The sequence below is a fragment of the Mycetocola sp. CAN_C7 genome, from assembly GCF_015752285.1.
Classification (GTDB): Bacteria; Actinomycetota; Actinomycetes; order Actinomycetales; family Microbacteriaceae; genus Mycetocola_A.
Genome location: NZ_JADOUY010000005.1, coordinates 1 through 55,385, shown reverse-complemented (window position 1 = coordinate 55,385; position 55,385 = coordinate 1). Strand labels below are relative to the sequence as shown.

59 protein-coding genes and 2 tRNA genes (1 of these 61 running past the window's edge) are annotated in these 55,385 nt (G+C 67.0%); 24 read left to right on the top strand and 37 right to left on the bottom strand.

Annotated features, from left to right (window positions below; genetic code table 11):
• Positions 1-74: the 5' portion of a phosphoenolpyruvate carboxykinase (GTP) gene (locus IWX78_RS12150; RefSeq protein WP_196833805.1), read on the bottom strand. It extends 1,783 nt beyond the left edge of the window; 74 of the gene's 1,857 nt are visible here — the first part of the coding sequence; it begins with the start codon at positions 72-74; the stop codon falls past the left edge of the window.
• Between the two features lie 115 nt (positions 75-189).
• Between IWX78_RS12150 and IWX78_RS12145 the strand changes: the two genes are divergently transcribed.
• Positions 190-1,632: a helix-turn-helix domain-containing protein gene (locus tag IWX78_RS12145; protein ID WP_196833804.1), complete on the top strand. Its 1,443-nt coding sequence runs from the start codon at positions 190-192 to the stop codon at positions 1,630-1,632.
• Positions 1,633-1,670: 38 nt separating this feature from the next.
• The gene (locus tag IWX78_RS12140; RefSeq protein ID WP_196833803.1) at positions 1,671-1,865 is read left to right on the top strand and encodes a hypothetical protein; all 195 of its coding nucleotides are present in this window, start codon (positions 1,671-1,673) and stop codon (positions 1,863-1,865) included.
• Positions 1,866-1,876: 11 nt separating this feature from the next.
• On the opposite strand, the gene IWX78_RS12135 is transcribed toward IWX78_RS12140, so the two are convergent.
• Positions 1,877-2,683: a TrmH family RNA methyltransferase gene (locus tag IWX78_RS12135; RefSeq protein WP_196833802.1), complete on the bottom strand. Its 807-nt coding sequence runs from the start codon at positions 2,681-2,683 to the stop codon at positions 1,877-1,879.
• Positions 2,684-2,702: 19 nt separating this feature from the next.
• Positions 2,703-3,167: an Lrp/AsnC family transcriptional regulator gene (locus tag IWX78_RS12130; RefSeq protein ID WP_196833801.1), complete on the bottom strand. Its 465-nt coding sequence runs from the start codon at positions 3,165-3,167 to the stop codon at positions 2,703-2,705.
• Between the two features lie 170 nt (positions 3,168-3,337).
• Here IWX78_RS12130 and IWX78_RS12125 point away from each other — a divergent pair, with 170 nt between their 5' ends.
• The 4 genes from IWX78_RS12125 to IWX78_RS12110 are packed head-to-tail and all read left to right on the top strand — an operon-like array spanning position 3,338 to position 6,476.
• Positions 3,338-4,363 (top strand): thiamine pyrophosphate-dependent enzyme, encoded by a 1,026-nt coding sequence (locus IWX78_RS12125; RefSeq protein WP_196833800.1) that lies wholly within the window; start codon positions 3,338-3,340, stop codon positions 4,361-4,363.
• The gene (locus IWX78_RS12120) at positions 4,356-5,375 is read left to right on the top strand and encodes an alpha-ketoacid dehydrogenase subunit beta (protein ID WP_442929250.1); all 1,020 of its coding nucleotides are present in this window, start codon (positions 4,356-4,358) and stop codon (positions 5,373-5,375) included. Before IWX78_RS12125 ends, IWX78_RS12120 begins: the two co-directional genes overlap by 8 nt.
• Positions 5,368-5,697, top strand: a complete 330-nt coding sequence (locus IWX78_RS12115) for a biotin/lipoyl-containing protein (RefSeq protein ID WP_196833799.1) — start codon at positions 5,368-5,370, stop codon at positions 5,695-5,697. The genes IWX78_RS12120 and IWX78_RS12115 overlap by 8 nt, the downstream gene beginning before the upstream one ends.
• Positions 5,694-6,476, top strand: coding sequence for an alpha/beta fold hydrolase (locus IWX78_RS12110; protein ID WP_196833798.1), 783 nt, complete (start codon positions 5,694-5,696; stop codon positions 6,474-6,476). The genes IWX78_RS12115 and IWX78_RS12110 overlap by 4 nt, the downstream gene beginning before the upstream one ends.
• Before the next feature lie 47 nt (positions 6,477-6,523).
• Here the strand turns inward: IWX78_RS12110 and IWX78_RS12105 are convergent, their stop codons facing one another.
• The 9 genes from IWX78_RS12105 to topA form a co-directional block, all read right to left on the bottom strand.
• Entirely contained in the window at positions 6,524-7,138 is a 615-nt protein-coding gene (locus IWX78_RS12105) for an isochorismatase family protein (protein WP_196833797.1), read from the bottom strand.
• A 164-nt stretch (positions 7,139-7,302) separates the two neighbouring features.
• Positions 7,303-8,826, bottom strand: a complete 1,524-nt coding sequence (gene dacB / locus IWX78_RS12100; protein ID WP_334684714.1) for a D-alanyl-D-alanine carboxypeptidase/D-alanyl-D-alanine endopeptidase — start codon at positions 8,824-8,826, stop codon at positions 7,303-7,305.
• A 34-nt stretch (positions 8,827-8,860) separates the two neighbouring features.
• Positions 8,861-9,847: a Gfo/Idh/MocA family protein gene (locus IWX78_RS12095; RefSeq protein ID WP_196833796.1), complete on the bottom strand. Its 987-nt coding sequence runs from the start codon at positions 9,845-9,847 to the stop codon at positions 8,861-8,863.
• A gap of 103 nt (positions 9,848-9,950) precedes the next feature.
• A complete protein-coding gene (locus IWX78_RS12090) occupies positions 9,951-10,268 on the bottom strand; it encodes a hypothetical protein (protein WP_196833795.1) in 318 nt (105 codons plus the stop codon).
• Between the two features lie 77 nt (positions 10,269-10,345).
• A tRNA-Thr gene (locus IWX78_RS12085) sits at positions 10,346-10,421 on the bottom strand.
• 67 nt (positions 10,422-10,488) lie between these two features.
• The gene (locus IWX78_RS12080) at positions 10,489-12,054 is read right to left on the bottom strand and encodes an alpha/beta hydrolase (protein ID WP_334684713.1); all 1,566 of its coding nucleotides are present in this window, start codon (positions 12,052-12,054) and stop codon (positions 10,489-10,491) included.
• Between the two features lie 46 nt (positions 12,055-12,100).
• A complete protein-coding gene (locus IWX78_RS12075; protein WP_196833793.1) occupies positions 12,101-13,243 on the bottom strand; it encodes a DNA polymerase III subunit delta' in 1,143 nt (380 codons plus the stop codon).
• 244 nt (positions 13,244-13,487) lie between these two features.
• Positions 13,488-14,117 (bottom strand): dTMP kinase, encoded by a 630-nt coding sequence (gene tmk, locus IWX78_RS12070; RefSeq protein WP_196833792.1) that lies wholly within the window; start codon positions 14,115-14,117, stop codon positions 13,488-13,490.
• Entirely contained in the window at positions 14,117-16,999 is a 2,883-nt protein-coding gene (gene topA / locus IWX78_RS12065) for a type I DNA topoisomerase (RefSeq protein WP_196833791.1), read from the bottom strand. Before topA ends, tmk begins: the two co-directional genes overlap by 1 nt.
• 120 nt (positions 17,000-17,119) lie before the next feature.
• Here topA and IWX78_RS12060 point away from each other — a divergent pair, with 120 nt between their 5' ends.
• Entirely contained in the window at positions 17,120-17,362 is a 243-nt protein-coding gene (locus IWX78_RS12060) for a hypothetical protein (RefSeq protein WP_196833790.1), read from the top strand.
• On the opposite strand, the gene IWX78_RS12055 is transcribed toward IWX78_RS12060, so the two are convergent.
• The 5 genes from IWX78_RS12055 to IWX78_RS12035 all read right to left on the bottom strand — a co-directional run bounded on the left by IWX78_RS12055 (position 17,359) and on the right by IWX78_RS12035 (position 20,638).
• Entirely contained in the window at positions 17,359-17,727 is a 369-nt protein-coding gene (locus tag IWX78_RS12055) for an Rv3654c family TadE-like protein (RefSeq protein WP_196833789.1), read from the bottom strand. The genes IWX78_RS12060 and IWX78_RS12055 overlap by 4 nt on opposite strands.
• A 47-nt stretch (positions 17,728-17,774) precedes the next feature.
• Entirely contained in the window at positions 17,775-18,269 is a 495-nt protein-coding gene (locus tag IWX78_RS12050; RefSeq protein ID WP_196833788.1) for a TadE family type IV pilus minor pilin, read from the bottom strand.
• Between the two features lie 2 nt (positions 18,270-18,271).
• Positions 18,272-18,469: a DUF4244 domain-containing protein gene (locus IWX78_RS12045; protein ID WP_196833787.1), complete on the bottom strand. Its 198-nt coding sequence runs from the start codon at positions 18,467-18,469 to the stop codon at positions 18,272-18,274.
• Positions 18,470-18,578: 109 nt separating this feature from the next.
• Positions 18,579-19,565, bottom strand: a complete 987-nt coding sequence (locus IWX78_RS12040; protein WP_196833786.1) for a type II secretion system F family protein — start codon at positions 19,563-19,565, stop codon at positions 18,579-18,581.
• Positions 19,562-20,638 carry a TadA family conjugal transfer-associated ATPase gene (locus IWX78_RS12035; protein ID WP_196833785.1) on the bottom strand — a complete coding sequence of 359 codons (1,077 nt, stop codon included), beginning with the start codon at positions 20,636-20,638 and terminating at the stop codon, positions 19,562-19,564. Before IWX78_RS12035 ends, IWX78_RS12040 begins: the two co-directional genes overlap by 4 nt.
• 428 nt (positions 20,639-21,066) lie before the next feature.
• On the opposite strand from IWX78_RS12035, the gene acs reads away from it, so the two are divergent.
• A complete protein-coding gene (gene acs / locus IWX78_RS12030) occupies positions 21,067-23,037 on the top strand; it encodes an acetate--CoA ligase (protein WP_196833784.1) in 1,971 nt (656 codons plus the stop codon).
• Positions 23,038-23,161: 124 nt separating this feature from the next.
• Here the strand turns inward: acs and IWX78_RS12025 are convergent, their stop codons facing one another.
• The 3 genes from IWX78_RS12025 to IWX78_RS12015 all read right to left on the bottom strand — a co-directional run bounded on the left by IWX78_RS12025 (position 23,162) and on the right by IWX78_RS12015 (position 24,849).
• Positions 23,162-23,995 carry an endonuclease domain-containing protein gene (locus IWX78_RS12025; RefSeq protein ID WP_196833783.1) on the bottom strand — a complete coding sequence of 278 codons (834 nt, stop codon included), beginning with the start codon at positions 23,993-23,995 and terminating at the stop codon, positions 23,162-23,164.
• A 234-nt stretch (positions 23,996-24,229) separates the two neighbouring features.
• Positions 24,230-24,691, bottom strand: a complete 462-nt coding sequence (locus IWX78_RS12020) for a RidA family protein (protein WP_196833782.1) — start codon at positions 24,689-24,691, stop codon at positions 24,230-24,232.
• Complete coding sequence (locus IWX78_RS12015) at positions 24,691-24,849, bottom strand: hypothetical protein (RefSeq protein WP_177216662.1); 159 nt, start codon at positions 24,847-24,849, stop codon at positions 24,691-24,693. The genes IWX78_RS12020 and IWX78_RS12015 overlap by 1 nt, the downstream gene beginning before the upstream one ends.
• Before the next feature lie 62 nt (positions 24,850-24,911).
• Here IWX78_RS12015 and IWX78_RS12010 point away from each other — a divergent pair, with 62 nt between their 5' ends.
• Together IWX78_RS12010 and IWX78_RS12005 are read left to right on the top strand one after the other, a co-directional pair.
• Positions 24,912-27,479 carry a transglycosylase domain-containing protein gene (locus tag IWX78_RS12010; protein ID WP_196833781.1) on the top strand — a complete coding sequence of 856 codons (2,568 nt, stop codon included), beginning with the start codon at positions 24,912-24,914 and terminating at the stop codon, positions 27,477-27,479.
• Entirely contained in the window at positions 27,476-28,453 is a 978-nt protein-coding gene (locus IWX78_RS12005; protein WP_334684712.1) for a metallophosphoesterase, read from the top strand. Before IWX78_RS12010 ends, IWX78_RS12005 begins: the two co-directional genes overlap by 4 nt.
• A 248-nt stretch (positions 28,454-28,701) precedes the next feature.
• Here IWX78_RS12005 and IWX78_RS12000 read toward each other — a convergent pair.
• The 3 genes from IWX78_RS12000 to IWX78_RS11990 all read right to left on the bottom strand — a co-directional run bounded on the left by IWX78_RS12000 (position 28,702) and on the right by IWX78_RS11990 (position 31,213).
• A tRNA-Pro gene (locus IWX78_RS12000) sits at positions 28,702-28,775 on the bottom strand.
• Between the two features lie 90 nt (positions 28,776-28,865).
• The gene (locus tag IWX78_RS11995) at positions 28,866-30,446 is read right to left on the bottom strand and encodes a glycosyltransferase family 39 protein (protein ID WP_196833780.1); all 1,581 of its coding nucleotides are present in this window, start codon (positions 30,444-30,446) and stop codon (positions 28,866-28,868) included.
• Positions 30,443-31,213 (bottom strand): glycosyltransferase family 2 protein, encoded by a 771-nt coding sequence (locus tag IWX78_RS11990; protein WP_196833779.1) that lies wholly within the window; start codon positions 31,211-31,213, stop codon positions 30,443-30,445. Before IWX78_RS11990 ends, IWX78_RS11995 begins: the two co-directional genes overlap by 4 nt.
• Positions 31,214-31,333: 120 nt before the next feature.
• Here IWX78_RS11990 and IWX78_RS11985 point away from each other — a divergent pair, with 120 nt between their 5' ends.
• Entirely contained in the window at positions 31,334-31,795 is a 462-nt protein-coding gene (locus IWX78_RS11985) for a GtrA family protein (protein WP_196833778.1), read from the top strand.
• A 54-nt stretch (positions 31,796-31,849) separates the two neighbouring features.
• On the opposite strand, the gene IWX78_RS11980 is transcribed toward IWX78_RS11985, so the two are convergent.
• Both IWX78_RS11980 and IWX78_RS11975 read right to left on the bottom strand, forming a co-directional pair.
• Positions 31,850-32,362: an LPXTG cell wall anchor domain-containing protein gene (locus IWX78_RS11980; RefSeq protein WP_196833777.1), complete on the bottom strand. Its 513-nt coding sequence runs from the start codon at positions 32,360-32,362 to the stop codon at positions 31,850-31,852.
• A gap of 75 nt (positions 32,363-32,437) precedes the next feature.
• Positions 32,438-34,174: a DUF4012 domain-containing protein gene (locus tag IWX78_RS11975; RefSeq protein WP_196833776.1), complete on the bottom strand. Its 1,737-nt coding sequence runs from the start codon at positions 34,172-34,174 to the stop codon at positions 32,438-32,440.
• A gap of 220 nt (positions 34,175-34,394) precedes the next feature.
• Between IWX78_RS11975 and IWX78_RS11970 the strand changes: the two genes are divergently transcribed.
• A complete protein-coding gene (locus IWX78_RS11970) occupies positions 34,395-34,670 on the top strand; it encodes a hypothetical protein (protein ID WP_334684711.1) in 276 nt (91 codons plus the stop codon).
• A 10-nt stretch (positions 34,671-34,680) separates the two neighbouring features.
• On the opposite strand, the gene IWX78_RS11965 is transcribed toward IWX78_RS11970, so the two are convergent.
• Positions 34,681-35,436, bottom strand: a complete 756-nt coding sequence (locus IWX78_RS11965; protein WP_196833775.1) for a putative bifunctional diguanylate cyclase/phosphodiesterase — start codon at positions 35,434-35,436, stop codon at positions 34,681-34,683.
• 282 nt (positions 35,437-35,718) lie between these two features.
• On the opposite strand from IWX78_RS11965, the gene IWX78_RS11960 reads away from it, so the two are divergent.
• The 3 genes from IWX78_RS11960 to IWX78_RS11950 are packed head-to-tail and all read left to right on the top strand — an operon-like array spanning position 35,719 to position 38,389.
• Entirely contained in the window at positions 35,719-36,531 is an 813-nt protein-coding gene (locus IWX78_RS11960) for an alpha/beta fold hydrolase (RefSeq protein ID WP_196833774.1), read from the top strand.
• Positions 36,528-38,009 (top strand): sensor domain-containing protein, encoded by a 1,482-nt coding sequence (locus IWX78_RS11955; RefSeq protein ID WP_196833773.1) that lies wholly within the window; start codon positions 36,528-36,530, stop codon positions 38,007-38,009. Before IWX78_RS11960 ends, IWX78_RS11955 begins: the two co-directional genes overlap by 4 nt.
• A 50-nt stretch (positions 38,010-38,059) precedes the next feature.
• Positions 38,060-38,389: a DUF7882 family protein gene (locus IWX78_RS11950; RefSeq protein ID WP_196833772.1), complete on the top strand. Its 330-nt coding sequence runs from the start codon at positions 38,060-38,062 to the stop codon at positions 38,387-38,389.
• A 27-nt stretch (positions 38,390-38,416) separates the two neighbouring features.
• On the opposite strand, the gene IWX78_RS11945 is transcribed toward IWX78_RS11950, so the two are convergent.
• A complete protein-coding gene (locus IWX78_RS11945) occupies positions 38,417-39,397 on the bottom strand; it encodes a cation transporter (protein WP_196833771.1) in 981 nt (326 codons plus the stop codon).
• Entirely contained in the window at positions 39,394-39,885 is a 492-nt protein-coding gene (locus IWX78_RS11940; protein WP_196833770.1) for a transporter substrate-binding domain-containing protein, read from the bottom strand. Before IWX78_RS11940 ends, IWX78_RS11945 begins: the two co-directional genes overlap by 4 nt.
• Positions 39,886-39,993: 108 nt before the next feature.
• Between IWX78_RS11940 and IWX78_RS11935 the strand changes: the two genes are divergently transcribed.
• The 3 genes from IWX78_RS11935 (at position 39,994) to IWX78_RS11925 (ending at position 42,256) form a co-directional block, all read left to right on the top strand.
• Positions 39,994-41,058, top strand: coding sequence for an iron-containing redox enzyme family protein (locus IWX78_RS11935; RefSeq protein WP_196833769.1), 1,065 nt, complete (start codon positions 39,994-39,996; stop codon positions 41,056-41,058).
• A 14-nt stretch (positions 41,059-41,072) separates the two neighbouring features.
• A complete protein-coding gene (locus tag IWX78_RS11930) occupies positions 41,073-41,282 on the top strand; it encodes a CDGSH iron-sulfur domain-containing protein (RefSeq protein ID WP_196833768.1) in 210 nt (69 codons plus the stop codon).
• 77 nt (positions 41,283-41,359) lie between these two features.
• Positions 41,360-42,256: an EamA family transporter gene (locus IWX78_RS11925; protein ID WP_334684710.1), complete on the top strand. Its 897-nt coding sequence runs from the start codon at positions 41,360-41,362 to the stop codon at positions 42,254-42,256.
• A gap of 77 nt (positions 42,257-42,333) precedes the next feature.
• On the opposite strand, the gene IWX78_RS11920 is transcribed toward IWX78_RS11925, so the two are convergent.
• Positions 42,334-44,463, bottom strand: coding sequence for a heavy metal translocating P-type ATPase (locus IWX78_RS11920; protein ID WP_196833767.1), 2,130 nt, complete (start codon positions 44,461-44,463; stop codon positions 42,334-42,336).
• Between the two features lie 88 nt (positions 44,464-44,551).
• Here IWX78_RS11920 and IWX78_RS11915 point away from each other — a divergent pair, with 88 nt between their 5' ends.
• Together IWX78_RS11915 and IWX78_RS11910 are read left to right on the top strand one after the other, a co-directional pair.
• Complete coding sequence (locus tag IWX78_RS11915; protein WP_196833766.1) at positions 44,552-44,836, top strand: metal-sensitive transcriptional regulator; 285 nt, start codon at positions 44,552-44,554, stop codon at positions 44,834-44,836.
• A 25-nt stretch (positions 44,837-44,861) separates the two neighbouring features.
• Entirely contained in the window at positions 44,862-45,257 is a 396-nt protein-coding gene (locus IWX78_RS11910) for a heavy-metal-associated domain-containing protein (protein WP_196833765.1), read from the top strand.
• Between the two features lie 97 nt (positions 45,258-45,354).
• Here the strand turns inward: IWX78_RS11910 and IWX78_RS11905 are convergent, their stop codons facing one another.
• From IWX78_RS11905 to IWX78_RS11895, 3 genes are all read right to left on the bottom strand, one after another.
• Complete coding sequence (locus IWX78_RS11905) at positions 45,355-45,921, bottom strand: DUF305 domain-containing protein (RefSeq protein ID WP_334684709.1); 567 nt, start codon at positions 45,919-45,921, stop codon at positions 45,355-45,357.
• A gap of 286 nt (positions 45,922-46,207) precedes the next feature.
• A complete protein-coding gene (locus IWX78_RS11900) occupies positions 46,208-46,420 on the bottom strand; it encodes a YozE family protein (protein ID WP_196833764.1) in 213 nt (70 codons plus the stop codon).
• Positions 46,421-46,423: 3 nt separating this feature from the next.
• A complete protein-coding gene (locus IWX78_RS11895; protein ID WP_196833763.1) occupies positions 46,424-46,597 on the bottom strand; it encodes a hypothetical protein in 174 nt (57 codons plus the stop codon).
• 256 nt (positions 46,598-46,853) lie between these two features.
• Between IWX78_RS11895 and IWX78_RS11890 the strand changes: the two genes are divergently transcribed.
• Positions 46,854-47,171 carry a putative quinol monooxygenase gene (locus IWX78_RS11890; protein WP_196833762.1) on the top strand — a complete coding sequence of 106 codons (318 nt, stop codon included), beginning with the start codon at positions 46,854-46,856 and terminating at the stop codon, positions 47,169-47,171.
• A 6-nt stretch (positions 47,172-47,177) separates the two neighbouring features.
• On the opposite strand, the gene IWX78_RS11885 is transcribed toward IWX78_RS11890, so the two are convergent.
• Both IWX78_RS11885 and IWX78_RS11880 read right to left on the bottom strand, forming a co-directional pair.
• Positions 47,178-48,692: a leucyl aminopeptidase gene (locus IWX78_RS11885; protein ID WP_196833761.1), complete on the bottom strand. Its 1,515-nt coding sequence runs from the start codon at positions 48,690-48,692 to the stop codon at positions 47,178-47,180.
• A gap of 34 nt (positions 48,693-48,726) precedes the next feature.
• Complete coding sequence (locus IWX78_RS11880; protein ID WP_196833760.1) at positions 48,727-49,023, bottom strand: hypothetical protein; 297 nt, start codon at positions 49,021-49,023, stop codon at positions 48,727-48,729.
• A 93-nt stretch (positions 49,024-49,116) separates the two neighbouring features.
• Between IWX78_RS11880 and IWX78_RS11875 the strand changes: the two genes are divergently transcribed.
• Positions 49,117-50,061, top strand: coding sequence for a helix-turn-helix domain-containing protein (locus IWX78_RS11875; RefSeq protein ID WP_196833759.1), 945 nt, complete (start codon positions 49,117-49,119; stop codon positions 50,059-50,061).
• A gap of 116 nt (positions 50,062-50,177) precedes the next feature.
• Here IWX78_RS11875 and phoA read toward each other — a convergent pair whose 3' ends face one another.
• The 3 genes from phoA to IWX78_RS11860 form a co-directional block, all read right to left on the bottom strand.
• Positions 50,178-52,058: an alkaline phosphatase gene (gene phoA, locus IWX78_RS11870; protein WP_334684708.1), complete on the bottom strand. Its 1,881-nt coding sequence runs from the start codon at positions 52,056-52,058 to the stop codon at positions 50,178-50,180.
• Positions 52,059-52,317: 259 nt separating this feature from the next.
• On the bottom strand, positions 52,318-53,334 hold the full coding sequence (locus IWX78_RS11865; RefSeq protein ID WP_196833758.1) for an NAD-dependent epimerase/dehydratase family protein: 1,017 nt from the start codon (positions 53,332-53,334) through the stop codon (positions 52,318-52,320).
• Between the two features lie 17 nt (positions 53,335-53,351).
• Positions 53,352-53,546: a hypothetical protein gene (locus IWX78_RS11860; RefSeq protein WP_196833757.1), complete on the bottom strand. Its 195-nt coding sequence runs from the start codon at positions 53,544-53,546 to the stop codon at positions 53,352-53,354.
• A 274-nt stretch (positions 53,547-53,820) separates the two neighbouring features.
• Between IWX78_RS11860 and IWX78_RS11855 the strand changes: the two genes are divergently transcribed.
• Positions 53,821-54,534 carry a GAF and ANTAR domain-containing protein gene (locus tag IWX78_RS11855; RefSeq protein ID WP_196833756.1) on the top strand — a complete coding sequence of 238 codons (714 nt, stop codon included), beginning with the start codon at positions 53,821-53,823 and terminating at the stop codon, positions 54,532-54,534.
• On the top strand, positions 54,527-55,240 hold the full coding sequence (locus IWX78_RS11850; RefSeq protein ID WP_196833755.1) for a GAF domain-containing protein: 714 nt from the start codon (positions 54,527-54,529) through the stop codon (positions 55,238-55,240). The genes IWX78_RS11855 and IWX78_RS11850 overlap by 8 nt, the downstream gene beginning before the upstream one ends.
• Positions 55,241-55,385: the final 145 nt, after the last annotated feature.

Here is a 55,385-nt window from a genome sequence, read left to right as displayed (position 1 = left end):
GCAGCTCCCGTCGATGCGGGCTCGGTATGCCCGGCTGTAGTGTGCGTGTCCTGGCTGATCTCGGCAATACTCATGAACCCTGGTCCTCTGGTGTCGGATGCGGCGATAGATCCACGATGACGCAGATTTAGCGAGAGATACCAGGATGCTTGGGGTTAAGAATCACCCTTCTTGCGATATCGTTCAGGAATGAGCCGAACGACCGCCGACCTGTCGACCCTCGGGTATCGCATCCGCCATTTCCGCACCCAGAGCGGACTGACGCTCGATGACCTCGGCGCGCTCTCCGGCCTCGCGGGCAGCCAGCTCTCCCTCATCGAGAACGGCAAGCGGGAACCCAAGCTCTCGGTCCTGCAGTCGATCGCAGCGGCTCTCGACGTCGACCTCACCGATCTTCTCGTTTCCGAACCACCGAACGCGCGTGCCGCGCTCGAGATCGAACTGCGCACGGCCCAGCACAGCCCGCTGTACACCGAGCTCGGTCTCCCGTCCGTTCGACCGAACAAGGGGATGACGAACGACGCACTGACCGCCCTGGTCGGACTGCACCGGGAGCTGCAACGCAAAGCGACCGAGGCGATCGCCACCCCGGAAGAGGCTCGGAGAGCCAACACCGAACTCCGCGAGTGGATGCGCGAACGCGACAATTATCTCCCCGAGATCGAAGAGCTCGCCGAGGAGAAGATCAGGGCGGCCGGGCACGTCCGCGGCGCCGTCACCCACCGCACGGTGAGCATCATGGCCGAGCAACTCGGCCTCGACCTGATCTACGTCAACGACCTGCCGCACTCGGCCCGCAGCGTCACCGACCTCGCCAACGGGCGGATCTACCTGCCGCCGGCATCGATTCCCGGCGGGCACGGGCTCCGGTCGATGGCGTTGCAGGCCATGGCGCACCGACTGCTCGAGCACACCCGACCGACGAGCTACGCCGCCTTCCTTCGGCAGCGACTCGAGATCAACTACTTCGCTGCCTGCTGCCTCATGCCGCAGCAGGCAGCAGTCGCGTTTCTCGGTCAGGCCAAACGGGAACGCAACCTCGCCGTCGAGGACTTCCGCGATGCTTTCGGGGTCACCCATGAAGCCGCAGCGCTGCGGTTCACCAACCTGGCCACCCACCACCTCGACATGCCGCTGCATTTCCTCCGCGTCTCGGAAGACGGCTCACTGGCGAAAGGCTACGAGAACGACGGCATCCCGTTGCCGATGGATGTCACCGGTGCAATCGAGGGCCAGCTGGTCTGTCGCAAGTGGAGCGCGAGAAGCGCGTTCGAGCGCACCAACCGCACGACCGAGTTGTACCAGTACACCGACACACCCGCAGGCACCTACTGGTGCGCCACACAGACCGGTGCGACGAGCGCCGGCGAGTTCTCGATCTCGGTCGGTGTTCCGTTCAACCAGGCGAAGTGGTTTCGAGGCCGCGAAACGACGACGCGCGCTGTCTCGACCTGCCCCGATCCGTCGTGCTGCCGCCGCCCGTCGACCACGCTGGCCGAGCGCTGGCGCGATCAGGCCTGGCCGAGCGCGCGCTTGCACGCACACATTCTCTCTCCGCTGCCCAGCGGAACCTTTCCCGGCGTCGATGACTCCGAGGTCTACACGTTCCTCGAACGGCACAGCGGCGGCTGAGCTGCTGTACTGCTGACCCGCGGTGGTACTGTCACGTCATGGCTGAATCGCAGGGCACCGCCCAGGAACCCACTCACGAAGAGAAACGACACGACCAGTTGACGACGGCTCCTGAGGCGACCGAGGAGGACGCGGCGCCGCGCATCGAGGTCAGCGAGGGTGAGAACGGTGCAACGCGTATCGACATCGCCGACGATGCCGCCGTTCGACCGAGCGATCCGACCACGGACTGACGCGCTGAGCCCTACCCGCCGAGCGCCCACATCGCGACGGCACTGGCGGCCGCAACGTTGAGAGAGTCGATCCCGTGCTTCATCGGGATCGTCACGACGCTGTCGGATGCCGCGAGCGCGGCATCCGTGAGCCCGTCGCCCTCGGCACCCAGAACGAGGGCGAGCCGATCGTGATCGCCGCTGACCACGTCGCGCAGGCTGACGGCATCCGGCGTGAGAGCGAGGGCGGCCACGTGGAAACCGTGCCGGGTGAGGAGCTCCCGCGTGCTGTCCCATTCGCCCACCCGGGTCCACGGCACCTGCAGAACGGTGCCCATCGATACTCGGATCGCCCGGCGGTAGAACGGGTCGGAGCATCGCGGGGTGACGAGGATGGCATCGGCGCCGATCGCCCCGGCTGACCGGAAGATCGCGCCGACGTTCGTCGGGTCGGCGACGTTCTCGAGAATCACGATCCGGCGCGCGCCCGCGAGGAGTTCGTCCGGGTCAGGAAGCGCCGGGCGGTGCATCGACGCGATGAGCCCGCGGTGGAGCACGTATCCGGTGAGGTCGGCGAGCAGCTCCCCCGGACCGACGAAGATCGGAACGTCGGCGTCGTTGTCCGCGAGCAGGGCGACGGTGTCGTCGACGGTCCCGCCGAGGGCGAGCACCGACCTGGGGCGATGGCCGGCCCGAAGCGCGCGCTCGAAGACGAGGAGTGACTCGGCGAGGTACAGGCCATGCTCGGTGCCGCGGGCCTTCCTGAGCGCGACATCGGTGAGATGCGCGTAGTCGGTCAGCCGCGGATCGCTGAGGTCGGATATCTCGAGAACGGGCACCCCGCGAGTTTAGCGAGCGCTACCGGGCGGCCTCAGCGAACGCGGGAAGGGTGCGGTGATCGAGAAAGGTGGTCAGGGCGATCGACGACGATGCCCGCACGACGGATTCGACACCGAGCACGGTGTCGAGCACGCGCTGCAGGTCGTCGTTCGATCGCGCGACCACCCGGAGCAGCAGATCGGCGGCACCGGACACGCTGTGGATCTCGAGAACCTCCGGGATGCTCTCGAGCTCACGGGCGGCAGGGCCGCCAAGGCTCTGGGTGAGTTCGAGCGACACGAATGCGGTGACGGGAAATCCGAACCGTGTCGGATCGAGCTGAGGTCCGAGAGATGACACCGCCCCTGAGGCGACCAGTTTGTCGAGCCGAGCCTGGACCGTCGCGCGGGCGACACCGAGCCGACGGCTCGCTTCGAGCACCCCGATTCTCGGCTCGTCGGTCAGCAGGGTGACGAGTCGTACGTCGAGTGCGTCCGGCGTCATTCTTCGTCCTTTCGGTCGTGAGCCAGTGTACGTGGTCGATTCCTCGTACTGATTCCACTACTGCACAATCTGACGAGCGGCGGCCGCTTCACGTCGCACAAACCGTACAGGATGACTGCGCAGATCCGACTGGATTGCCTCGCGAGCGCCACTGGGTCTACGGTCGGCCCATGACCACTCCGATGCCGGATCCTTCCGGTGCGCCCGTCGATGACGACCTGTTGCGCCGCGCCTATGCCCTGATGGTTGTGACCAGAGCGCTCGATACCTCAGCGGTGACCTGGCAGCGGCAGGGCCTGCTGCCCGCGTACCCTCCCCTGCGTGGCCAGGAGGCCGCTCAGGTCGGTAGCGTGCTCGGTGCCGACCTCACCTCCGATCTCCTTTTTCCGACCTACCGGGAGCTCGGGGTGGCCGTTGCGGCAGACGTCGACCTGGTCGGCTACTTCGGAAACCACCTCGGGCACTGGAATGGTGGCCTGTATGACCCGGTCGCGTCGCGCCTCGCCCCGATCCAGGCCGTGGTCGGCGGGAGCGTTCTGCACGCCGTCGGGTGGGCGCTGGGGCGGGCCCTCGACGGCGAGAACGGCGTCGCCGTTGCCTACCTCGGTGACGGCGCGAGTTCGCAGGGCGACGTGCATGAGGCGATGAACTTCGCCGCTGTGCTCGAGGCCCCCGTCGTCTTCTTCGTACAGAACAACCGCTGGGCATTGTCTGTGCCCCTGCACCGCCAGGTCGCTGGCGAATCGGTGGCCGCCCGCGCAGGCGGGTACGGCATCCCGGGTCTCGTCGTCGACGGTGATGACGTTGCCGCCGTGTACCGCGCCATGCGGACCGCGGTCGAACACGCGAGGGCGACGCGTCAGCCGGTGGTACTCGAAGCGATGACCTATCGTCGTGGCCCGCACGCAACGAGCGATGACCCCGGACGCTACCGAAGCCTCGCCGACGAAGCGACGGCGGGCGCCGATCCGATCGACCGGCTCCGTGACCGGCTGACGGCATCCGGTGCAGCGGACGAATCCTGGTTCGCCGACGTCGACACCGACGCGACCGGCCGGATCGACGCGCTCCACGCGGTGCTCGTGGCCTCCTCCCCGCGCCCGGGTGCCGACCTGTTCGAGCACGTCTTCGTGCATCCCACCCCGCAACTCACCGCGCAGCACGCCCGGTGGCGAGAGGAGAGCGACCGTGTCTGACACCATCCTGGAGGCACAGAGGGCGCCGACCGGCATCCGTTCGTTGTCGATGCAGCAGGCACTCAACGCTGCCCTCAGCGACGCGATGGCACTCGATCCTCGCGTGCTGGTCTTCGGCGAAGACGTCGGCGCGCTCGGAGGAGTCTTCCGGGTGACGGATGCCCTGCAGTCCCGGTTCGGGGAATCTCGCGTGTTCGACACCCCGCTGGCCGAGTCGGGGATCATCGGCACGGCCGTCGGGCTGGCGATGGCGGGCTGGCGACCGGTGCCAGAGATCCAGTTCGACGGGTTCGCGTTTCCGGCGTTCGACCAGATCGTCTGCCAGCTGGCGCGGATGAACTACCGCAGCCGCGGTGCCCTGCCGATGCCGGTCACCGTGCGGGTGCCGAGTTTCGGAGGCATCCGTGCCCCCGAACACCATGGGGAGAGCCTCGAGGCGTATTTCGCCCATGTTCCCGGCCTCAAGGTCGTGTCGCCGTCGAACCCGCACCAGGCGTACCACCTGCTGCGGTACGCCATCGCGGAGCCGGATCCGGTGATCTTCCTCGAGCCGAAAGCCCGGTACTGGAACCCGGGCGAGGTCACGCAGGAGCCCGGGGCTCTCGAGGGAGCTGTCATCGCCCGGCCCGGTCGGCACGCCACGCTCGTCGCCTGGGGGGCGATGGTCGCCCGCTGTTGCCAGGTCGCCGAGCTGGCCGCCGAGGACGGCGTCGAACTCGAGGTGCTCGACCTGCGCTGGCTCAAACCCATCGACGAGCCTGCCCTGGCCGAGAGCATCGGACGCACCGGACGTGCCGTGATCGTGCACGAGGCTCCGCTGTCTGGCGGACTCGGCGGCGAACTGGCGGCCCTGATCTCGCAGCTCTGCTTCGGACGGCTGAAAGCCCCCGTCGAGCGGGTGACCGGTTTCGACGTGCCGTATCCGGCCGGCGACCTCGAGGACGAGCACATCCCCGACGTCGACCGCATCCTGTTCGGAGTGCGGAGAGTGCTGGAGTACGGCCGTGGCTGAGCGATCCTTCCCCCTCCCCGACCTCGGTGAAGGGCTGATCGACGCCACCGTTCTCGAGTGGCTGGTCGCCGAGGGCGACTTCGTCGAGCGCAATGCGCCGCTCGTCGAGGTGGAGACGACGAAGTCCGCCGTCGAACTGCCGTCGCCGCTGAGCGGGACGGTACTGCGGTTGCACGCCACAGACGGCGACGTGGTCGGAGTCGGGCAGCCGCTCATCACCTTCACCGTGCCGGACGCCGAGGCGGGCATCATCGGCACCGTTCCCGCTGAGAAGCCCGCCACCCGGCGGGTGCGGCTCGCGCCGCCCGAGGAACCGCGATGAGCGACGACGCAGAGGGGCCGGTGGTGGCCGGCCACACGACGGGCACTGACGGCGTCGAAATCGGCTGGCGCCGATACGGATCATCGGACGACCCGATGGTGTTCGCGGTGCACGGATTCGCGTCGACAGCCGCCCTCACCTGGGAGTCGTCTGGCTGGCTGCGGGCGCTCACAGCTGCCGGACGGCAGGTGGTCACCACCGACCTCCGCGGGCACGGCTCGAGTGATGCCCCGACGGATGCCGCGGCCTACGGCATCGACACGATGGTTGACGATCTCGTTGCGGTGCTCGACGCGGTCGCCCCCGGGCCTGTGGACTACCTCGGCTACTCGCTCGGTGCGCGGCTGGGCTGGGAGCTGGCGGTGCGGCATCCGTCTCGCATTCGCTCGCTCAGCCTCGGCGGGCTGCCAGCGTCCGAGCCGCTGGTCGGGTTCGACCTGGCCGCGGCATCCGCCTCGCGAAGCTCGGGTTCGATCGTGGCTGACCCGGCCACCCGTGCGTTCGTGTCGATGATCGACGCCGTGCCTGCGAACGACCCGTCAGCGCTTTTCGCCCTCGCCGTCGGGGTCAGGACCAGCCCGCGGTCCGGGGCTGCGCCGACCGTGCCAATGCTGCTGGTCACCGGCGAAAACGACGAGGTGGCCCGTGACGGCATCCGCCTCGTCGACCGGGTGCCAGGCGCCCGTTTCGTCGGCATCCCGGGGCGGACCCACGCGAACACGCTATCGGCGCGTGCGTTCAAGATCGCTGTGATCGACTTCCTGGACGCGCTCGGCTGATCGTCGTGGCATCGACCGGGGTTCGAGAACCCCCGCGGTTGCGAATGTCAGTCGGCGTCGACTCCAGTGTCTGAGGCGACGAGAACCGCCCCGGCGTGCCCCATCTCGGCGAGCGCCGTGTCGCTGGTCTCCCGCGCGACCCCGGCGATGAGGTCGGTGAAGACCCGAACGTGCCTGCCGTGTTCGACGGCATCGAGAACGGATGCCCGCACGCAGTAGTCGGTCGCGATGCCGGCGACGTCGACCTCGGTGACACCGTGCGCGTCGAGCACCTCACCGACGGTGGCCCCGTCTGAGGCGCCGCCGTCGACGTGGCCGTCGAAGATCGAGTAGGCGGGTTCGCCCTGCCCCTTCTTCACGTGCAGCGTGATCGCCGACCGGTCGAGCGCGGGGTGGTAGTCGGCACCCGGGGTTCCTGCGACGCAGTGGACGGGCCAGGTGTCGAGAAAGTCGGGCTCATCGCCGACCGGGGCGAAATGCCCACCGTTGTCTCCGTCGGCATTGTGCCAGTCACGAGAGGCGATGACGAGGGAGTAGTCGCTGGCGGCGCGCTCGAGGTACGACGTGAGGTGGGCGGCAACGGCCGCCCCGCCGTCGACGCCGAGTGCACCGCCCTCGGTGAAGTCGTTTTGCACGTCGATGATGAACAGTGCCCTGGTCATGGTGCCCCTCCCCGCTACGGTTGTCTCTTTTCAGCGTACAGGCGAGGCTTCCCGTCTCGCTCGACAGCTGGGAGCGCAGCAACGCGCGCGCAGCAGCTGGGGTGCCCCGGGGACTATTCGTGAGGTTTCAGCACCGACCCCTGCTGACCGTGCGCGCCACTCATCTAGGTGTTCGAGAGGTTGCCGCCGCAGCGGTAGAACGCCGTCGTCAGCGTGTCTATGGCCGTTCGGGCGTTCCCGCCGACGCGTCCGGTGGCATAGATCGCGAAGATCAGCGTCGACCCGTCTGCGGCATCGATGATCCCCGTGAGCGTGTACGCCGACGAGATCGACCCGGATTTCGCCCTCACGTGCCCGCGTGCGACGGCGTTGTCGCCGAAGAACCGGTTGGAGTAGTTGAGAGTGCCGGACTGCCCGGCCACCGGGAGGCCGTCACGAATGATGCCGAGGGCTCCCTCACGTGCGTTGATCTGGAGGAACAGTGAAGTGAAGTACGACGGCGGCACAGCGTTGTTGCGGCTCATCCCCGAGCCGTCAGCGATCCGAAGACCGCTCGTGCTGACCCCGTACACCTGCAGCGCCTGCGGGATCGCCGTCGCCAGGGCATCGATCGTGTTGCCGACGCCGAGCTCGATGGCGACGTGGCGCGCGATCATCTCCGCCAGGGAGTTGTCCGACGGGATGAGGAACTGCGGGATCAGCGTCGACAGCGGCTGCGAGAAAACGGATGCCAGTTCGGCGGCACCGGCCGGCGCCGTTCCCTGTTCGACGGACACGCCGCCGAAGTACTCGGCGAACGCCGACCCTGCGCGACCGACGGGGTCGTCGCCACGCGGGGAGAGGAAGACGCGGGGATCGGCCCGGTCGGCGTCGACCTGGAGCGCCGTGATGTGGGACAGCCAGCCGGTCCCGCGTTCGGTGGGTGGCCAGGTGTCACCCCAGGTCGTGCCGCCGAAGTAGCTCGAGTCGAGGACGATGCGGCTCACCGGCGTGCCCGGGAACCGGGCGTCCCACGCCGTCCTCGCTTTCGCGGCGAGGTCGTCGAGGTGGGCAGCACCGGTGTAGACCGGTTCCTGCCCAGACGGCAGGCGGGTGAGAGTGAGGTCTCCCCCGCCGACGAGCACCATTGTTCCGGCTTCTGCACCGGCGACGACACGGGTCGCGGCCCGGAAGTCCGGGCCGAGAACCTGAAGCGCAGCCGCCGCCGTCAGTACCTTCATCGAGCTCGCGGTCTGCGATGCGGTGGCGGAGTCCCTGTCGAACATCAGCTGCCCGTCGGCCGCGTTGAGCACCCGCGCCTGCAGCGTGCCGAACCGGGGATCCGAGAGCAGCCCGGCGACCGAGCAGGTGCGGAGCGGAGACGCCGCCTGTTCGATGGTCGACACCGGTCGCGGCGGAGGAGTCGGGGTCGGGGAGGGTGTCGCCGTCGTCGGCGCCGGTGAGGCTGCCACACTGGCTGGCACGGCGGTCGCCGCTCCGAGCGCGACGGCTCCTCCCCCGAGCGTGGCGAACGCGGCGACCGTTGCCACGGCCAGCCAGGCCGTGCGGTGACGGCCGAAAACCGCACCGATACCGCCGCGGCGGTGGGCGGCGGCTCGCGTTCGCGGCTCGCCCGACGTCACATCCGTCTCGATCGACAGCCCGGTCGGGTCGTCGTCGGCGGGGTCGCCGGGCATCGCGTCTCGCACCCGTCGATTTTAGCTCCCGGGCCTGCGACCGGGGTTATTCGCCCGGGTACACGAGCCCGATCTGCCGGCGGATGTCGTCGAGAGTTCCGAGGATCGACACCGTCTCGGCGTGAGGGAGAAGGTCGGACTCGAGTTCTCCGACGGCGACGAGACGCTCGAGTTCGAGTGCCTGATACTGCATCCCGCGGCCGACGACCGTGGACGTGTAGGTCTCGAGAACCTCGTCGGAGTTGTTGTAGACGGTGAACGACGTCGGTGTGTACCAGACGGCGTCGATGTCGATCCGCCCCTCGGTGCCGAGAATGCTGGCGACGTTCGGCCCGTGCGCGTCTGCCGCCGAGAACGTGGTGGCGATGCGGCCGTCCCCGTAGGTGAAGATCGAGGCCACGCTCGCGTCTGCCCCGGTCTCGCGGAAGGTCGCGGATGCCGTGATCTGGGCCGGAGTGCCGAAGATCGCACTGGCGAAGGAGATCGGGTAGATGCCGAGGTCGAGAAGTGCGCCGCCGCCGAGTTCGAGCGAGTTGAGTCGGTGCGTCGGGTCGGAGGGGAGGTGCTGGGTGTGGTCGGCCACCACGGACCGGAGCTCACCGATCGTGCCTTCGGCGATGATTTCGCGGATGCGTGCCATGTGGGGCAGGAATCGGGTCCACATCGCTTCGAGAACGACGAGTCCGAGTTCGCGGGCACGAGCGGTGACCGCTTCGGCCTCCGGCTTGTTGAGGGTGAACGGTTTCTCGACCAGCACGTGCTTGCCGGCCTCGAGCGCGAGCAAAGCCTGGGCAGCATGGAACGGGTGAGGGGTGGCGATGTAGATCGCGTCGACCTCCGGGTCGGCGACGAGATCCTCATAGCTCGAGTGCACATTCGGCGCGCCGAACTTTTCCGCGAATGCGGACGCGGTCTCGATCCGACGGGATCCGACCGCCTGCAGGGTGAGTCCGTTGAGGACGAGGTCGTTGGCGAATGCCTGGGCGATGCCGCCCGGCCCGAGAATGCCCCAGCGGAGCCCAGTTGTAGTCACCGGTTCAGACTACTGGCGTCACCGACCGGGAGGCCACACCTGGCAGCACGTTCGCAACCGGGCTCGAACCGATCTACGTGCTGACGGTCGGCTGAGCCTCGCGTTACCCGCTGTGGCCGGGTGGAGCCTTCGGCCGGGTGAGCGGCGGCGGTTGCCGCGCGGTGCCGCCACCTGTCATGAGGAACTGCGGCGGCAGCGACCGCTCGTACAGCCCGTAGACGTTCTGCACCGCCTCCTCGGCGCTGCCCCAGTAACCGACGAGATCGCGCTGCGCCGGGTCGGAATGCCACGTCACGGCACGAAAATACAGCTCGCGCGATGCTCCGAGCCTGAGCCGCCTGACGACCGCGATCGGCTCCTTCGACGCCGAATGTGTGACGACCCATTCAACGGGGGTGGTGACGTTGGAGAGGTCGGGCATGACCCCGAGAGTAGATCCAGCGGCTGACATCGGCTGCCCGGAAACCACACGACCCCCTCCGTGGGGAGGGGGTCAGATGGAGCCGCCTGTGGGAATCGAACCCACGACCTTTTCATTACGAGTGAAACGCTCTGCCGACTGAGCTAAGGCGGCGTGTTTCGCGTCAGCCCGAGAGCTTCTGCGACGCACAGCTTACGATCTTACCCGGTGTTTCGAACTCTCACGAACACTCGGGGTCGGCGTCAGGTACGGTTCCATTGATGAGGTAGTCGTCGACGACGTCGTTCACACAACTGCTGCCCTTGTTGTACGCGGTGTGTCCTTCGCCCTCGTAGGTGACGAGCACTCCGCTCTCGAGTTGCTCGGCCAGGGCCTCGGCCCAGATGTACGGGGTGGCGGGATCGTTGGTCGCGCCGATCACCAGGATGGGAGACGCGCCCTCGGCGTGGATCTCGTCGCGGGGTGCGCCGTCCGCGTATGGCCAGTTGGCGCAGCCGATGTCTCCGAAGCTGAAGTACGGGCCGATCACCGGTGCGGCCTCGGCCAGTTGAGCGGCCTCGGCCTCCATCCGTGCCGGATCGGCGTCGTAAGTGTAGTCACGGCAGTTGTAGGCGTTGAACGCCTCCGTCGAGTTGTCGGCGTAACCGCCGTCGGGGTTACGGCCGTTGTAAGCGTCTGCGAACGAGAACGCGTAGTCGGCGTTGCCGTTCATCACGTCTGCGAGCATCTCGCTGAGCAGCGGCCAGCCCTGTTCAGGCGAGTACAGCGGGTAGATGATCGCCGTCAGGAGCGAGTTCGATCCGAGCTTGCGACCGTCTTCGGCAGTGATCGGCGTTTCACCGACGGATGCCAGCAGGGCGCCGATTGTCGTCAGCGCCTCGCTCGTGCTCCCGCTGAACGGGCACTCGCTCGTTCCGATGCACGCGTCGAGGTACGCAGAGAGTGCGCTCTCGAATCCCTTCGCCTGCGTCTCGTTCACCTCGTAGATGCTCGACGACGGGTCGATGGCCCCGTCGAGGACGAGCCGGCCGACCTTGTCTGGGTACAACTCGGCGTAGGTTGCCCCGAGGAAGGTGCCGTAGGAGTAGCCCAGGTAGTTGAGCTTCGGGTCGCCGAGGAGGGCGCGCAGCAGGTCGAGGTCGCGGGCTGCACTCACCGTGGTCACGAATTCGAGCGCGTCGCCCGTGTTCTCGGCGCAGGCATCCGCGAATTCCTGCGAACTGGCGGTGACCTCATCGATCCATGCCGCGCTGCCGCGTTCGCCATCGGCGATGCCGTAGAGATAGTCGTCCATCTGGTCGGCGTCGAGGCACGACACCGGAGTCGACCTGCTGACGCCTCGCGGGTCGAACCCGACGATGTCGAAGTTGTCCTGCAGCCGTTCATCCGTGGCGAAGTCGATCGTCTGTGCGACGAGGTCGAAACCGGATGCCCCAGGGCCGCCCGGGTTGAGGAGCAGCGATCCGATCGCGTCTCCGCCACTCGCCCGCTGACGAACCAGCTCAAGTTCGATGTCTCCGTCTTCGGGGTTCTCCCAGTCCATCGGAGCCGTCGCCGTGGCGCACTGGAACCCGTCGCTGCCGCAGCCCGACCAGCTGAGCTGCTGCTCGTAGAACGGGCGCAGGTTCTCGGCGACGTCTTCCTGGGTCGGTGTCGACGTGGCGACCGGCTGATCGCTGGGGAAGAAGGCGGTCACACAGCCGCTGAGCGTGAGGGCCAGTCCGGCGGACAACGCCAGAAGCGCCATCCGCGGACGTCGGCGGATGGTCCTTGGGGTGCTTGTCACGGAAGAGTCTCCACTGCGTCGGGATGGTCGGCGTACCGCCATGAGTTCATCGTATGGCTGTGACGAGCATGGACTCGAGGGCGAGCGCGGGGGCGACGTTGCCCTCGATGCGCTCACGGGCCTCCTGGATGGCATCCATGGTGGTCATCGTCTCTGCCGGGGTGCTGGCGTCGCCCGCCGCGGTGAGTTCAGCGATCAGCTCGCGGTTGATGAGTGTTTCGGACCGGCCGAGCTGCAGCATGATGATGTCGCGGTAGAGCGAGAGCAGGTCGACGAGAATGCGGTCGATACCGTCGCGCAGGCTGCGGGTGGCCCGCCGTTTCTGGTCGTCTTCGAGCGCGCGGATCTGAGAGCGGAGGGCTGGAGGCAGGGTCTGCCCTGGTTCGACACCGAGCGATCGCAGTGCATGCTCGCGTTCCTCGGCGTCACGCTGTTCGGTGTACGCCTTGGCGTCGTCTCCGGCGACGGCGAGCATACGGGCGGCCGCGAGCACCGCATCGGAGACGGTGCGGATGCCGAGGGCTGCGTGGAGCGTTTCGTCTCGCCTGGCGCGCGCGCCTGCGTCGGTGGCGAGGCGGTGCGCCATGCCAACGTGGGACTGGGCCTGGCGGGCGGCCCGCTCCGCGAGCTCGGCGTCGACGCCGTCACGACGCACGATGAGGTCGGCGACCTCGGCGATGTCGGGGACTCGCAGGCGGATCGCGCGGACCCGGGACCTGATGGTGGGGATCAGGTCGGCCTCGCTCGGCGCGCAGAGCACCCAGACGGTGCGCTCCGGGGGTTCTTCGAGAGCCTTGAGCAGCACGTTCGAGGTGCGCTCCGCCATGCGGTCGGCATCTTCGATGACCATCACCCGGTAGCGGCCGACCGCTGGGGAGAACTGCGAGCTGCGGACGAGTTCACGCACCTCGTCGATCTTGATGATGACGTTGGAGGTGGCGAGCACGGTGAGGTCGGGGTGGGTGCGCGCGTCGACCTGGGCGGCGGTCACCGGGTCGCCGTCGGCCTCCCGGCTGAGCAGGGCGGCGGCGAACGCGTATGCCAGGTTTGAGCGGCCGGATCCGGGCGGCCCCGTGATCAGCCAGGCGTGGGTCATGGCGCCGTGGGCGTCTCCGCCACGGTCTGCGGCGGCATCCTGCAGCAACGAGACGGCATCTGCCTGCCCGATGACGTCATCCCAGTTGGCCATGTCTCCAGCCTACCGGGACCCTCCGACCCCGAATCCTGCCCGCATCGCGAGCCTGGCACGCGGCATCCGCTCGCCTGGGCGGCTTCGGTGCGGACCACAAATTCAGGAGATTGCTGCAAATTCAGGAGTTTCGTGCCGCCACGCCGTATGGGAGCGCTCCCACCACGGCGGGTCGCGAGAATCTCCTGAATTTGCAGTCAGAACAGCGGGTTGCAGGAGCTGGTGCTGCAGCAGCCGGTGCCGTCTACAGCAGCGAGGCTACCCGCGAACGGATGCTCGCGGCGAGCGTCGCGACCGCATCCGTTGCGTCGAGCACGAGAAAACGTTCCGGTTCGGCAGCGGCGAGGTCGAGGTAGACCTCCCGCACTCGGCGGTGGAAGGTCGCGGCCTCGTTCTCGAGCCGGTCGAAACGGGTGCGCGCCGAATCGAGTCGCAGCCTGGCCGCGCTTTCGTCGAGGTCGAGCAGGATCGTCAGGTCGGGCAGGAGCCCGCCGGTCGCCCACATCGAAAGGTCGCGGACCTCGTCCATGCCGAGGTCGCGCCCGGCACCCTGGTAGGCGACGGATGAGTCGAGGTAACGGTCCTGGATGACCACGTCGCCGCGTTCGAGAGCCGGCCGGACCTTCGTCGCGATGTGATGCGCACGGTCGGCGGCGTAGAGCAGAGCCTCGGCCCGCGGCGCGATGTCACCACGGTGGTGCAACACGATTTCGCGGATCTCCACACCCACCTCGGTGCCACCGGGTTCGCGGGTGCGGATGACCTCACGGCCCTGCTCCCGCAGCCACGACTCGAGTCCGGCCGCCTGGGTGGATTTTCCCGAACCGTCACCACCCTCGAGGGTGATGAACAGTCCGGGGTACGCCTCAGCCACTACTCCGCCGGGGTCGGCTTCGCGGCCGGTTTGCGCGCTGCAGGTTTCGTGGCTGTCGCCGCTGAGACACCCGTCTTCGCCGTCGCTGCCTTCTTCGCGGCAGCAGCGGTCGGCTTCTTCGCAGCAGGCTTTTTCGCGGCCGGCTTCTTCGCGGCGGGCTTCTTCGCAGCCGGCTTCTTGGCCGGGGCCTTCTTGCGCGGAGCGGCAGGTCCCTTCGCACGCTTGTCGGCGAGCAGCTGAACAGCGCGGTCGAAGTCGACGTCCTCAACCGATTCGGCCTTGGGAATGGTCGCGTTGGTCTCGCCGTCAGTGACGTACGGGCCGAAACGGCCGTCTTTCACCTTGATCGGCTTGCCACTGACCGGGTCGGCCTCGAACTCCTTGAGCGCACTCGACGCACGGCGGTTTCCGTACTTCGGCTGCGCGAAGATCTCGAGCGCTCCTGGCAGTTCGATGTCGAAGATCTGGTCTTCGTTCTCGAGCGAACGCGAGTCCGTTCCCTTTTTCAGGTACGGGCCGAAACGGCCGTTCTGGGCCGTGATCTCTTCACCGGATTCCGGGTCGGCACCGACGACGCGGGGCAGCGACAGGAGTTTGAGCGCGGTGTCGAGGTCGATCTGATCGAGAGCCATCGATTTGAAGAGGGATGCCGTCCGCGGCTTCACCGCTGCGGCTTTCTTCTTCGCCGGCGCCTTTTTCCTGGGGGCATCCGTCACCTCACCGGTGGCGAGGTCGACGGCCGGCTCCTCGGAGACCTCTGGTTCGAGCTCGGTCACGTATGGACCGAACCGGCCGTCCTTCGCGACGATTTCCTTGTTGTTCTCCGGGTTCACGCCGATGACGCGGTCGGTGAGCACGGGGGCGTCGATGAGTTCCTGCGCCTTGGCGAGGGTGAGCTCGTCAGGGGCGAGGTCTTCGGGGATGTTGATCCGGCGGGGAACGGCGGGTTCGCCGTCTGCCTGTGGGGGCGCCGAGGCATCCGTCACTTCGAGGTAGGGGCCGTACTTGCCGATCCGGATCGTCACCGTATCGCTGAGGCGCATCGAGTTGATCTCTCGCGCGTCGATCTCGCCGAGGTTGTCGACGACGGTGCGCAGACCGCGGTGGTCACCGCCACCGTAATAGAAGGACTTGAGCCATTCGGTGCGGTCCTGCTCGCCACCGGCGATGCGGTCGAGGTCCTCTTCCATCTCGGCGGTGAAGTCGTACTGGATGAGATCGTTGAAGTGCTCTTCGAGCAGACGGACAACGCTGAACGCAATCCACGACGGGATGAGCGCCTGTCCGCGGGCGGTGACATAACCCCGGTCGGTGATCGTCGCGATCGTCTGCGCGTAGGTCGACGGGCGACCGATGCCCAGCTCTTCTAGCGTCTTGACGAGGCTTGCCTCCGTGTACCGCGGGGGCGGCGACGTCTCGTGGCCCTTCGCTTCGACGTCGGTGAGCTGCAGTTTCTGACCCTGGGTCAGTGGCGGCAGCTTGGCTTCGCGGGCAGCGTTGTCGCTCGCGTTGCGTTCTTCGTCCTGGCCCTCTTCGTATGCGTGCAGGAACCCACGGAACGTGATGACGGTTCCGGATGCCGTCAGCTCGGCGAGCGTGTCGCCTGCCTGAGCCTCGATCGTGACCGTCGCGGTCTGACCCTTGGCGTCGGCCATCTGGCTGGCGACGGTGCGCTTCCAGATCAGTTCGTAGAGCTTGAAGTCCTGGCCGCGCAGGCTGCCGGTCAGCGACGACGGCGTACGGAAGGTGTCACCGGACGGGCGGATGGCCTCGTGGGCTTCCTGCGCGCTCTTGTTCTTGCCGGAGTAGAGCCGCGGCTTGTCCGGGATCGTCTCGGCACCGTAGAGCGCCGTCGCCTGGTCGCGTGCCGCCTTGATCGCCTGGCCCGAGAGCGAAGGCGAGTCGGTACGCATATAGGTGATGTACCCGTTTTCGTAGAGCGACTGGGCGACGCTCATCGTCTGCCGTGCCGAGAACCGCAGCTTGCGGGCTGCTTCCTGCTGCAGGGTCGACGTGGTGAACGGGGCTGCGGGGCGGCGCGAGTACGGCTTCGACTCGACCTTCGACACGACGGCGGATGCTGCAGGGTCGGCGAGAGCGGCGGCGATCGTCTGAGCGCGCTGCTCGTCGAGCGGTACGGCCTTGCCGGTGAGTTTTCCGGTGTCGTCGAAGTCACGTCCGGTGGCGATCCGCTGGCCGTCGAGTCGGACGAGGCGCGACTCGAAGTGGGTGGCGTCTGCGTCAGGCGCGGCCTGGGCGGTGAGGTCCCAGTAGGAAGCGGCGGTGAACGCAAGACGTTCCCGCTCACGATCGACGATGAGACGGGTCGCGGCGGACTGCACGCGGCCGGCCGAGAGGCTGGGACCCACTTTGCGCCAGAGCACCGGGGAGATCTCGTACCCATAGATACGGTCGAGGATGCGTCGGGTTTCCTGAGCGTCGACGAGCGCGACGTCGAGGTCGCGGGTGTTGTCTTTGGCGGCGAGGATCGCGTCTTTGGTGATCTCGTGGAAGACCATGCGTTTGACGGGGACCTTCGGCTGGAGCACCTGCAGCAAGTGCCAGGCGATCGCCTCGCCTTCGCGGTCCTCATCAGTCGCGAGCAGGAGTTCGTCGGCGTTCTTCAGAGCCCGCTTGAGCTCTGCCACCGTCTTCTTCTTGTTGTCGGAAACCACGTAGTACGGTTCGAAGTCATTCTCGACGTCGACCGCGAACTTGCCGAGGGCGCCCTTCTTGAGTTCAGCCGGGAGGTTCTTGGGCTCGGCAAGGTCACGGATGTGTCCGACCGAGCTGAGAACCTCATAGCCGTCGCCCAGATACCCGGCGATCGACTTCATTTTGGTCGGCGACTCTACAATGACCAGCTTTTTTGTGCCTGGCACCCGACTCCCTTCGTCGTGCACACCATACACACCCTTTCCCGGTGTCCACCTAATCAGCGTGCGGCGTCACAACCGCGTTCCCCTCTTGATAAGGCGGCAGGAAAGAGCAGAATGGGGGCTATGAGCGCATCAACGACGACCACGTACACAGCGAAGCTCACCGACGGGCCGCTTGAGGGCAAGACCCTGTCGGCGGACTTCTCCGAGTCTGGTGAGCCTCGGCCCACCGTCGACATCGCCGCGCAGGGCGGGAAGACCTATGTCTATGCGCGAACCTCGGGTCAGGAATTCGAGTCGGAGGACTCGGACCGCCCGAGCGCGGTGAACTACCGCTACCTGACGACGAACTTCGACGGCGACTAACCACTCCCTTCGTTTTGGGGCGGTCCGGCACGCGCCGCCATCGTGACGACCACGCCGAGCACTGTTCTCGACGCGGTCACCCTGACCTCCACCCCGTCGACGGAGCACTCACCGAGGTCAGCCCCGTTGAGCCTGGCCGCTCGCGCTGCGTTGGTGCATGGCGAGCCGGGAACGAGACCGGATGCCGTGTCAGCGGCGGCGAGCGCCGCAGCGTCTGCCGCGTTGGCCGTGAGCTGCCGCGTGGTCAGCGCCGCGTTGAGCGGGAGCGCGAGCCCGGTCAGGAGCAGCACGGCCGCGACGAGGGCGACGGCGAGTACGGAGCCGGACCCGCGCTCGGAGCACGCCTGGTGATGTTCCCCGGCCATCTGTGTCCTTTCCCGTCGCCTGAGGGCTGATTCCCTCCGCCTGCGGCTCACAACCCACCGGCGAGCGCGCAGCTGGACGCCTGCACCCGCACCCCTGCCAGGCCTGCCGGGCCGATGCCGGCCGGCGCGCTGAGCAGAACGCAGACGAAGTCTCCCTCCGTCGAGCGGCTCATCGACGCCGTCGGAACAGCCCGACTCACCCGAGCCGCTGCCACCCCGGCTGAATCGCCACGGGCGAGCGTGCGGGCGGCATCCGCGGCGGCATCCGCCAGACGCACCTGCTGTGACGCAACCTGAACCGCCCCGAGGCAACACGCCAGGACGAGGATGACCGCCGGAACGGCGACCGCGAACTCGGCAGCGGCACTTCCGCCGTCGCGTTCGGCCGGATGCTCCGCTCGACGACCCGCCGGATGTTCGAATCGATCATCAGCTGGAAGCCCTGCCTCCGGACCGGCGCGGGTCCATCGCCCTTTCGGGCGTGCCCGGCGGCGGCCCGCCCGAACGGAACCGCCACCGAACCTTGCGCGGCTGACCCGCATGATCAGCCGTTCACCGTGAGCGCCCGACGTACGAGGTCGGTGAGAATCCCCCGGACCTCGTCGCTGCGCATGATCACGACGAGCAACCCGGCGAAACCCACCGCGGCCATCGTCGCGATCGCGTATTCGGCTGTCGCCGCACCGGAGTCGTCCGACAACCGCTGCCCCAGCCTGGTCACGTGTTCCCGAATTCGCGCCATGTCGTCCTTCTCTCTTTCTGCATCCGCGGATGCGCTGTCGTGGCGCGAGTACTGTCATCGTGCCCGGTCAGCCGGCGTGCGGACGGAACATTCGGAAACTGGGGGAATATCATCCGATTCCCCGCACGGTGGAGGACAACACGCTCATCATCAGCGGCGCGACCCCGACAAGCATGAACGCCGGGAGGATGCAGAGACCGAGCGGCAGCATCAGCCTCGCCGCGAGCGAAGCCGCCCCGAGTTGCGCGGCGGAGCGGGCGTCTCGTCGCGCCTGATCCGCTTCGCCCCGCAGGAGCTCGGCAGCGGGAACGCCCGCTGACTGCGACAGGGCGAGCACCCGGTCGATCGCGGCGCGGTCATCGGCCGCGACCGTCTCCGCAACCGGACGATAGGCGGAGAGCGCCGCCTCCACCACGCTCAGCGCACGGGGGACGGATGCCCCAGACGACATGGCTATCGATGTCAGGTCGACGGCCAACCCGGGCGCGCTCGATGGCGGGATGGACCGTCTGACCATCGCAGTCGACCACCGCCAGGCCGCCAGCACGAGAAGGACGGCGACCGTCAGGCAGGCGAGGCCTGGCACGGTCCCGAACAGCGTGCCGATGGTGTCGAAGCCGAGCAACAACCCGAACACCAGCCCGACAGCAGGCAACAGCATCACCAGTCGCGACGTCGCCCGCGGACCGGCAAGGGCCGCCTCGATGTCGCGTTGCGCCTGGCCGAGCGCCCGCTGCGACCGCGCGAGGTCCTTCAGACACCCGGCGAGCGGCGCCCCCGTCCCGATCGCCACCTCCCAGGCCGCCGCGACCGAGAGCCAGGCATCCGCCTCAGGGGAGGCCGGTGAACGACGACCGGACCGGCGAATCGCGCCGGCCCTCGCGCGATCAGCGATCGCATCGGCGATGCTTGCGCCGTTCAGTGCCGCGTCCGTCGCGGCCGCGACCACCCGGTCATCGAGCGTCGGCGGAGAGCGACGTCGTGCCCCTCCCGCCAGGTACGCCCAGGCTGCTGGCGGCGGCACACCCCCGGCGATCAGCACGGCGAGCCGTTCGGTGATCGCGGCCACCCTCTCGATCGGCGGCGTGGCGATCATGACGCCGCCGACTCCGCCCGGATCGCCAGACGGCCCTGTGCGTCGAGCTCGAACCGACCGTACTGGGTCAGCCGCCTGACCCCCTCGTGTCGTTCGAGATGGATCACGAGACCGATGGCGCTGACCGTCTGGCGGGCGACAGCATCCGGTGTCATCCCGGCGAGAGCGCCGAGCGCTTCGATCCGGGCGGGGACGTCCCTGACCGAGTTGGCATGCAACGTGCCAGCACCTCCATCGTGGCCGGTGTTCAACGCCGCCAGCAGTTCACGTACCTCAGCACCCCTGCACTCCCCGACGACCAGCCGATCGGGCCGCATCCGCAACGCCTCGCGCAGCAGCCGTTCGAGACCGATCGCCCCTGCGCCCTCGAGGTTCGCCTGGCGCGACTCCAGCGAGACGAAGTGCGGATGCTCCACTCCGAGTTCAGCGACGTCCTCGATCGCGACGATCCGCTCCCCCGGCGGAGCCTCGGCGAGCAGGGCACCGAGCAGGGTGGTCTTGCCCGAACCCCCGGCGCCAGTGACGAGCAGGTTCGTCCGCTCGGTCACTGCCGTCGCCAGACGGGCAAGGCCCGGCGCAGGGTCGACCCCGAACAGGCCGGCCTCGGCGAGTTCGGCCAGGCGAAACCGGCGCACCTGCGGCACTCGGATGCTGAGGAGCGTGCCGCAGACCGAGACCGGAGGGAGCACGACATGGATCCGTACTCCGCCGTGCAACCGCACGTCGACGCAGGGCGTCGCCTCGTCGACGTGGCGTCCACCCAGCGCAATGAGGCGAACGGCCAGTTCCCGGAGCGACCGTTCGGTCATCGTCCAGGCAGGATCACGATCAAGGCCTGATCCGCGGTCGACCCAGAGCCCGCCGTCGCCGTTGACGAAGAGATCGGTGACGTCGTCGCTCATGAGATACGGCGCGAGCGGGCCGAACTCGGCTGCCGTGCGCATCCGCGCCAGGCGCGCATCGGCTGGCTTTGCCTGTGCAGGGGCCGCCGCCCGCGTCGAGAGGATTCGCCCGCGTCTCGCGACGCTCCCGGCCAGAGCGAGTTGGGGTTCCGCCACGAAACGATCGGTCATGCCGTGACGCTAGGCGACCGGGCACTGCGGAACATGCCGCTGGCGGCATCCGTGGGATCGAGTGTTCAGGGAAGGCCCTGTTGAGGGGCGCACGTGGCACCCTCGACGCCGACGGGGATCTCGAAAAGTTAGAGGGCGACACCCATTGGGGGGAATGGATGCCGCCACACGCGACGCTCGATTGGGGGGAATCTGTACGTCGCACGCACGAATTAAGAATTCGGCCGTGGCCAAGTGTACGCGGAAACAGCGGCGGCGCAACACCTTCGCAGCCTCGGCGAGTCCCCCAAAGAGTGGACCGCCCGAAAAACGTGCTTTCGGGCCGTCCTACGCACCACGAAAGGGGGTGAGAGGATCGGAGTACAGTCTGTAGAAGTCACACAGGGGTGACCCCGTGAACCGATCGCGAAGGAGCGAGAAGCCACAAGATGAATACCCAGATCGATAATCTCCTGCACGAACACCGCAAGTTTCCTGCGACAGAGGAATTCGCCCGCAATGCGGTGGCGACCGAAGCGCTCTACGACGAGGCGAAATCCGATCGGCTGGAGTTCTGGGCCAAGCAGTCGCGTGAACTCCTGCACTGGGAGACACCCTTCACGCGCACGCTTGACTGGTCGAACCCTCCGTTTGCGAAGTGGTTCGACGACGGTCGCCTCAACGTCGCGTACAACTGCCTCGACCGGCACGTCGAGGCAGGCAACGGCGACCGGGTTGCGCTGTATTGGGAGGGCGAGCAGGGCGACAGCCGCGCCGTCACGTATGCGGAACTGACATCCGAGGTCAAGCGCGCAGCGAACGTGCTCGCCGGACTCGGCATCGGTGAGGGTGACCGTGTCGCCATCTACCTGCCGATGATCCCTGAAGCGGTCGTTGCGATGCTCGCCGTCGCGCGGCTCGGGGCGGTGCACTCCGTCATCTTCGGAGGTTTCAGCGCCGACAGCATCCGTTCCCGGGTCGACGACGCGAGCGCAAAACTGGTCATCACCGCAGACGGCGGATGGCGCAAGGGCAAGGTTTCAGCGCTGAAGCCGGCTGTGGATGCCGCGCTCGAAGCCCGCGGAGACCTCGGCCCGCAGGAGACCGTGACGAACGTACTCGTGGTTCGGCGCGGCGGGAACGAGGTCGCCTGGAACGACCGCGACCTGTGGTGGCACGACGAGATGGCGAAGGCGGATGCCGAGCACGTCGCACAGTCGTTCCCGGCCGAGAGTCCGCTGTTCATCCTCTACACCTCGGGGACCACCGGAAAGCCGAAGGGCATCCTGCACACGTCAGGTGGATACCTGACCCAGAGCACCTTCACCCACAAGGTGGTGTTCGACCTCAAGCCCGAGACGGATGTCTACTGGTGCACCGCAGACGTCGGCTGGATCACCGGCCACAGCTACGTCGTCTACGGTCCGCTCGCGAACGGTGCCACCCAGGTGCTCTACGAGGGCACCCCTGACACTCCGCACCCGGGCCGGTGGTGGGAGATCATCGAGAAGTACAAGGTGTCGATCTTCTACACCGCACCGACCGCCATCCGTTCGTTCATGAAGCTGGGTCGCAAGATCCTCGGAAAGTTCGACCTGTCGTCGATCCGACTGCTCGGCTCGGTCGGAGAACCGATCAACCCCGAAGCGTGGATGTGGTACCGCAAGGTCATCGGCAACAAGCTCGCGCCGATCGTCGACACCTGGTGGCAGACCGAGACCGGCGCCATCATGATCTCGGCCCTCCCCGGGGTCACGGAGACGAAGCCCGGGAGCGCGCAGGTCGCGATCCCCGGCATCAACGTCGACGTCGTCGACGACGAGGGCAACCACGTGGGCACCGGAAACGGCGGGTTGCTCGTGGTGACCGAACCGTGGCCGTCGATGCTCCGCGGCATCTGGGGCGACCCGGAGCGTTTCAAGGAGACGTACTGGGAGAAGTTCGGTGACAAGTACTTCGCCGGCGACGGAGCCCGTCTCGACCACGAAGGCGACATCTGGCTGCTCGGGCGGGTCGACGATGTGATGAACATCTCGGGTCACCGCCTGTCGACGGCCGAGATCGAGTCGGCGCTCGTTGCGCATCCGTTCACCGCAGAGGCGGCGGTCGTCGGTGCGCACGACGACACCACCGGCCAGGCCGTCGTAGCGTTCGTCATCATCAAGGAGAGCATGCTCGAGGAATCGGCTGCGGTGGAAGACATCGCCGCTGTCCTGCGCTCGCACGTGGGCGAGCAGATCGGCCCGATCGCGCGCCCCCGCGACGTCTTCGTTGTCAACGAACTCCCGAAGACGCGGTCGGGCAAGATCATGCGGCGCCTGTTGCGCGATGTCGCCGAGGGGCGCGAGGTCGGCGACACGACGACGCTGGCCGACACCACGGTCATGCAGATCATCACCGGGCAGGTGACGGCGAAGTAGCCCCGAACGCAAGCTTGCGAACGGCTCAACCTGACACAAGGAAATAGCCACGAGAGAAGGATGCAGAAGGGGCTTCCGTCCTTCTCTCGGAGCTATCTCCTTCTCTCGAGTCACAGTGAACCTGTCAGGCTGCGAGGTGGAGCCCCTGCGCCATTGCGGCGAGAATCGTCGCTTCGACGAACGGCCAGTCGAACATGATCTGGGTGTAGTCGAACCGAAGAACGGTGTAGCCCATCAGGGTGAGCCGGGCGTCCTGCCGCAGATCGCGACGGCGACGTTCCGCCGCGGAGTGGGGGCCGAAACCATCCACTTGCAACAGAAGTCGCGAACCGATGACGCCATCGACCGGGTGCCCATCGATGACGACCTGCTGACGCATCTCGATACCGATTCGGCGCAAGCGCTCTTTCGGCAGAGACTCGATGCCCGAATCCGAGAGGATGCCGGTGGCATCGATCAGAAGCCGAAACGCGGCCGAGCGTGACACATACCGGGACAGCTCTTCATGGACGACCTTCTTTGTTCGAAGCGCGGACTCGAAAACGACCACCGCGCGTTCAAACGGCTGGCAGTCGGCGACGTGGGCAAGCACATTGCCGAGCGGCTCTGCAATGTGGCGGGGGCCGACCGGCACCGGTCCGGCGCTCCAGTGGAGACGCCTGGACGGATCGCTGCAGAGGGCTGCGTTGGGGGCGACAGAGACATGAAGTCGCCCGTCTGAGATCGTCCACAGTCCGAGGCGCCGGGTCTCGCTGACGCAGGTCAACCGTCCTCCTGCGGCCGCGACGGTGACGAGGTCCGCCGGGCAGCCCCGTGTGTACAGCCAATGTCGACGAGCCACACGCACGCGGCCAGCCGAGACCGCAGCTGCGATTCGATAGCGCGTATATCCGGCTTCCACGGCATCCGCCCGGTGCGCTATCCCGTCGCGGGAATTGAGCCAGCTTTCGAGATCCATGAGCAGATTCTGACCTCCGTCGAGACGGGGAGGATCTGGCCGCGGCTCTTGTGAGTAACCGGGTGTCGTCGATGCCCATGTGGAGGGGCGCCATCGACGGGATCGAATCCCGAGACCGCGGCGATAGTCGGCGCGCGAGAAGGAAAAAAGCGCGAGGGAAGGACGAACTACCGTGCGGCATCCTTCTCTCGCGCCTTTCTCCTGATCTGGAGCCGAGGACGTGAGGCGTGAGCGCTACGCGAACGCGAGCACCAGCTCCACCTCGACCGGCGCATCGAGCGGCAGAACCGCAACGCCGACCGCCGACCGGGCGTGGACGCCCGACTCGCCGAAGATCTCGCCGAGCAGCACCGATGCACCGTTGATCACTCCAGGCTGACCGGTGAACGACGGGTCGGATGCCACGAAGCCGGTCACCTTCACGACCTGGGTGACCCGGTCGAGTGAGCCGATCACGCTCTCGGCGGCCGCGAGCGCGTTGAGAACACACGTCGCCGCGTAGGCCTGGGCGTCCTCGGCCGGGACGGAGGTGCCGACCTTGCCCGTCGCCGGCAGAGCGCCGTCCACGAACGGCAGCTGCCCTGAGGTGTAGACGAGGTTTCCCTGCACCACGGCGGGAACGTAGGCGGCAACGGGTGCCGCGACAGCGGGGAGGGTGAGCCCCAGTTCAGTGAGTCGGTCGGCGATTCGCGACATCAGGCATCCGCCAGCGGACGCTTCAGGTAGGCGACGAGGCCGCCTTCCGGGCCGTTGACGACCTGCACGAGTTCCCAGCCATCACTGCCCCAGTTATTGAGGATGGCGGCGGTGTTATGGATCATCAACGGGGTGGTGATGTACTCCCAGCGGGGCATGTTTTCCTCTTGTATGTGCGGGTAAAGGCGGTTTTTCAGATTTGTCGCTTAATATCGATCTTATGCCTGAACAAAAACGCACGGCTAGAGGTGTGCTCGGGGGCTTCCTCGGCTTCATCGGCCTGAGCGCAGCAGCCGGACTTCTCGTCACCGCCGCTGTCACCCCCGCCCTCGCCGTCACCGGCATGACCGCCAACAACGCCATCAGCGTGTTCGACGGCCTCCCCGACTACCTCAAGGTCGGACAGTCGATGGAGAAGACCAACATCTTCGCCCAGACGTCCGACGGCAAGCCCGTCCTCCTCGCCTCGTTCTTCGACCAGAACCGCGAAGAAGTCTCCTGGGACCAGGTGTCGCAGTTCGCGAAGGACGGCGCGGTCGCAGCTGAAGACCCGCGCTTCTTCGAGCACGGCGGCATCGACGTCATGGGCACGACGCGCGCCATCCTCAAGACCTACGTCATCGGCGGGGCCACCCAGGGTGGGTCGTCGATCACGCAGCAGTACGTCAAGAACGTGCTCGTCCAGCAGTGTGAGATCGACTCGACCACCGACGAGGAACTCCAGGCCTGCGCCGACGACGCGACCCAGTCAGACGGCGCTGAGGGTGCCGGCCGCAAGCTCAAGGAGATGCGCTACGCCATCGGCGTGGAGAAGGACTACAGCAAGGACGAGATCCTCCTCGGCTACCTCAACATCGCCAACTTCGGAGCCCGCACCTACGGGATCCAGGCCGCGTCGAAGTACTACTTCGGGGTGACGGCCGCCAACCTCACTGTGGAACAGGCCGCAACCCTCGTCGCCATCGTGAACTACCCGTCCAGGCTCCGGATCGACATGCCTGACAGCGAGACCAACGGCGCCGCGAACGGATACGCGAAGACGCTCGAGCGACGCGACTACGTGATCAACAAGATGCTCGAAGAGGGCAAGATCACCGAAGAGCAGCACGCCGCTGCGATCGCCGTCCCGATCACCCCGAACATCCAGCAGCCCAGCACCGGATGCCAGACAGCAAGCAGCATGGCCTTCTTCTGCGACTACGTGACCAGGGTCATCCAGAAGGACGAAGCGTTCGGCGCCACCCCCGAAGCGCGCGCTGCCACCCTCAAGCGCGGTGGACTTCAGGTCTACACCACGCTCGACTACGACCTGCAGGTCGCAACGGCGACCTCGATCGACAAGTACATTCCGCGGTCGATGGAGAACACCGACATCGGAACGGCGGCGGTGACCGTGCAGCCGAAGACCGGCCGCATCCTCGCGATGGCCCAGAACAAGACCTACAGCAACAACGCTGCCCTGTCCGAAGCCGACAACTCGTACACCTCGGTGAACTACAACACCGACAGGGACTTCGGCGGATCGAGCGGATTCCAGGTCGGCTCGACGTTCAAGGCCTTCATCCTCGTCGACTGGCTCAAGAACGGCCACTCCCTGCGAGAGTCGGTCAGCGGGTCGAAGCGCACGTTCTCGAAGTGGAACTACAACAGCTGCGACCTCGGCACCCAGACCATTCCGTACACCCCGAAGAACTACGACGGAACGAGCCCAGGCCAGATCACCCCGATCGAGGCAACGCGTCGATCCGTCAACACCGCCTTCATCGCCATGGCGCAGAAGCTCGACGTGTGTGAGATCTTCCAGACCGCCAAGGATCTGGGTGTGCATCGCGCAGACGCTGATCCGATGGAGACGTTCCCCGCAACCCTCCTCGGCGCCAACGAGATCGCCCCACTGTCGCTCGCGACGGCCATCGCCGGTATCGCGGCCGAGGGCCTCTCCTGCACGCCGATCGCCATCGACAAGGTGGTCGGGCCAGACGGCGAAGAGATCGAACCGCCGAAGAGCACCTGCACACAGGCCGTCACTCCCGAGGTCGCCAACACCGCTGCATATGCCATGGAAACCGTGTTCGACGGGGGCGGTACCGCCTCCCGCGCTGCCGTCGGCGGAGCACCGCTGATGGGTAAGACGGGTACAGCTGACGACGCCGTCCACTCGTGGATCACCGGCGGAACAACCAACGCGATCACCTCGCTGTGGGTCGGCAACGTCGAGGGCAAGGACAGCATGTACGACGTGGTGGTGAACGAGGGGGTCACCGGCTTCAGCGCGAAGTTCGGCATCTTCTCGGGCATCCTGCGCACCGCGATCGACAAATTCGGTGGCGACCAGTTCGCCGCGCCTGACGACGCCCTCATCCGGGCCAAGCAGATCCAGGTTCCGGATGTCGCCGGTCAGTCGGTCGAGGCCGCAACCGCCGCACTCGCGAACGCCGGTTTCGGCACGCAGGTCGGTGCGCCGGTCGCGTCGAGCGTCGAAGCAGGCCTCGTCGCCTCGACCAACCCCGGAGCGGGAGCAACCGTCTCCACCGGGTCGACGATCACCCTGCAGCCATCAACCGGTACGCCGGCGGCTGCCGTGCCCAACGTCGTCGGAGCTGATCCGAATGCGGCGGTGGAAACCCTTGCAGGTGCCGGGTATGCCAACGTGACCATTGTCTGTGAACCAGACAATGGGACCGGGGCCGGACCCGGCACAGTGACGGCGCAGACTCCCGAACCCGGCACGGCGGCAGCCACCGGTGACGAAGTCACCCTCACCGTGAGAAAACAGAAGTGCGATTGACCGGGTTCTCTGGAGGCCGGGGGGTCGGAGCGGTCGCGATTGTCCTGGCCGCCGTCGGCGCAGGGGCGTTCGCCTGGGGCGCCCTGGTCGAGCGTCGTCTGTTCACGCTGAGACGCGAGACCGTTCCCGTGCTGCCGAAGGGCGCGGCATCCGTCACCATCCTGCACCTCAGCGACCTGCACATGGCGCCGTGGCAGACGAAAAAGCAGGAGTGGGTGCGCACCCTCGCGCACCTGAAGCCTGACCTCATCGTCGACACCGGAGACAACCTCGGGCACGAAGACGGCATCCCCGGGATCGAGCGCGCGTTCGCCGATTTCGGCGGCATCCCCGGCGTGTACGTGCACGGGTCGAACGACTACTTCGGGCCGATGCACAAGAACTGGCTCACGTACTTCTCCGGTCCGTCTCGCTCACGCCGGGGCCCGAAAGCGCCGCGCAAACGCAACCTCGACACCCAGCGCCTCGACGCGTTCTTCGGCACGGCACTCGGCTGGCAGAACCTCAACAACGCGGTCGGCAGTGTCACCGTCAAGAACACCCGCTTCGATGTCTTCGGCGTCGACGACCCGCACATCGGAGCCGACCGCCTCGACCTGCTCACCGGGCTCCTCGACAGCCAGCAGGACGACGAGTCACTCGAAACCCGGGATGCCGGGCTGCAGCACGTCGTGCACGTCGGTGTCGTTCACGCGCCGTACCAGCGGGTACTGAACTCGTTCGTGAACCACGGCGCCGACATCATCCTCGCCGGTCACACCCACGGCGGGCAGGTCTGCGTTCCCGGCTACGGTGCGCTCGTGACCAACTGCGACATCCCGCGCAAACAGGTCAAGGGTCTCAGCCTCTGGCGTCACGCACTGCGCTCCGCCTTCCTGCACGTCAGCGCCGGGCTCGGCACCTCCATCTACGCCCCCGTGCGCTTCGCATGCCGCCCGGAGGCGACGCTGCTGACCCTGGTCGCCCGCCCGTAGCGCCCAGCCCCTACCGCCGGTAGCGCGGTCCCTTCCGCCCGTAGCGCGGCGCCGTATCCACTACCCGACAGAAGGAAAAAGCGTCGGCAGAAGGATGCCACCCGCCACGGCATCCTTCCCTCGCGCCGATCTCCTTCTCCCGCGCCGATCCTCATCTGCCGAACGCAGCACACTGCCGCCGCGCAAGCACACGCACAGCGCGCACAAAAAGACCGCCCGGCTCCTGATGGAACCGAACGGTCTGACTGTCGGGGTGGCGGGATTCGAACCCACGACCTCTTCGTCCCGAACGAAGCGCGCTACCAAGCTGCGCCACACCCCGATTGGCCCGAAGGCCTCACTAAGAATAGCCGATAATTTCCGGGCAGGAGTACCGCTGCCCCGGCCGGCGTCCACCGCTCTCGCGGAACGGTCAGCGGGGCACGCAGACGGCGTAGTGCCCCACCCGCACCGGCAGGTCGGCGCAGACCGTATCGAGGGCGGCATCGAACGCCGCAACACCCGCGTCGGTGAGGTCGTAGTTGGCGTAGACCCGAGTCGTCGCGTCGAAGCCTGGCGCGTCGACGAGCGCGGCCCGAGCACCGGACAGCATGATCACCGACACCGCAGGACCCCAACTCGTCGCCAGCGTTGGCTCGCCGAGTTCACCGATGGCGGCCGCAGCCGTGCGCTGGTCTCCGAGCGTCTCGCCGTAGCGCACGTGGTCGGCGATCCCGATGTGGCCGCGCACCTGCACGGCGAGCGTCGTCGCGAGCAGAACGGATGCCGCAACGGCTCCGACCCTGAGTCCGGCCCGCTGCATGCCCGCCCTCTGCACGGTCGATCGCGGCGCGCTCCCGGCGCTGGCGTGCCAGAGCAGGCGCACGCCGAGCACCAGGAACGCCGCCAGAACGGGCACGAAGGCGAAGAGGCCGGGGGACGGATGCCGGATCCAGACCGGCAGGTGCGTCGAGAGGCTCCACCAGCCGACCCAGGTGGCCAGTCCGACGATGCACACCAGGAGCAGGATCACCAGTTCGCGGTTCACGGCGGGCGTTGCCGGGAGCATCCGCCGACGGGCGATCAGCGCTCCGAGCATCCCGACGACGACGAACACGACCACGCACAGCACGGGGAGGATCACCGGCGAGAACCAGGAGTCGACGAGCCCGACGAGCTTCTCCCCCACCGGAACACGATTGTCTCCCTGGCCGCCGGACAGTAGGAACCAGCCGAACTCCTTCGTGACCTGCACGTAGCCGGCCGGCCCGAGGGTGAGTAGTTTCCACAGTTCGACGGCAGCAACAGGGACCAGTGCGAACAGACCGCAGACGACGACCCGGCGCACCCGCAGCCAGAACGACTGCCCCGGCACCGTGGCGAACACGCCGATCGCGATCGCGGGAACGGCGAGAAGCCCGATCGTCTTCGTTTCGAGCGCGAGGCCCACGAGCAGCCCGGCGAGCCAGGGCCTCGTACGGAAGACATACAGTGCCCAGACGACGAGCGCTGCGGTCGGTACCTCGCCGAGGACGTCGATCGGGGTCTGGATCGGGGAGGCGGAATCCCAGGTGTTGAGCCCGAGCGGCACGGTGACCGCGACGAGTGCCGCCCACCGACCGCCTACGCGGCGACCGAGCAGCCAGAGCCCGACGAGCAGGGCGACGTAGAAGACGAGCATCACCGCACGACCCCCGAGCACCGGATCGGCGCCGAACGCGAGCACGGCGGCGATCGGCAGCAGCACGACGGGGCCAGTGGAGATCCGGGGGTCGAACGGCGACAACTGGCTGCCAGACAGCGTTCCGTCGCTGGTGTAGCCGAGCCCGTTCAGCAGGTTGATCGGCACCGTCAGGTTGAACGCCTCGTCTTCCCACAGCCGCATGACGGTGAATGCAGGAACGATGACGAGGATCTGTGCGACGACGACGAGCGCCAACACCGTCCAGAAGAGGACGGACGCCCAGAGCTGGTTGCCCGGCGCCTGTTGCCCCGCCGGCCGGTTTTCACTCATGGGCGGCCGCGGCCCGGCCTGAGACTCTCCCGCCACACCTCGGCGATGGCCTGAGCGCTGAATTCGCGGAGGCGGCGGGGCGGAAGCTTCGGCACGGTGTGCGCCTCGCCCCACATCGTTCCGGCCGCGGTCGCTCCGCGACGCGGAATGCTCTCCACCTTCACGTACCGCACGGTGAAGCCCAGGCGGCGCTCGGCGAGGGAGAAGTGGACGTGAGGAACGAGCGCATCGTCTGACACGAGCTGGAGCAGCTGAGCGATCGCCGCAGGGCGGTAGGCCCGCAGTGGGGTGTTCACGTCCGGGATCCGGCGGCCGACGGCGAGGAAGACAAGAAAACCGACACAACCGGTGAGCACCCGCCGGAACCAGGGATCGGTGCGGTGCTGGCGCACGCCGTGCACGACATCCACTCCGGGGAGTTCGAGCGCACGGACAAGCCGCGGAAAGTCGGTGCCGAGAAACTGGCCGTCACCGTCGACGTGCACGAGAGCATCCGGCTGGAGGGCGAGACCGGCGCGGTAGGCAGCGAGCGCCGTCGGGCCGTGGCCGCGATTGGCCTGCGCACGCACGACGACGAGACCGCCGAGTTCGTTCTCGAGGCTGCGGAGGACGGATGCCGTCTGGTCGGTCGATCGGTCGTCGACGACGACGAGGCTGACCCGGGTCGCGAGCGGAGTGACCTGCTCGACGATCTCGTGCAGGAACCCGGGTAGTCCGTCCGCTTCGTTGTATGCGGGCATCACCACGGCGAGATGTTCCAGCGGCACGGCACTCCCAGCCCTCGGCGGATAAGTCTGTCGATCAGCGTAGTGGAGCAGACGGCTGCATCCGGCCAATCGGCGCCGTGCCATGCCGCGCGCCGAAAGTGAAGTACCGTTGACGGCAGAATGCCCACCAGAACCCGAATCCGCCGCCTCGCCGTGCTCGGCACGCGCTTCCTCACCGTGGGCGCGATCTCGACGGTGATCGAGATCACCGTCTTCAACGTGCTGCACTACGCCCTCGGCTGGGATGTCGTCACCTCGAAGATCGTCGCATCGCTCGTCGCCCTCGTGAACGCTTACTTCGGCAACCGGGAATGGACGTTCAAACATCGCGGACAGCACGGCCGCGTCCTCGAGCTGGTGTTGTTTCTCCTCGTCAACGCGGTGTGCACGGCTCTCGGCGCCGGCATCGTCGCCGCCGGCGTTTCGCTGTTCGACAGCCCCGGCCCCGTGCTGGTGAATGCCGTCAACCTGGTGAGCATCGTGATCGTCGTCGTGGTGAGGTTCGTCTTCTACCACTACATCGTCTTCCGCGGCGTTCGGCCGACGGTCGCGTCGGCAGAGTCCGAACGCACGGTCGGATAAACCGACCGCGGTCGTCGCCTCGCTGTCTGGGGTCGACGACGACCACGGTCGGGGTCAGGCGGAGCGGCGACGGACCAGGGCGGCCGCTCCGAGGGCGAGGAGACCGGTGAAGACGAGGCCGCCGGAGACCCAGAGCCAGCTCAGGTCGGCTCCGGTGTTCGGCAGTCCGGGCTGTGCAGCTTCCTCGGCCGTCGGGCTGGCGTCGAGGCACTCCTGAGCGGGCGAATAGACGAGCGGGCCACGTGTCGGGCTGATGGTGCCCCACGTCGTCACCTCGTACTGACCTGCATCGGCGGATGCCGTCGGCAGGGTGACCTCGAGGCTCCCGTCTGTTGCAGCCGTGTGCTTCGACATGACGGCAGCAGCTTCGGTGGCGGCGGCGACCTCCATCGTGACCGACTCACCGGAGTCGTAATAGCCCGGTTCAGCCGTGAAAGTCGAGGTGCATGCCACGCTCACGACGGCTGCTCCGCCGCCGGGCGGGTATGCGGCGAACGCCGGGGCAGGCGCAGCAAGCAGGACGAGCAGCGTGAGGGACGCTGCCGCGAGGGTTCGGGTGGGGGTCACGGGTTCACTCCTTGATCTCGGCTGGAGCGTGCGGGTGCGCTCTCCTTAACGTGAGAATAACTCACTTTCGCAGGATCACGAGCATCCCGCCTGTCCCCGTTCGGGGCTGTTGACAACGAGGCCAGGAGTGACCTCGACCGTGGTAGCGGCAGCATCCGTGTAGTCGACCGTGACGTGCCCGGATTCGCCCGGTGTCACCTCGATGAAGACCGAGACGATGACACGTCCGGAGTCGTCACGCACGACCGTCTGCACCGCGTCGGCGCGCGTCACGACGCGTGCACCCGGCGGCAGCACCAGCAGCACCTGGGTGCGGATGCTTCCGGCCGGCACGCCGTACACACTGTCTCCGGTGACGAATCCGGGGAGGCTCGTTGCGGCATCCACCGGCGCGTCACTCGTGAGTTCGACTCGCACGCGCTGCTCATCGCCGGCACAGGACAGGGTGACGGCTCCGTCGAGGTAGTAGCCCATCTTGCCGCCGGTCGCGTCGTTGAGGTACACCCCGAGCACCGGGTCGGTGCCGGTCGAACGGACTCCGGCAAGCGCCGTCTCGGCGAGCACGGACTGCTCGTCGGCGTCTGCGCTCCAGATCCGCACGCGCCCTTCGTCTCCGCCCTGTACGACCGCTGCGAGCAGGCGGGCGGGGTCGACCTCGCCCGTGGTCAGCGCCGAGAAGACCGCGGCGGTCACTGAGGCGAAGAACGCATCCTGGTCAGCCGGTTCCTCGATCTCGGTGTAGACGTCGCTGAGAAGCATCTGCACGGCATTGTCGCTCGTCAGCATCCTGCCTCCGGCGAGTTCGACCGGTCCGGTGGCCTCGAGGACATAGGACAGCACGTACGGGTCGATCGCGAGGACTCCGTCGATCCGCATCCCCACGACCGGCTCTGCCATGGCTTTCGCGAGCTCGCCCGTTCGACTGAAGTCGGGGGTCAGATTGACGTCCTGCACGTAGCGGCCGAGGATCGTGCCGTACAGCCCGGCCTCCGCCGGAGTGAGCGGCAGGGCCGGTTCGGCGAGACGCGGGTAGTCCATGCTCGAGACGTGCTCGGCGAGGCTGAGATCGCCGGCGTTCGCCGCCAGCACGGCTGTCGCCCCTGGCAACCCTCCTGACGCGCGCAGTTCGGCGTTGTTCTGGATGAGAACGAGGTAGTTCCTTCGCCCGTCGGCCCCGAGCATGCCGGGAAGCAGGGTGACGGCGCGGTCGATCGCCCCGACGGTCTGCTCCACCTGGTCGACGAGCACGGACAGTTCGTCGACGGCCGAGCGCACGAACGGCAGCGTGGTCGATGTCTCGATCTCGGCCACCCGCGCGGCCAGTCCCTCAGCCGCAGACCGGGCCGCGGCCGCGCGCGGAGCGGCGTCGACGAGCGGCTGCAACGGAACGGACGCCCCGGCGAACGATCCGGCGTCGAGCTCGTCTGCGAGCGGAAGCAGCGGTGCGGCCACATCAGTGACGAGATCGTCGACGGCCTGCGCCGCCTCACGCACAGCCGTGAGATTGGGGCCGGCGAACGGCAGGATCTCGCCAGCACGCCAGACCGGATCGCTCGTGAGAGCCACCGCGGTCGCCGTGTGCCCGCCCGCCTTCTCCAACGTTCCCGCGGCAGCATCGGTGTTCCCGCCGGCCATCTCACCCTGCAGGCCCCCGGCGAGCGATCGGGCGGTCGACAACTCATCGGCGGCGGATGCCCCGCGGATGCCGATCCAGAGTCCGGCGCCGATCAGGGCGAGCAGCAGAGCAAGGAGCGCCCAGAGCAGGAAGGGTCTGCTCCGGGCGCTCCACGGCACGTCGGGTGTGCTGTTCATTCAGGTACCCGCTTCGGGTTCAGGTTCAAGAACGTGATGATTACTCAGCTTGAGCCTAGGCCGAACATCCCGCCCTGTAACCCACCCAAACGGGGCATGCTCTACCGGCTCGCTCCCACACCGGGCAAGGCCTCGACCGATTTCGGTCGGTGTCTCCTCGAGCGGGTAACGTTGAAGCGGTGCCCGCCGCGGCATCCATGCACAGAGACAGGATTCACACGTGATCGTTCACCGGTTGACCGTCGACGGTCGGGACTACTTTCTCCCCGACCCCATCACCGAACTGCGTGACCAGATCCTTGCTGCGGTCAAAGCCGGCGGGGGCTACGTGACGGTTCCTCCCCTGCGCGGCGGCCCCGGTATCGACATCCTTTTCTCACCGGGGATGCCGGTCACCTGGAGCCAGATCGACGTCGGCGGTGGCGATTCAAACCCCGCAGAAGCGAACTCCGGTGGCCACATCGACCTCGAAGAAGAGTCGTTCGGCGGACTCTGAGTCGCTCGGCTCAGGCGAATGCCTGCGCCAGGAACACGTCGACCTCGTCGACGGGCATCGGCCGGCCGAACAGATACCCCTGCGCGCGGTCGCAATGCAGACTGCGAACGCGCTCGAGGTGCTCAGCCGTCTCGACCCCTTCGGCGACCACACGGACGCCACGCTCCTGGAGCAATTCGACGGCGACGGCAACCAGGGCGCCGTCGTGTGTGCCCTCCTGGATGAGGAGACGGTCGATCTTCAGTTCGGTGATCGGAAGGTCCCGGAGCTGCGAGAGAGAAGACCGGCCGGTACCGAAGTCGTCGAGGGAGATCCCGAGCCCGAACGCCTTGAGGAGTCGGAGCCGCGCAGCCACGGTATCCGGATCGGAGATCAGTTCTGACTCGGTGATCTCGATGGTCAGGGTGCCGTCTGGAAGCACGTACTCGACCAGGAGTTCATGCAGGCGGTCGAAGAGGTCGTCGGTGGCGAGTTGAACGGCCGAGACGTTGACCGAGACGTCGACGGCGAGACCGCGGCTGTGCCAGCGGGCCGCGTGATGGGATCCCTCCTCCAGCATGAAAGTACCGATCTCGCCGATCAGGCCGGTGCGCTCCGCTACCGGGATGAAATCCACCGGGGGGACGAGGCCGCGGGTGGGATGCTGCCAGCGCGCCAGCGCCTCGAATGCGGCGACCCGTCCGGTCCTGACGTCGACCTGCGGCTGGAAGTACGCGACGATCTCGTTCCGTTCCACCGCGCCCTCGAGATCCGTCTCGATGGTCACGACAGCTGACCGTCGCTCTCGGACTCTCGCTCGGAGCGGGCGGGGTCCGGGCAGAAGCGGCGCGAATTCGGCATAGTCCATCGTCGGGTGATCGGCGGGCAGGAATCTACGCTCCCCCTCCCCGGGGGATTGTGCGTATAATCCTCCGCCATACACGATCCGGGGCGTGTTGAGAAGCCCATAACCCTGAATAGGCCGGTTCCATGCGCTCGGATACGCTCTTCCCAGATCGCGACCGGCGCGACGGGCCGGCGACAAGGCCCATCACGACCAGGAGCCGCAATGACCACGGACCAAATCTCGCCGGTTCGCCGACGAAACAACGTCACCATCTCAGGCAACCCGGCCGGACGCACCCTGGTCTTCGCCCATGGGTTCGGCTGCAGCCAGGAGATGTGGAACGCCGTCTCCCCTCGGTTCGAAGCCGACTATCAGGTGGTCCGATTCGACCAGGTCGGCGCGGGCGGCTCCGATCTGTCTGCATACGATCCGGGCAAGTACGACTCGTTGCACGGGTATGCCGATGATCTGCTCGAAATCCTCGACGACATCGACCGGAACGACATCGTCTTCATCGGGCACTCCGTGAGCGCCATGATCGGCGTTCTCGCCGCCACCAGGAATCCGTCGCGCTTCGGCGCCCTGGTGCTTGTCGCGCCATCGCCGCGCTACATCAACTCCGGCGCATACATCGGCGGTTTCGAGCAGGCCGACATCGATTCCCTGCTCGATGCGCTCGACGCCAACTACCTGGGCTGGTCGGGAACGATAGCGCCCCTCATGATGGGCAACTCCGATCGCCCGGAGCTCGGCGACACCCTCACCGAGAGTTTCTGTCGCGTCGACCCGGCCATCGCCAGGCATTTCGCCCGTGTCACATTCCTGTCGGACAATCGCCGCGACCTGCGTGACGTCACCACACCGACCCTGATTCTGCAGTGCCAGGACGACATCATCGCGCCTCTGCCCGTCGGCGAGTTCGTGCACGCCGAGATCGCTGGGAGCACCCTGATGGTGCTGGACGCCACCGGGCACTGCCCGAACCTCTCCGCGCCTGACGAGGTCACCGACGCGATCGTGGCATTCCTCCGATGACCTCCCCGGTTCTCACAACCGGAGGTCCGTCTTCGGCTGATTCCGACGCGTTCCGGACACTCTTCGAGAAGGCGCCGTGCGGGTACCTCGTCACCACGCCAGACGGAACCGTACTCCGCGTCAATGAGACGTTCGAGCGGATGACCGGCTACTCACGGGCGGATCTCGTCGGCTCGCCGTTCGCAGAAATCCTGACGGTCGGCAGCAGGATGTTCCACGAAACCCGCCACCTGCCGACCCTGCAGTTGAGGGGAAGGCTCAGCGAGGTCGCCCTCTCGATCCAGTGCACGGACGGATCAACCCTCCCCACCCTCGTGAACTCCGTTCTCGCGGGTGAGGATGGCGAGCCGGGCGAACTGCGGATAGCGGTCTTCGATTCCTCGGAACGCCGGGACTACGAACGCGACCTGCTCGAGGCACGCCGCGCGGCGGAAGCATCCGCCGCGCAACTCGCCATGTTGCAGCAGGCGTCGAATGCGTTCACGCTGGCGGACACCGAAGAGCAACTCACTGCGGCCCTCGCCGAATCCATTCGTGAGGCGCTGGCTGCCTCACACACGGCTGTGCTGCTCAGCGAGGACGGGCATCTCCGGCTCGCTGCCGGAGTCCATCCGCTGCTCGACATCGACCCGTCACACGGGTCGTCACCCGAGACCGAGGCGCTGCGTGTCGGCAGGGTCGTCACGGTTTCCAACCCGGAGGATGCCGACGCTGCATTCCCCGGTCTCGGCGCGCTGCTTCGCACGGCGCGCGTCGAGACGATCACCGCAGCACCCCTGATCGACAAGGGTGCACCGGCGGGAGTGGTGGTTTCGTTCTTCCGACGCGAACGCACCTTCGACGACGCCGCCGTCGAACTCCATGAAATGATCGCAGCACAATCGGCTCACGTGCTCGCCCGCATCCGCCTGCAGGACCAACTCACCCAACTGGCACTTCTCGATCAGCTCACCGGGCTTGCGAACCGCCAACTTCTGCAGACCAGGCTCAGCCAGACGCTCGCCGCCTCGGTCAGGCACGCCCGCACCCTCGCCCTCATCTTCCTCGACCTCGACGGATTCAAAGCGGTGAACGACCAGTGCGGCCATGCAGTCGGTGATTCGGTTCTCCAGCAGGTGGCCGATCGCCTCCGCACCTCGGTTCGCACCGCAGACACCATCGCGCGCTACGGCGGCGACGAGTTCGTCGTCATCTGCGAGGAGACGGATGCCGAGGCCGCGACCGTGATCGCCGACCGCATCCGTGACGCGGTGCGCCAGCCGCTGGAGTCGGTGCCTGCCGGGTTCCCGATCACCGCGAGCGTCGGTGTTGCACTGCTGGGGCGGGAGAGTGACGCGGTCGTCACGCCCGACGGCATCCTGCGTCTGGCTGACGCAGCGATGTACCAGTCGAAGAACGCGGGCAAGGACCGAGTGACCGTCGTGCACGTCGATCGCACCACCCCACCTCCAGAGGGCCCTGCCCTCGTTCAGCGCTAGAATCGAGAGCCGCCACCTGTGCGGCCGAATCCCAATTGGAGGTCCGTTCGGTGGGAACGCTTACGTACGACTCGAAGCTGACAGCTCAGCTGGATGATCGCATCCTCGCGCACCTGCAGATCGTCATGCTCGCCAAGCTCCGTCGCGGCGAGCCCTTCGCCTTCACCTGGAACGAAAACGCCAACGGACTCGGCCGCACCACGGTGTGGATCCACAACGCGATCTCTCTCACCTTCCAGTACTACGGCGGCAAGGCCCCGCTGATCAACCAGCGCTGGATCCAGGTGCTCGTTCGGTCGTCGAACTCCGTGGGCGGACTCGAAATCATTCCTGAGCCGCCCGCTGCACCACAGCCGACACTCCCTCCCGCCGTCTCCTGACGGCGGCGCACCCGGCCACCCGTTCGGTTACCGGGCCGGGTGAGACTCCCGCACGACGCGCGGCAACTCTTTCACCGGCACGATCACGATGTCTTCGACCCGCCAGTCGAGGGCGACACACGCCTCCCGTGCAGCCACAAGGTCGGCGACGGCCACTTTGCGCCTGGACCGGGGAACGACGAACGACTCGATATGCAGGACGTGACCCTGGTCGCGGGCGCGTGAACCGGCATCCTCCACCCAGTGCAGGGAGCGCAGGTACTCGTCGACGCGGTGCACGACCGGGTGCGGCTTCGCGTCGTCGAACGTCATCGCCCGGGTATCTCCGAGGTCCTCGACGGCCGCCCGGGTGTTCTTCACTCCGTCCCAGAGGATGCTGCCGGCGATGAACAGCGCGGCAGCGGCATCCGCCCACCACAACCCGAGGCCGATCCCGCCGACCCCGACGATGGACCCGACGGCCGTCATCCAGTCCGCTTTGTTCATGTCGGCGTCGGCATAGAGAACTTTGTCGTGGAGCTCGCGAGCGAGTGTCATCTTTGCGCGGCCGATGAAGACGGGCGGAAGCGCGATGAGCGCCATCACGCCCATCATCAGCCAGCCCAGCCAGAAGACCTGCCCGAACAGTTCGACCGAGCCGATGCTCGGGTGCTCGGCAGCGAGCAGCCCCGACGCTGAATCGATGATGAGGAACGTGCCCATCGTCACGAGGGCCACTGCCGCGACGAGGTGGCCGACGCCGACGGAGCGGTGGTACCCGTACGGATGTTTCGGGTTCGGTTTGCGGCGGGCGATCCGCACCGCGATCAGAAACACGAGCGGGGGGATGAACGACAGCAGGTCTTCGATCCAGGCGGCCTTCATCGCCTGCGAGTTGCCGAGCACGAAGAACACGAGGGTGACGGTGACGGCCAGGAATGCGATGGTCAGCCATTCCAGCCGGATCGCCTTCCGGAGGATCTCGGTCTGCTTCTGCGGGAGCTCGGTCTCGCCGAACGCGACGCTCACGGTGCCCCCTCCGTGGCGAGCAGGAAGCGTTCGAGCTCGAGGAGAAACGCGTTCTCCCCTCTCGACGCGGCCATGACGTGTTTCTCGACCCCATCGCTCGTGCTCACCTCGGTGAACGGCTTCGTGATGGCCGCGCGATCGAGCCATGGAGTCCGGTCGGTGAATCCGCCGATCACCAGGTCGAGTCCCCCATCTTCGAGCCGGGTGAACAGTGCTTCTTCGCTGCCCTCGACCCAGGCGATGTCGGCGTCGATCGTCTCGGCGAAATCCTCGATCAGGGAGACCTCAATGCCGGATGCCTCGCCGTCGTCTGTCATGTCGGTCCAGTCGCCGTTGGGGGCGATCCCGACGCGGAGGGTCCCGCCGCTGACGCGATCGAGCGTGCCATCGGGGTCTGCCGGGAAGCTCGATGCACAGCCCGAGAGACCGGCAGACAGGCCGACGGCCAGCAGGGTCCCGGCAGCGAGAATCCGAAGATTGGAGCGCATAGCCATACGATAGCCCCGGTGAACGACGTCGCTGCTCGCCCTTGACAGCCGCGGGCTGGCGTTCGCAAGGCCTTGACCGCGCCACCGTCGCCGTTCGATGGTTGGAGAATGGCAACATCTCAGACCCTGATCGACCAGGGCACCTTCCCGAATCCCTTCTTTCACGCCCGCGGCCCCCTCAGTTCACGACTTCTCGAGCTGCTCAGGAACGCCCCGAACGGCGACCCAGGCCTCGATGCCGCCGAAGCACTCACCGCAGCGACCGACCTCGTGCACGACGACGACATCCAGCTCACCCTGTTCGTGCTGTATGGCCTGCACTACGGGGGCGTCGTCGATACCTCTGACGAGTGGGAATGGCATCCGTCACTCATCGCTCTTCGCCGCACTCTCGAGGCCGCGTTCGAGGCTGAGTTGCGCGCGGTCGTTCCGGTGCCAGCGCTTCCCGAGGCGACGAGCGTCGCCGTGGCATCCGCTCTCTTCACTCTCACCGGTGAGGATGCCGGGCCGAGCCTGTCGCGCTTCGTCGCGGCGAAAGCCGACACAGGCCAGCTCGCCGAATTCCTCATCCAACGGTCGATCTACACGCTCAAGGAGGCGGACCCGCACTCCTGGGCGATCCCTCGCCTGAGCGGTCGGGCGAAGGCTGCGCTCGTCGAGATCCAGGCGGACGAGTACGGCGGTGGCCGCCCCGAGCGGATGCACGCCGCGATCTTCGCCGGCACGATGCGGGGTCTGGGACTGGACGACCGGTACGGCAGCTATGTCGACAACGTTCCGGCGATCACCCTCGCGTCGCTCAACATGATGAGCATGTTCGGTCTCAACCGCCGTCTGCGCGGTGCCATCGCCGGGCACCTGGCGGCGTTCGAGATGACCTCGTCGATTCCTAACGGGCTCTACTCGCGCGGCTTCAAGCGCAACGGATTCGGGTCAGACGTGACCTGGTACTTCGACGAGCACGTCGAAGCGGATGCCGTACACGAGCAGATCGCCGGACGCGACCTCGCCGGGTCGCTCGCTGAAGACGAACCGGCATTGCTCGCAGACATTCTGTTCGGCGCCGCGGCCTGCCTGGTCGTCGATGGCTGGGCCGGGCAACACATGCTCGACGCGTGGACGGCAGGCGAGTCGTCGCTGCGGGTGCCGCTCGCGACGGTTGCGGGGTCGTGAGCGTGGAGGCAGACATGAGTGACCTCAATCGGGCGGCTCCGCAGATCGTGGCCTGTCCGAACGGACCGTTGCTCGTGCGCGGCGAGCTCGACCTCGTGACGCCGGAGGGCGACCCGATCGAACGCAAGCGCCGCACGATCGCCCTGTGCCGGTGCGGCGTCTCGGCGATCAAGCCGTTCTGCGACGGAACGCACAAGGCGATCGGGTTCACCACCGAGGTGTGACGGGAGAAGCCGCAGCGAACGATGATCGGCTGCGCGTGCGTGCAGCGCTCAGCCACGCTGGCTCTACGCTTGACGCTGTGACCTCGACCCGACCGGATGCCCGCGCGCCCGTCGGCGCCGTCGGTCTGGTTCTCGGCGGCCTCCTCTGCCAGGAGATCGGTGCATCATTCGCCGTGCTGCTGTTTCCGGCGGTCGGACCCCTGGGCATGGTCGCGCTGCGGCTGACCTTCTCTGCCCTCGTTCTGCTGCTGATCTGCCGGCCGCGCGTGAGGGGGTACTCCCGTTCGGACTGGATCACCGTCGCCTCATTCGGCCTCGTCCTGGCGGGCATGAACGTGCTGTTCTATGAGGCGCTCGCCCGCCTGCCCCTCGGCCCGACCGTCACGATCGAAGTTCTCGGTCCGTTGCTGCTCTCGGTGATCGTCAGCCGCCGCGCGGTGAGCTGGCTGTGGGCCCTGCTCGCCTTCGCCGGTGTCGTTCTGCTCAGCCAGGGTGGGGTGGAGGCGCTCGATCCGGTCGGAGTGCTGTTCGCCGCAGGCACGGGAGTGTTCTGGGCCGGCTACATCCTCATGTCTGCGCGCACAGGGGCACGGTTCCCCAAGTTCGACGGACTCGCCATCGCCATGACGATCGGTGCGTGCGCGACGCTGCCGTTCGGCATCCTGAGCGCCGGTTCCGCGCTGTTCACCCCGACGGCGCTTCTGCTCGGGCTCGCGGTCGCGGTGCTGTCGTCCGCGATCCCGTATGCGCTCGAGCTGCTGGCGCTTCGTCGCCTCCCGGCGTCGACGTTCTCGATCCTGATGAGCCTCGCCCCGGCGATGGCGGCCATCGTGGGGGCGATCGTGCTCGGCCAGAGCCTCACCCTGTTGAGCGGACTCGCGATCGCGCTCGTCGTCGTGGCCAGCGCCGGAGCTGTCCGCTCGGCAGCCCTCCACGCGCGCAAACAGGCCGGGATGGCCGAGCCGCTCGCCTGAGCCCTGCACCGTGCACCAGCACCAGCACCAGAGAAGGGGATCGGCGCCACAGAAGGACCAAGCGGCCGAAAGCATCCTTACCTCGGGGCCTTTTCCTTCTCCCGGGTCGACCGGGCATCGGGGATCGACCCCACCACGGCGCCAGGGCGCAGGTCGAGCCGCCGGAGCAATTGTGCGTTCAGGGCGACGATGACCGTCGACAGCGACATCAGCAGAGCACCGACGGCCATCGGCAGCACGAACCCGACGGGGGCGAGCACCCCGGCGGCGAGCGGCACGGACAGCAGGTTGTACCCTGCCGCCCACCAGAGGTTCTGCTTCATCTTGCGGTAGCCGGCCCGCGACAGTTCGACCACAGACAGCACCGATCGCGGATCGTCGCTCGCCAGGATCACTCCCGCCGAGGCGATGGCGACATCCGTTCCCGCACCGATGGCGAGACCGACGTCGGCCTGCGCCAGCGCCGGCGCATCGTTCACGCCATCGCCGACCATCGCGACCCTACGCCCCTCGGCCTGCAGTTCGGCCACCTTGGCGGACTTGTCAGACGGCAGCACCCCGGCGAACACCCGATCGATACCCAGCGAGCGGGCCACCACCGCAGCGACCGCCGGCGCATCACCGGTGATCATCACCACCTGGATGCCGCGGGCGTGCAGCGCGTCGACCGCCTCGCGGGATTCCGGACGCACCTCGTCGGCCAGGGCCAGCGCGCCGGCGACCGCCCCGTCGACGATCACGTGCAGTACCGTGGCGCCCGCCCAGTCGCTGGCGCCTGGCAGTGGCGACAGCCCTTCACGCGCCAGCAGATTCGGACCACCGACCGAGACGGATGCTCCGCCCACTGTCGCGGAGACCCCCTCTGCCGGAGACGAACGAAAGTCGGTCGCCGGCGACAGGGCCGGTTGTTGGAGATCGGCGGCTGCACGCACGATCGCCCGGGCGAGCGGGTGTTCGCTGTCGGCCTCGGCCGATGAGGCGATCTGCAAAAGGCTGTCTGCCGTCCAGCCGTCGGCGGGCAGCACATTCGACACCACCGGTTCTCCCCGCGTGAGCGTGCCGGTCTTGTCGAACAGCACGGTGTCGATGGAGCGCATGCTCTCGAGTGCGAGCCGATCCTTCACGAGCACGCCGGCCCGAGCAGCGCGTTCGGTGGCGATCGACACCACGAGCGGGATCGCGAGCCCGAGCGCGTGGGGGCAGGCGATGACGAGCACGGTGATGGTGCGAATGACGGCTTCGTCCGGCATCCCGAGCACCGACCAGACGAGTGCCGTGATCGCCGCGGCGCCGAGCGCGAACCAGAACAGCCACCCGGCGGCGGTATCGGCCAGGCGCTGGGCACGCGACGAGGAATTCTGCGCGTCCGCAACGAGACGACGGATGCCTGCGAGTGCGGTCGACTCCCCCACCGCTGTCACGCGCAGACGGATGCCGCTGTCTGTTGCGACCGTTCCTGCGACAACCGGGTCACCCTGCGCTCGGCGAACGGGCATCGACTCGCCCGTCACCATGGACTCGTCGACGTCTGCTGCGCCTTCGGTGATCTCGCCATCGGCCGGAACCCGGCCACCGGGGCGCACCACCACGATGTCACCGACGACGAGGTCTGCTGGAGAGACCAGCACCAGTTCGGCACCGTCGACCCGTTCAGCCTCGTCGGGAATGAGGGCCGCGAGCGAGTCGAGCGCTGACGAGGTCTGCGCGAGCGACCGCATCTCGATCCAGTGGCCGAGCAGCATGATGACGATCAAGAGCGCGAGTTCCCACCAGAAGTCGAGTTCGTGATCGAGGATGCCCGTCGTCGCGCCCCACGACGCGACGAATGCCACGGTGATGGCGAGTCCGATGAGGAGCATCATGCCGGGCTTGCGCGATCGGAGCTCGGCGACAGCTCCGGTGAGGAACGGCCGGCCGCCCCAGACGTAGAGCACGGTACCGAGCGCCGGCGAGATCCACGCGGCCCAGGCGGCATCCGGGAGCTCATAGCCGAGGATCATCGCGAACATCGGACTGAAGCCGACCACCGGAACGGCGAGCACGAGCATGATCCAGAACAGTCGGCGGAAGGATGCGACGTGGTCGCCGTGGCCCGCATGGCCGGAGTGCCCCGCGTGGTCAGCGTGGTCGCCGGGCCCTGCGTGATCGGTGTGATCGGTGTGATCGGTGTGATCGGTGTGATCGATGTGGGAATGCTGAGCGTTCATGCCGCCACCATATACCCCCTAGGGGTATGATGCAAGAGTGCAGATATACCCCCGTCGGGTATACTGGCACGACGACCGAGGAGGACCCATGGAACACGGCTATGTCGACAACAAGGCCGCCCTGACGAAACGGTTGCGCCGGGCGGAGGGCCAGGTTCGTGGCATCCAACGCATGGTCGACGACGATGTGTATTGCATCGACATCCTCACCCAGGTCTCTGCCGTCACCAAGGCGCTCGAGACCGTCGCGCTGCAGCTGCTCGAGGATCACCTCAGTCACTGCGTCGCCGAAGCCAGCCGCGAAGGCGGACCGGTCGCAGACGAGAAGCTACGCGAGGCATCCGCTGCCATCGCCCGGCTCGTCCGTTCGTGACCCCGTACTCAGTCAGGAGAACCCGATGACCACTGGACCACTCAACGACCTCGGCCTCAGCGCCCGGACCGACCTCGGCCTCACCGACGTGAACGCTACCGGCGGCGGATGTGGCTGTGGCCACGGCGGCGGCGGATGCGCGTGCGGCGGCCACGGTGCTGCGCGCACGGACCACGCCGGACAGGATGCCCGGGAGGGCGCGGTCACGACGGCGCTGTCAGTGTCAGGCATGACCTGTGGGCACTGCGTCTCAGCAGTCACCGAGGAGCTTGCCGAGATCTACGGCGTCACCGGCGTCGACGTGTCACTCGACCCGAACGGGATCTCGACCGTCACCGTGCTCAGCGACGCCCCGCTCGACCGGGCACACGTCACCGCGGCGATCGAAGAGGCCGGCTACTCCCTGGTCGCGACGCCGTAGACGCGAAATCGCAGTTACGCACCGAAACCCTCCCGCCGGGCTGGTTCTTGAGTATGCAACTGCCAACTCAGTGAGCGGATGCCACCCGGGCCGACCTCTACCGGGTCTCGAGCAGTCGATTCATCTCGGCGATCTCGAGGGTTTGGCTCTCCAGGATGCTCTCTGCGAGCGTCCTTACATCCGCGTTCTCGCCCTCGGCGATGACGTCCTCGGCCATCTCGACGGCGTCTTCGTGGTGCGGAATCATCAACTCGAGATAGACGACCTCCGCGCGCTGACCCTCGGCCTCCTGCAGGGCGTCGAGGTCGTCGTCTGACATCATCCCGTCGCTGTGGTTCATCCCACCCGGTCGATTCATCCCCCATTCCGCCAGCCAGGTTTCCATCTGCTCGATCTCCGGCTCCTGTGCGTCCGCGATGTCCTCAGCAAGCATTCGAACCTCGGGGCCGACGTCGGGTTTCCCGAGAAGCTCGTCGCTCATCTCTACAGCCTGCTCATGGTGCGGGACCATCATTGCGACGAACATGAGGTCGTCCTGATTGACGTCAGCGGGGCGCTGAGACGACGGCCCCGTTCCTCCGCCCATGGGGTAGGACACCGTGCACGCGCTGAGCACGGTGATCACTGCCAGTGCGGAGCCTCCGAGAAGGATTCGCCCCAGCATCCGCGCTCGTCGGCGCAGGGAAGGCGGTCGCTCGTGCGCTCCGGAACCGTTGCTGGGACGCATATGCGGTCACCTCCCGAGGGGCACGAGAACGACTCGACGGCCGAACCTCAATACCCCCCTAGGGTACTCCTGATCAGCGTGATCCGCACCGTCCGGGCCCGCCGGAGACGCGAAATGGCAGTTACGCCCCGAAACCTTCCTGTATGGCCGGTTTTGGGTGCGAAACTGCCATCTCAGAGAGCGGATGCGCTCAGCTCAGTGAGCGGATGCGCTCAGCGTCGCATCATGCGCGCTCGCCGCTGAACTCTTCCCAAGCGCGCTCGAACGACGCCCGCACCTCTGGCACGGTGTTGTCGCTGCTGAAGTAGCCGTCGAAGATCGCCTTGTCTCCGTGCGCCGGGAACATCTCGTCGTTCTCGATGGAGCGGGCGAGTTCTCCGACCACGTCTTCGCGGTCGTTCTGCTGGCGCAACCAGTGGGCAAATGTGTCTGTCATGTTCTAACTCTCGATCGTCTTGTCGTCGTTGGGGACGTCGTTCTCTTCTTCAGGTTCGAGCGTCGACGGCTCACCCGTGTAGCCGACGGCGATCCCCGTGTCACTGTTCGGGATGCTCGAGTCCGGCCCCGGCTCGCCCGGCACTTTCGGCGATCCGGTGTCTTCAGTGTTCGACATTCGCGTCTCCTGTCTGGCGTGCCCGGTCCGACCGGGATGCGCCCCACCCTACGGTCGGAGCCTCGAAGCCGGCAGGGGGTTGCGGATGCCGCGGCGCTTCACGGCGAGCCGCGCGCGAAGGCATCACGTCCGGACGAGGGCTCCCTGCGTGCCGTATGCCCTCGTCCGCAGCGGATGCCCTCACGATCGACGCAGGCCCCATTGGATGCCACGGGCGCGACCGGTCGGACCACAGCCGCCCTGTAGCATCGGGGAAATGACCACTCCTCTCGTCGTGACCGCCCATTTCGTTCCAGCAGGCGGCCAGTTCGACGCCGTGCACGACGCCCTCGTGCCTGCGATCGCCGCCGTCCACGCCGAACCGGGGTGCGAGCTCTACGCGATCCACCGCACCCCCGAGAACACGATCCTCATGATCGAGAAGTGGGAGTCAGCCGAGCTTCTCGACGCTCACAGCGCCGGCCCGGCGGTCGCGGCGCTGAACGCGGCTCTCGCCGGTAAGCTCGCCTCGCCCGTCGAGGTCACGCGCCTCGAACCACTTCCTGCAGGCACAGACATGCAGGGCACGCTCTGACCCGAGCTACGGCGCCCGGAAGTTCAGCGCCAGTTCGATGAGCAGCCGGGTGCCGAACCCGGTCGCCCCTTTCGACCGCCAGAAGTCGTCCTTTTCTGACTGCATGGTTCCGGCGATGTCGAGGTGTGCCCACGGCACCTCCCCCACGAAGTCGGCGAGGAACAGCGCGGCGATCGTCGCGCCGGCCCACTTGCCGCCCATGTTGGACATGTCAGCGACATCCGAGTCGAGCTGCTCACGGTACCGACGCTCCAGCGGAAGCTCCCAGACCGACTCATCGGTCACGATCGCTGCGGCCTGGAGCTGCCCGACGAGTCCGTCGTCCGTGCCGAAGAGGGCAGCAGTGAGGTGTCCGAGCGCGGCGAGGGATGCGCCGGTGAGGGTGGCGATGTCGACGATCGCGTCCGGCGACTCCTCGCGGGCGAGCACGAGGGCGTCGGCCATGACGAGGCGACCCTCGGCATCCGTGTTCTTCACTTCGACGGTGGTCCCGCCGCGGATGGTGAGCACGTCGCCGAGTTTCGTGGCCGAGCCGGACGGCATGTTGTCTGTGCACATCAGGTAGGCGGTGACCGCGGTCGTGCAGCCCAGGTCTGAGAGCGCCGTCATCGCCGCGAGAACGGCCCCGGCCCCCGCCATGTCCATCTTCATGGCGAGGTGCATCGGGTCGGACGGCTTGAGCGAGATCCCGCCGGAGTCGTAGGTGATGCCTTTGCCGACGAGCGCGAGATGACCGGATGCTCCATCCGGCCGGTATCGCAGGACGATCATCCGGGGTTCTTCGGTGCTGCCCGCGTTGACGCCGAGCAGCCCGCCACAGCCGAGCTCGATGAGCTGCTGCAGATCGGACACCTCCACCTCGAGGTCGTGGTCGGGGCCGGTCTCGGCGGCGAAATCACCGAGGTCCGTCGCCGTGAGGTATCCGGGGGGAGTGTTCGCCAGGTCGCGGGCAAGGTTGGCGGCGCGGGCGACGTGCTCACCGTGCCGGACGCCGGCGGAGACATCGGCAACGGAACCGTCTGGCACGATGATGTCGAGAGACTCGAGTCGGGCATCCTTCTGTGTGGCCTGCAGCGCCGTGTAGCGGTATCGGGCCAGCAGCACGCCTTCGGCGATCGCCCTGCCGATCTCGGCGGCGTCGATCGCGAATTCGTCGCCGAGGCTGAGCGCCAGCCGCGAGAATTTGCTGGTCGACCGGGCAAAGGAGGCTGCGGCGTTGCGCAGCGTCGCGGCATCCTGTTCGGTGCGGTCGCCGACTCCGACGGCGACGACCACCGGTCCGTCCGACTGCGGCAGGACCAGCGTCTGGCCGATACGGCCCTCGAAGCCGGACTGTTCGAGCACGGCCCGGTCGACGCCGAGCGCGTCGGGGATCGCGCCGTCGACACCGACGGCGTAACCGCAGGCATCCACACCGACGGGCAGTTCAGCGTGGACGACGATCCCCACAGCTGCGTCCGGCGACAGCGACGGAGCTGGGGAGAAGGTCGAGGGAATGAGCTTGTTCGGGCTTCGAGTCATCAGCGTGTCCTTTGTGTGGGTGGTGGAAAGGTGGTCAGAAGGCCCAGATCACCGGGACGAGGAAGGTGGCGACGAGAACGAAAAGCGCGAGGAGAGGCAACCCGAGCTTCCAGTAGTCGCCGAAACGATAGGCGCCTGGCCCCATCACCATGGTGTTCGCCGGGGTGGCCACCGGGCCGACGCGGTCCCGCTGGCGAATCAGCCAGCAGCATCCGGTCATGCTCAGATTAAGAGCCGCGGCGAAGGCGGGCAGCAGCGCGGCGCGGGATTGCACTCCCCCGGGCGCGGCTTCAATGAGGTAACACGTCTTGTTCTGGTCACCGACGCCCACTAGTGTGCGGATGAGATCTTCTGTGTATTCCCTGCCCCGGGGACGGAAGAGGCCGGGAGGCCCGATATGTGGGATCCGCTTTCGGTCGCAGCAATGCGACACATCCTGACTCAGACCGGCGACTATCCAGTGCCGGACGACTTCATCGAGAGGCTTGCCTCTCGCTTCGCCGTGCCACACGGGGTGGTGTTCCACTTCTCGGGGCGACAGAAGACGGTGGGCGCGAGCTCCGTTCTCCTCACGACCCAGTCAGCGTTCCGGGTGCGCGGTGACGGCTCGACCCTCGAGCGCATCGCCACCGACGAGGGCACCCTGCAGGTCGGCTTCGTCCTGAGCAACACGGCGCGGATCGGTCTCGCGGGAGGGCCGGGCACGCTCATGCGGCCGGGCAGCGTCTACGCGGTGACCGACTGGCGCGCATTCGATCTCGAGTGCGGCGAGTCCACGCGTGGTCTCGGCATCCGTCTGCCCGCGAAACGATTGCACGAACGTGGCGTGCGTACCCGGTGTGACCGGTTCAAACTGGCCTCGCAGACGACGCTCGGTGCGCCATTGCGGTCGTTCGCGACGGCGATGGTCGACCCGGCGTGGCGACCAGGTCCGCTGAGCGAGTCGATCGCCGAGCGCACCCTCGAAGACCTCGTCGTCGGCATGTTCCTCGAGACCGAGGGTTATGCGATGGACGGCGAGGAGTTCCGGTCGGGGCTCCGCGGGAGGGCACTCAACCTCATCGGGGCGAAGCACCGGGAGCGCGGCCTCAACCCTGAGGCGGTCGCGCGCGGGCTCGGAGTCTCGCTGCGCAACCTGCAGCGGGCGTTCGAGGAGGCCGGTTCGACGGTCGTCGAGGAGATCGGGAGCCAGCGTGCCAAAACGGCGGCGTTGTTGCTGGCTGCCCCGGGGACCCGGGGTCTGCCGATCGCCGAGATAGCGGCGATGTCGGGATTCAGGTCGTCGTTCGCGTTGCGAGCCGGGTTCCGGTCACATTTCGGGATGCTGCCGTCGGAGTTCCGGGCGGCGCCGGTGCCGCTGGCCGTCTGACGGTCGCTGCTGCTCGCCCTATCCGGAGCGGCGCACGACGAGATCGCAGTTGCGCACCCACAACCCGCCCAGCGGGCGAGCATGGGTACGCAACTGCGATCTGGCGCCGGCGGAAGCTAGGCCGTCAGCTGGTGACGGTCGCGGTGGCGCTTCACGAGCAGCGCCCCGCTCACGAGCAGCAGGGCGGCGAGCGCCGCGTACGGAGCGAGTGTGCCGCCGGTCGAGGCCAGCCCGCCAGGACCTGATGCTCCCGCACCGGCCCCTGCGCCTTCACCCTCGGTGGGGTCAGGCGAGGGGACGGGAACGGATGTCGGGTCCTCGGTGACAAGGACGGATGCCGTGAGCGTCGTCCCCGTCTGCGCCCCGGTGAGCGTCACCGTGTGTTCGCCGAGCTCCGTCGGCGCCTCGACGGTGAAGGTCGTCGTTCCGCTGAGTACGTCACGCTGGCCGAGATCGACCGGCTCCGAGTCGAGCACGCCGGCCACCTGCCAATCGGCGTCGAGCCCATCGACGGTCACCGCGACGGTTTCGCCTGGGACGACCTCGGGCTTGTCGACCGACACCGTGGCACCCGCGCTCAGCGACGCGAGGTCGCGGTTCAGCGTGAGCGCATTCGCTGACGTGAAGAACAGGTCGGTCTGGTCGGTGAGGCCGACGACGTTCGCTGCGCCGGGTCCGTAACCGGCGATCCGAACCTGCGAACCGGTGTGCTGCTGCGATCCGCCGGCTTCAGCGGTGCCGTATCCGACGATCATCGGCTGGCCCTCTTCGGTGACGAGGTGTGCGCTCAGGCCGGGAGGGGTCGAACCGAGGATCTGGCTCGTGTGTGCGTGGTCGGCGGTGACGACGACGAGGGTGTCGCCGTCGGCCTTCGCGAACTCGAGGGCGACCTGGACGGCCTCGTCGAGGTCGACGGTCTCGCCGATCTGGCCACAGGCGTCCGCAGCGTGGTCACGCTTGTCGATGCTCGCGCCCTCGACCTGCAGGAAGAATCCCTCGTCGTCGGATGCCAGAAGGTCGATGGCCTTGTCGGTCAGCGAGCCGAGGGAGAGACCGGTCTCGAGGCGCTCCGGGTTCTCGGTGCAGCTTTCGGCCGGCAGGTCTCCGCCGCCGATCGTCGCCTCAGGACCGACCCACCGGGTCGGGAAGTTGCCCTCGGTGAAGAGTCCGAGGAGCGGCTTCTCGGCGTTCGCTTCGGTGACGGATGCCAGCCCGGCCGCGTCATCGACGACGGCGTAGCCGCGGTCCTCGGCCTGCTCGAACAGCGTCTCGCCCTCCCACGGTCCGGCAACGGCTGTCTCGGTGAAGGTCTTCGATCCGCCTCCGAGGGTGACGTCGGGGCGCACGTTGAGCAGCTGCTCCGAGATGGAGCCAAGGCCGCCGTTCTCGAGCGCAGCCTCGGGGCAGGTCTTCGTCGTGGCGGTCGGGCCGTAGCAGGAGCGTGCAGACACGTGCGCCACCTCGGCGCCCGGCGTCGCATCCTGAATCTCAGCCGTCGACACGTTGCCGGTCTTCAGGCCGTTGGCCTTCGCCAGTTCGAGCAGCGTCGCCTGAGGCGTACCGGAGATGTCGACCGAGAGCGCTCCGTTGTTGGTCTTGGTGCCTGTGGACCAGCCACTGGCCGTCGATGCCGACTCGGACGCGTAGTTGGGCGTGCCGTCTTTGTTCAGCGCCCACGTCGTGTACTGACCGGTGATCGGGAGAGCGTCGATGCCCGCGAGGGTGCCTGCTGCACCCTCCGCGTAGTTACGTGCGACGGTGATCTCGCTGTCGCCCATGCCATCCCCGATGAGCACGATGACGTTCTTGGCCGGCCCGTCGACGATCGACGCCCTCAGCGCTTCGGCCTGGTCCGAGTCGTTGCGGGCGGCTCCCCCGTTGTCGTCGATGGCAGCGGATGCCGCGAGCGGCGTTGCGATGCTCATTCCTACGAGCAGGGCGGCCGAGGCCACCGATGTGACGATGCGCCTGCGGCGCGAGATTTCAAGTACAGGCATGCTGAGTTCATTCCCCTGATGATGTCCGCCGAGTTGGCGGACATTCTCAGACAAACGAGAGTGGGGAACATTCGGGTGAACCACGGGCCAACAGAGGATGCACACCCCCGGAAGAGGGGTGGCCTCCGGGCTGCAAATTCAGGAGATTGCTCCACATTCAGGAGAAACTCGCGACACGCCGGGGTGGGAGCGCTCCCGTACGGCGGGTCGCGCACAATCTCCTGAATTTGTAGTCCCTCGGGACCGAGGAGTTGCCTCTCTAGCCCTTCAGCTGCGGCGACGCCTCCACATTCGCGTGCTCGGCCACTCCGCGCACGATCTCGTCGAGCGCCACCGTCGACGGGATCCGCGGCGACCAGCCCAACTCGTCCCTGGCACGAGACGTCGACATCACCGGAACTGTCGCTGCGATGTCGATCCACCCCGGGTCCGACTTCTGCAGCCGCAGCTTCCAACTCGCCCACATGAACGCCCGGGCCACACGCAGTCTCACGGGTACCCAGCGTGACCCGAGAACGGATGCCACGACCGTCGGATCGATGACCGGCTCGGCAGCGATATTGAACGCACCGGCCGCGCTGCGATCCACGGCGCGCCAGAAGGCATCCGCCACGTCGTCCGCGTGGACGACCTGCGAAACCGCCTGCCGGGGCATCGGCAGAACCGGCGGACGCACCCACTTGAGCCACCCGGTCGGGAGATGCCGCCCAGCGAACAGCCCGGCGATCTCACTCGCCGCCGAACGCTGGAACACCAGCCCAGGGCGCAGCCGGCTGACGACGATCGTCGGGAACTGCTCCTCGAACCGGTCGAGCGCCCGCTCATTGATCGCCTTGTGCTTGCTGTAATGCGACGACGGGATGCCGCCTGTCGGCCAGTGCTCGTCGACCCGCTTCGTCTTCGGCCCCGGACTGTACGCGGCAACCGACGAGGAATACGACAGTTGAGGCACGCGGGCGGCGGCAACCGCAGCGAGCACATTTTTGGTTCCGATCACATTCGTGCGCCACAGAGCCGCCTCGTTGTGATTGGGCTGCAGCTGCCAGGCCAGGTGTACGACGGCATCCGCTCCGGCGAAGATCCGCGCCAGTTCGCGCGGCGCAGAAGGAGAACCGATGTCGAGAGTGTGCCAGGTGACACCGCTGTACGGCGCCACAGCCAGATCCGGTTCCCGGCGGCTGATGGCGATGACCTCGGTTGCGGTCGGTTCATCGCGGAGCCGGCGCAGCAGGGCTGTACCGAGATTCCCGGATGCTCCGACGATGACGATTCGCATTCTTATCTCCGATTCATTCAGTCGATGTGTGCGGCGAAATCGTCCCATTGAGCCTGGAACAGCTGGCGATCTTCGGCAGACAGCCCCTGTGCCTCTGTCGATCGCGGCACCGATGCGATCGGGGTGACGTTGTCGTCGAGGACAAACATCCAGTCCGGTATGACGGCGCAGGTCTCGAGACAGTCGGTGCCGTTATCATCCTGATAAGACATCAGAACCTCCTCGGTTCTCGTTCAGATCGGCCCAGCGGGTCGCGTATTCGCCGGGATCGCGTTTCGTCAGCACTCGATCGGGTCGCGGCCTCGATCAAGACACGATTTGCCCACTGTATAGAGCGACGGCTGAGAATACAGGGGCTTGCGTGTTCGCGAACGGGCTCGTCCGCTCTCAGCTGTGAGCAGAAACAGCCTCCCACGACAGGCCACATTCGCGTTAACATCGAAAGAGCGCGGGCTGTGCACAACGTGCATCGTCAAGGAGGTTGCCGTGCCTGATTCGTTTTCAGCAGCCATGAACCGTCTGGCCAGCCTCGAGCAGCGACCGGAGGATCTGGCGAGAGAGATAGCCGACTCGCTCCCCGTCAGTGGTGCAGCGATCTCGACGATGGGAGACTTCCTCGGCACCGAGACGGTTTCTGCGACCGATCGGCAGGCCGCCCGCATCGACGAACTGCAGTTCGACCTAGGCGAGGGTCCGTGCTGGGATGCCATGAAGTCAGCACTCCCCGTCTTCGAGCCCGATCTGAAGAACTCGACAGCCGGAGTCTGGCCGGCGTTCTCCGAGGCGATTCGCGAAGACGAGGTCGGAGCGATCTTCGCGTTCCCGCTGTTCGTCGGCCCGCTGAAGCTCGGTTCGCTGGATCTGTACTCGATCACGCCGTTGACCCTGAGCACGCTGCAGTCGCATCAGTCGTCAGCCTTCGCGACAGTCGTCAGTCGGGTGATCCTGCGGCGCGCACTCTCCAGCGCTGACGGCAGCGACTCCGTGGAGTCCAACGAAAGGTTCTCTCGGCGGACAATCCATCAGGCCACCGGGATGGTGCTCGCGCAACTGGATCTTCCCCCAGACGAGGCCCGCCTCGTCATTCAGGCTCACGCGTTCGCGCTGGGCAAATCCATGCAGGAAATCGCAGAAGACATCGTAGAACGGCGCTTGAACTTCTCGGTGAGTGACAACGGAATCGAGGAGCGCAATGAGTGAGATCACGCGAGAGGAGCAGCTCGTCGATGCGTTCGCCACACTGGCGGACACCCTGGTGGACAATTACGACGCTGTCGAGCTTCTCCAAACTCTCGTCGACAATTGCCGCGACCTTCTGGATGTCAAGGCCGCAGGAATCCTGCTCGCCGACCCCGACGGCAACCTCGAAGTGGTCGCATCGACGAGCGAGGCGTCCCGGCTCGTCGAAGTCATGCAACTCAGCGCACAGGCGGGACCCTGCGTGGACTGCTTCACCAGCGGAACCACGGTCTCTGTCCCCGACATCAGCGCCAGCCCGGAGAAATGGACGCGCTTCAGGGTCAGCGCAGCCGAACAGGGTTTCGCCTCGGTGCTCGCCGTCCCGATGAGGCTGCGTGACACGACGATCGGTGCTCTCAACCTGCTGCGTGCCGAGACCGGCGAGCTGAACGATCGTGACGCCCGGGCGGCGCAAGCCCTCGCGGACGTCGCGACTATCGGCATCCTGCACGCTCGAAGTCTGCAGGAGAGCGACGCGATTCGTGTGCAACTCCAGCAGGCGCTGAACTCGCGCATCGTCATCGAGCAGGCCAAGGGGGTCGTGGCTCAGACGAACGGGATATCGACGGACGATGCGTTCAGCCTGATGCGAAGCCATGCGCGGGACAACGGAATGCTGCTCTCGAGGGTCGCCGAGCAGCTTGTCGCACGTACGCTGGCAATCTGACGCAACCCCCTTTTCTGGCCACGAACCCGGGTGTAGCTTGTGTTCACGGTGGTGACGTCCCCTGGGGTGGTGTGGTTTCCGGGGTTCTGAGCGTCGGATTGTCGACGTGGTGAGCCATCGTGGGATGGTCAGTGAGAACCGATCA

Coding starts and splice junctions, on each gene's coding strand:
- IWX78_RS12145 (WP_196833804.1), top strand. CDS start 190: ATGAGCCGAACGACCGCCGACCTGTCGACCCTCGGGTATCGCATCCGC.
- IWX78_RS12140 (WP_196833803.1), top strand. CDS start 1,671: ATGGCTGAATCGCAGGGCACCGCCCAGGAACCCACTCACGAAGAGAAA.
- IWX78_RS12130 (WP_196833801.1), bottom strand. CDS start 3,167: ATGACGCCGGACGCACTCGACGTACGACTCGTCACCCTGCTGACCGAC.
- IWX78_RS12125 (WP_196833800.1), top strand. CDS start 3,338: ATGACCACTCCGATGCCGGATCCTTCCGGTGCGCCCGTCGATGACGAC.
- IWX78_RS12110 (WP_196833798.1), top strand. CDS start 5,694: ATGAGCGACGACGCAGAGGGGCCGGTGGTGGCCGGCCACACGACGGGC.
- IWX78_RS12105 (WP_196833797.1), bottom strand. CDS start 7,138: ATGACCAGGGCACTGTTCATCATCGACGTGCAAAACGACTTCACCGAG.
- IWX78_RS12090 (WP_196833795.1), bottom strand. CDS start 10,268: ATGCCCGACCTCTCCAACGTCACCACCCCCGTTGAATGGGTCGTCACA.
- IWX78_RS12075 (WP_196833793.1), bottom strand. CDS start 13,243: ATGGCCAACTGGGATGACGTCATCGGGCAGGCAGATGCCGTCTCGTTG.
- IWX78_RS12060 (WP_196833790.1), top strand. CDS start 17,120: ATGAGCGCATCAACGACGACCACGTACACAGCGAAGCTCACCGACGGG.
- IWX78_RS12055 (WP_196833789.1), bottom strand. CDS start 17,727: ATGGCCGGGGAACATCACCAGGCGTGCTCCGAGCGCGGGTCCGGCTCC.
- IWX78_RS12050 (WP_196833788.1), bottom strand. CDS start 18,269: ATGCGGGTCAGCCGCGCAAGGTTCGGTGGCGGTTCCGTTCGGGCGGGC.
- IWX78_RS12045 (WP_196833787.1), bottom strand. CDS start 18,469: ATGGCGCGAATTCGGGAACACGTGACCAGGCTGGGGCAGCGGTTGTCG.
- IWX78_RS12040 (WP_196833786.1), bottom strand. CDS start 19,565: ATGATCGCCACGCCGCCGATCGAGAGGGTGGCCGCGATCACCGAACGG.
- IWX78_RS12035 (WP_196833785.1), bottom strand. CDS start 20,638: ATGACCGATCGTTTCGTGGCGGAACCCCAACTCGCTCTGGCCGGGAGC.
- acs (WP_196833784.1), top strand. CDS start 21,067: ATGAATACCCAGATCGATAATCTCCTGCACGAACACCGCAAGTTTCCT.
- IWX78_RS12025 (WP_196833783.1), bottom strand. CDS start 23,995: ATGGATCTCGAAAGCTGGCTCAATTCCCGCGACGGGATAGCGCACCGG.
- IWX78_RS12020 (WP_196833782.1), bottom strand. CDS start 24,691: ATGTCGCGAATCGCCGACCGACTCACTGAACTGGGGCTCACCCTCCCC.
- IWX78_RS12015 (WP_177216662.1), bottom strand. CDS start 24,849: ATGCCCCGCTGGGAGTACATCACCACCCCGTTGATGATCCATAACACC.
- IWX78_RS12010 (WP_196833781.1), top strand. CDS start 24,912: ATGCCTGAACAAAAACGCACGGCTAGAGGTGTGCTCGGGGGCTTCCTC.
- IWX78_RS11995 (WP_196833780.1), bottom strand. CDS start 30,446: ATGAGTGAAAACCGGCCGGCGGGGCAACAGGCGCCGGGCAACCAGCTC.
- IWX78_RS11985 (WP_196833778.1), top strand. CDS start 31,334: ATGCCCACCAGAACCCGAATCCGCCGCCTCGCCGTGCTCGGCACGCGC.
- IWX78_RS11975 (WP_196833776.1), bottom strand. CDS start 34,174: ATGAACAGCACACCCGACGTGCCGTGGAGCGCCCGGAGCAGACCCTTC.
- IWX78_RS11960 (WP_196833774.1), top strand. CDS start 35,719: ATGACCACGGACCAAATCTCGCCGGTTCGCCGACGAAACAACGTCACC.
- IWX78_RS11955 (WP_196833773.1), top strand. CDS start 36,528: ATGACCTCCCCGGTTCTCACAACCGGAGGTCCGTCTTCGGCTGATTCC.
- IWX78_RS11940 (WP_196833770.1), bottom strand. CDS start 39,885: ATGCGCTCCAATCTTCGGATTCTCGCTGCCGGGACCCTGCTGGCCGTC.
- IWX78_RS11935 (WP_196833769.1), top strand. CDS start 39,994: ATGGCAACATCTCAGACCCTGATCGACCAGGGCACCTTCCCGAATCCC.
- IWX78_RS11930 (WP_196833768.1), top strand. CDS start 41,073: ATGAGTGACCTCAATCGGGCGGCTCCGCAGATCGTGGCCTGTCCGAAC.
- IWX78_RS11920 (WP_196833767.1), bottom strand. CDS start 44,463: ATGAACGCTCAGCATTCCCACATCGATCACACCGATCACACCGATCAC.
- IWX78_RS11915 (WP_196833766.1), top strand. CDS start 44,552: ATGGAACACGGCTATGTCGACAACAAGGCCGCCCTGACGAAACGGTTG.
- IWX78_RS11910 (WP_196833765.1), top strand. CDS start 44,862: ATGACCACTGGACCACTCAACGACCTCGGCCTCAGCGCCCGGACCGAC.
- IWX78_RS11905 (WP_334684709.1), bottom strand. CDS start 45,921: ATGCTGGGGCGAATCCTTCTCGGAGGCTCCGCACTGGCAGTGATCACC.
- IWX78_RS11900 (WP_196833764.1), bottom strand. CDS start 46,420: ATGACAGACACATTTGCCCACTGGTTGCGCCAGCAGAACGACCGCGAA.
- IWX78_RS11895 (WP_196833763.1), bottom strand. CDS start 46,597: ATGTCGAACACTGAAGACACCGGATCGCCGAAAGTGCCGGGCGAGCCG.
- IWX78_RS11890 (WP_196833762.1), top strand. CDS start 46,854: ATGACCACTCCTCTCGTCGTGACCGCCCATTTCGTTCCAGCAGGCGGC.
- IWX78_RS11885 (WP_196833761.1), bottom strand. CDS start 48,692: ATGACTCGAAGCCCGAACAAGCTCATTCCCTCGACCTTCTCCCCAGCT.
- IWX78_RS11875 (WP_196833759.1), top strand. CDS start 49,117: ATGCGACACATCCTGACTCAGACCGGCGACTATCCAGTGCCGGACGAC.
- phoA (WP_334684708.1), bottom strand. CDS start 52,058: ATGCCTGTACTTGAAATCTCGCGCCGCAGGCGCATCGTCACATCGGTG.
- IWX78_RS11865 (WP_196833758.1), bottom strand. CDS start 53,334: ATGCGAATCGTCATCGTCGGAGCATCCGGGAATCTCGGTACAGCCCTG.
- IWX78_RS11860 (WP_196833757.1), bottom strand. CDS start 53,546: ATGTCTTATCAGGATGATAACGGCACCGACTGTCTCGAGACCTGCGCC.
- IWX78_RS11850 (WP_196833755.1), top strand. CDS start 54,527: ATGAGTGAGATCACGCGAGAGGAGCAGCTCGTCGATGCGTTCGCCACA.